Below are 57,671 nucleotides of genomic sequence, written 5' to 3'. Positions count from 1 at the left end.
AGCCAGATCATTGGCACAAGGACCAGTTTCAATGCCAGAGGCAATTCCATTGGAGGAGCCAGTGATAACCAGAATTGAACAGGACCTTGCTCTTTAGATCCAAAAAAGACAACAGCACAAAAAGTAGTGAATGCCAGTGCGATCGTTACATTCAATTCACCGGTTGCGGACCCTAACCAAGGAAAAACACCTAATAAATTGCAGATCAAGACATAAAAGAAGCAAGAGAGAACAAACGGCAGATATTTGTCAGCAGGATGTCCTACTTTTTGTTCCTGGTGGTGATCATGGCTATGATCGTCATCATGATGATGACCTTCGCCAATCGTTGGCCGAACAACTTCGTCTCGCATGTAAATGACAATTGATTCCCAAAAGTTCCACCAGCGTCCTGTCACAACCTGTCCGCCAGCTGCCCGTCTGGCTAACCCACGAAAGACGAGAAAAAGGAAGACGACTGCCACCAGCTGCAATAACATGAACTTCGAAACCTGAAACCCGAATAACTCTGGCAATTCCAAGTGGAATTGACCAGGAAGTTCGAAATGCGGGAAATCGCGAACATGATGAAATTTATCAGCGTGACCGGCGGCCATTTTTTAAGCTCGATTCAAAATTGTTTCTAATCAATACATCGTTAACTACAAACAGCTTCGGCAGATTACCGAATGATCAACAAGGTTTCAACCAATAGAGAGGCAAAGTAGCAAATCAATAACCAAATCGAAAAATTAGCTAACCCAAAGTCGGGACGAATGTTGAAAATGATTAAAGCCCCCACTCCAGCGATCATGATTCGTGTCAAAGTTGATATGGCCATGACTGATGCCGGAGGCGCTTCTCGAAAGAAGTATCCAGTCATCAGAAGGATAATGAGCCCTGGTATTAAACAGAGTAGAGCCGAATAAACCAGGCCTTCAACAGAGGTCTTTCCCGCTGTTAAATACGCAGGAACACAAAGAATCAGAAATAACCCCAGCAGAGCACTTGTGAGAATGACACATTGCTTAAGGGGATTTTTGCTTTGTGAATGCGAGGTAGTAAGCATGGTATCGAAACGGTTTTATTTATTGAATCCGGGACAAACAACTGAGGCAACTCAACCTGAACTAATTTCTTAGATCTACTTACTCAATGTCATCATGAAGCTTTTCAGCGTTTTTTGATGGTTGATCTATTTTCTTTCGTTGCTTGAGCTCTGCATCTTTAGCCATTCGCAGTAAATGTGTCATACCGACAGCAAATCCGAGTACAGCGCCCAGAGCAGTCAGCCAAGGTGAGGTACCCCATTTTCCATCGAGCCAGTGCCCTAAAAAAGCGGGGAGTGCCATTTCAAGACTGACGGTTGTCAAACGGCTTACCCAACGATGGGCTTCGACAAGCGATGATTGACTCCGCCGATCAGGTCGCAGCATGACAGATGCTTTCAGTGAGTAAGCAACAACACAAAACAATAGCCTGCATGACTAAAATCAAACAAAGCTGCAGGAGACTGTAAAGACAACTTAATAAAGAGTCAAAGTATCTACCGTTCGAATCAGGCGAAACCAATTATTCTCAAAAATGAAATTCAGTAGGTTCATGTCCTATTTGTGTTAAGAAATCCGTTCAAGGGTAAGTGGTAGAGAATAAAACGGGATCACTTTATGTTTGAATGGAATAAACCAGATTCTAAGTGGTCAGTAGCAAAACCACATTTGATACTGACCGCTTTTCGATAATTGCCGTTTTGATCCATCCAGAAGAGTTCAATGAAATTTTGATGAGGCTAAAATTATAAGCGCAATAACAGTAAGGAGATGAGACATTGCGTGGTGTGTATTGGATGAAATCAGAACGCCGCAATAGTTGATTTTTGTTTCATCTCATGGTAAAAGTAGTTTCACGTTTCAAAAATGATTCATATGTCAGAGCCTTTGCTAGGGAGTATGGGTCTCAGGGCCGAAGCTGTTTAGGGCACACAGCCAGTGATGCTGAGCCAGCGAAAAGCACCTGTTTGAATGTGTATATTTCATGAAGGGAATGACAGTCTCTGGTTTTTTATTACCAGCGTCGGTTCCTGAATATGAGAATTAAAACTAGTGGCTTTCTGTTCTGGGGAGAGTAGCGTCCTGGTCGAAATATTGATTTGACGTTTACATATTGTTCACTGCATTATGATCGTGTGAAATAAAGGAGTTCAGTTTTCTGCGATCAGTTATATGTGTTGGAACGGGGCAGATGTGCTAAAACTTATCCTGAATGTCATGGAAGACTAAGGCATTATTGAGACACCGACCATTGTCTTGATTGATATCTGGGAGCCATTCCTAATGTCCCCAACCATTCTGAAGTCCCTCGAGAGCCAAACTCGTCGTGATTTAGCAGCTACAGCAAAGTCTCATGGAATTGCCGGTTGGCATGGCATGAGAAAGCAGGAGTTGGTTAAAGCCATCGCAAAAATCAAGATGGCGAAATCAAAGCCTAAACGTAAGAATTCTGTATCTGCTAAAAACAAAAAGTCGTCTTCATCTCCTGGGACTCCCAATCCTGCTGCTGTCCCAGCTTTCCCTTCACAGACTTCGTCCAATATGACACCGACCGACCATCAGGCTCGGATTCAAAAATTGTTGAAATCAAATGGGCAGAGTTCTCATAGCGAAAAACTCCACCCGACGACAGAATCAACTGAGACGAAACTAACCGCTCAGGTGAAAGATTCCCACTGGTTACTAGCCACCTGGATGATTACCCAAGGGAGTCTGGACCGTGCTAAAGCAGCATTGGGTGCCTACTGGTATCAAGCAGTTCCAGTGATTCGGGTCTACGATATTACGACGAATGAAAACAGCCGAACAAGCAAAGCCTACGTCAAAGACGTAGAGATCAAAATTGATTCTGGGCTGTGGTACGTACAAATCGATCAACCTGCCCGCTCTTATAAGCTGCAGCTTGGTTTTGTCACTCCGCAGAACAAGTTTTTTGGCTTGGTTTATTCCCATAAACTGACCCCTCCAATGCCTGAGGTATGTGAAAAAGGGGGAAAAACCAAGCGTGCTCTTGACAGTAACTATTCGGCTACACGGTCAAGGCGTTACACCTCTCGTTCTGAAAACGGTGGAACCCCGGTTTCTCGTCTTGCACTTCCTCTGACGCTTGATGCGAATGGAGATTCAAACGGATCTCGAAATAAAAAGACCAAAAAAGAATTCCACGTGGAAACCGAATTGCTGATTCATGGTAGTTCTGATCCACAATCTGAAGTGACAATACTCGGTGAAAAAATTCCCGTCAGTAAAGAAGGTCGGTTTGCACTTCGCTTAAGTCTGCCAAATGGACGACAGGTGATTCCCGCAGTCAATACATCGTCTAATAAACGGCGTCAACAGACGATTGTGCTGGCCATTGAGCGGAATACGAAAGACTTGGAACCAGTTCAGCTCGACGAGTAAGGAAAATGCGCTCGCAACGCCAGATGACTGACAGAGTGCGCTTTTCTGTCAGTCGGCGTTTCCGTAGAAAACCTCGGTCTTGAGGTTCGTCTGTTCTTCCACCTTGCGAGCAATCTGATCGACTTGTGCTGAACTGAGCGAAGATACATAGTCTTCGGTTGTTCTGCGTGCGATGGTATAAACCTGAACCAACTTGATTTCGCCACCGGAATTGAGCACCTCGTTCAATCGTACACAATAAGCGTCGATCTCAGATTCCTTTGGTGGCTTCTGATTGATTAGCATAAACAGGCTTTGGATCACAATTGGTCGCTGTCTGGCTGCAAGAACTATGTTATCCAGAATATGTCCAAAACGAATTTTGGTACGATCGACGGTTTTAAAATAGCTTTCTGTTCCGGCATCCAATTTAGCCCAGATCTCTCCCTGATTTTCGTCGAAGACTTTTAACGCAGCCTGAGTACTATCTCGATGCAGCATGCTCGCATTGGTAATTAAGACCATTTTGACCTGGCCAGCCTGATGTTTCTGTTTTAATTCGGCAACTTTTTGGGCAATCTGGTCAAAATTGCGGTATGTTGTAGGCTCTCCATCACCAGAAAAAGCAATATCGTTTAAGCGTCTGAGTTTCTGAGGCACCTCAGAGAATTTCGCATCTTGATAGATTTCGCCGCTAAGCACAAATTTCAGCATATGATCCAACTCATTTAAAAGCTGATCGAGCCCAACAAAGCGGGTTTCGGATTCTTCCCTGCGATCGACCTGACAATAAATACAGTCGAAATTGCAGATCTTGTCCGGATTCAAATTAACGCCAATCGAAATACCCTTGCTACGTCGAGACAGTACCGGATAGACAAACTTATTATCATGATAAGTTCGCTGATGCTGTGAGTGCAGGGGGAGTGACGATGATGGCATAGCTTCAATTCCAATCGGACGGAGTAATAATCTCTCTCATTTTATATGACTGCTCACCCTGAAAGACAAGTGGTACCAGATTTGTTATCGCATCCCAAAAAAGTTCACTCATTAGCAGAGAATCGGTGTGCCATAAAAAACGCGGCAAAAACAATGGTAAGTTTTTGCCGCGTTTATGCTTATGTGCAAAGTAGTCGAATCGAATTAGACTTCTTTTGAATCGATCCAGCTCATCATACGTCGTAATTCTTTCCCAACAGTTTCAATTGGATGCTGGCGATTCAAGCGACGGATTGCTTTGAATGAGGCCTGATTGGCTTTATTTTCCAGTAACCAGTTTCTCGCAAATTCGCCTGTCTGGATTTCAGTCAGGATCTTCTTCATTTCTTTGCGAGTTTCATCAGTGATGATCCGAGGTCCGCTGGAGTAATCGCCGTACTCAGCAGTGTTAGAAACACTGTAACGCATGTAGTTTAAGCCGCCTTCATAGAAAAGGTCGACGATCAGTTTTAATTCATGCATACACTCGAAATAAGCCATTTCAGGCTGGTATCCAGCTTCAACCAGTGTGTCGTAGCCCGCTTTCACTAACTCGCTGACTCCACCACAAAGCACAACCTGCTCGCCAAACAGGTCTGTTTCTGTTTCTTCGGCAAACGAGGTTTCAATCACTCCGCCGCGGGTTCCGCCGATCCCTTTGGCATACGCTAACGCCAGTTGACGAGTGCTTTCTGCAGCTCCATCGACTAAAGCGATCAGCGAAGGAACACCGCCACCTTTAACGTATTCGCTACGCACAAGGTGTCCAGGGCCTTTGGGGGCAACCAGAGCTGCATCGACTCCTGCTGGAGGAACAACCTGATTGAAGTGAATATTAAACCCGTGTGAGCATAATAGAAGATTTCCTTTGCTCAAGTTCGGAAGAATTTCGCTTTTGTAAAGGTCTCCCTGAACTTCATCAGGCAGTAGGATGTTGATCAGGTCACCTTGTTTTGTTGCTTCAGCAATCGAGACAGGCTCAAATCCGTGGCTGACAGCCAAATCGTAATTTTCACTACCTTTGCGTTGTCCAATAATGACATTGCAGCCACTGTCGCGAAGGTTTTGAGCTTGCGCGTGTCCCTGGCTTCCGTAGCCAAGAATCGCGATCGTCTTGTCTTTCAACAAAGACAAATCTGCATCATCATCATAATAAATTGTAACTGCCATAATCCTGATCTCTTGTTTTGATGTAAGGCTGAAAGAAGTAGAACCTGATCTGCTTCTATTAGAACGTTAGAACTTGAGCAGCCATCAGTTGTTTCAATGTGAACTTACGAAGCAACTTCCTGCTCAGGGAGAACAAAACAGCCATGATTCAGTTTTTTGCTGTTCGTTCTAGCGGAATTATTTCACAGTTTCCACAGACTCTGTATTCACGTCTGCTTTCACTGTTTCTGAGCGTAGTAACGCGATCCTTCCTGTACGTACGATCTCCAGAATCCCAAAAGGTCTCATTACGTCAATAAATGAATTGATTTTGGATTCCTGACCGGAGATCTCGATCATCACGTTTTCAGAGCTCACGTCAACGATTTTCGCACGGAAAATTTCGACTAATTCACGAATTTCTGATCGTGTTTTTCCGGGAGTCGTGACTTTCATCAGCATTAAGTCGCGTTCAACAAAATCCTGGCCTGAGAAGTCGACCACTTTCACAACGGTGACCAACTTTTCCAGTTGCTTTCTGACTTGATCCAGTTTGTTGTAATCCCCTACGACAAAGGTAATTCGGGAGAATTCAGGTTCTTCGGTTTCGCCGACAGCCAGGCTTTCAATGTTGAAGGCGCGCGAAGCAAGCATACCCGAAATATGGGCCAAGACACCCGGTTGGTTCATTACCAGAGCAGAAAGAACGTGTTTCATCCCAAAACCTTAATTTGTAATTCAATCAGAAATCTAAGTACCGTGTAAAGCGATAGAAGCATACAGTCTAGTCTCGAAGTGAAGCACAGACAAGTCCCGTAGCCGATATCTCTGGATGCTCTGCTTATGATCAGGTCGGTTAGAGCGATTATACAACGATCACGCTGTTTGAGGTGACATTTCACGGAGAGATCAGGTTCGTTTTCGTGGGAAATCGGGTTGAGTCTTTCATTTTGTACATTTAGGTAATCCAGAACTTTTGACAGTCAGGCTCAACTCTGTTTTAATTATTTAACACGATTTAGCTCAATTCAAACCTTCCGAATCTGATCGAGAGCACGGATGACTCAAAAATGGCGATTTGCTCCCCACGATGAATCTCAAATACGCGGCCTCAGTTCTGAAATGCGCATCTCACCGCTTCTGGCTCAGGTCCTGATCGCACGAGGGCTTCGGGACGCATTATCTGCACGGAGTTTTATTGATGCCCGTATGAGTGAGCTTCTGGATCCCTGTTCCATGCCAGGCGTCGATGATGCTGCCGATCGAGTCATCGCAGCGATCAATGCAAAGCGACGTATTACCATCTACGGCGACTACGACGTCGACGGCATGACCGCCACCAGCATTTTACTCCAATGTATCACTCTGGCGAATGGGCAGTGTGACTACTTTATCCCCAATCGTCTGGATGATGGTTATGGTTTAAACTGTGACGCCGTCCAAAAGTTATACGAAGAGGATCCCCAGCGATTACTGATCACCGTGGATTGTGGAATCACCAGTGTGAAAGAGGCGGCACTTGCCAAAGAATTAGGCCTGGAGCTGATTATTACCGACCATCATCAGATGGGGGACGAACTTCCGGATGCGGATTGCCTGGTTCATCCGCGTTTACCAGACAGTAGTTATGAATTTCCGCATCTATGTGGTGCAGGGGTTGCCTTGAAACTGGCCTGGGCAGTTTGTCAAAAATTGGGAGATGGTCAGAAGGCATCCCCCAAAATGCGTGAGTATTTAAAATGTGCCGTCGGACTGGCTGCTATTGGGACTATTGCTGATGTCGTTCCTTTACTGGGCGAGAATCGGATTCTCGTCCGTTACGGACTGGGAGCCCTTACTGAGCTTGCTCCAATGGGATTACTGGAGTTGATGAAAGTCGCAGAGATTAAATCTGGCCAAACGCTTGATACCGAAGACATTGGTTTCGCACTTGCGCCCCGATTGAATGCAGCGGGAAGACTAGGGCAGGCCCGACTGGCTGTGGAACTGTTGACAACAACTAATCAGGATCGCGCTACACAGTTAGCCGCTTATCTGGATGAATTAAACAAAAACCGCAGAACTGTAGAACGCCGGATATTAAAACAAGCCAGAGAGATGGTGGAAGAGAATGAAGAATGGAACGATCATCCAACATTAGTTCTGGCACATCAGGACTGGCATCCGGGAGTTATCGGAATTGTCGCCAATCGAGTGGCAGAACACTTTGAAAAACCGACCGTGTTGATTGCATTGGATGCCAATTCTCGCACCGGTCAGGGGTCTGCACGGTCATTTGCCGGCTTTGATCTACATGCCGGCTTCTCATCCTGTGCTGCGCATTTAACCCGCTATGGTGGTCACCAGGCTGCAGCTGGGCTCAAAATTGAAGAAGACAAAGTCAACGACTTTCGGCTGGCATTTGCTGAGTATGCTGTGAGTGCGCCCCAACCCTCTGATCATGACCTGCAGGTACGCATTGATGCAGAAGTTTGCTTGAATGAAATCACAAAACAATCCGTGCGGGAACTGGATTGCCTGGGGCCGTTTGGCCAAGAGAATCCCCGGCCTCAATTTGTGGCAACGCGTGTTGAACTGGCAGAACCCCCGCGAACAATGGGAGAAGGGGGGCGGCATCTTTCCCTGGTCTTTCAACAACACAATACAAAAATACGAGCGATCGCATTTGGAAAAGGGGAATGGGCCAGTCAGATGGAAGAAGATGGTGGTCCGTTTTCAATCAGTTTTGCACCGGGGATTAATCGCTTTCGCGGCTTTGAAAGTGTGCAACTGCAATTGAAAGACTGGGTCTCTGAAAAATCAAAAACTCCGGTCACATCCTGAACCGAGAGTGTGAGGATCTCCTCAGTTTTCACTGATGATTTCAATACCGGAAATGACAGGTGGATACTTGGCTCCCTTAGTGGAGTTGAATTCCAGTTCGATTTGATCGGTGACAGGAATCCCCTTGAACTCTTTTACCAGGCAGCGCATCGACTGTCCTGCTTCCTGAACGATATCCAGGTTTCCTAATACTGTTTGTCCTTGCAAGGCTACTTGAAACTGTCGCTGCCCCGGCTTGACGTGTTCATCAGGCTCTGTAAACGTGAGCTTGATCGTATATCGATTTTGAGGAATGTTTGCATTTGGTTGAGTTAATGGCGATTCACCTTGTTCATTTTGAGATTTCGTTTTCAGGATGAGTCGAGCAGACCCCGATTTGGCTCCTTTATATGATTTTGCAATCCGGGTTCCCGTCCCCGTAATCAGAAAACAGATCGAATTTCCCGATTTCCAGTTTTTCTTTGCCTGAATTTCTTTCAGAATCGAAGTCAGATCGGGAGTTGTCTGTTCTGAACTATGGGCTCCCACCTTTGTCCAGGGAGGGGGAGCCCATTCGACAAAAGTTTTGGTTCGCTTTCGCGCTGATAGATTTTGTTTTGTTTCAGTAAATGGTTTTGCATCCGCGGAATCTTCTGCCTCGATTTTCAAATGACTCGCGGATTTACCCGTTTCATCAACCGTAAATTGAATCGTCGCTGATTCCAACACGTCAGATGCAGACAATGGAATATCAGAAAATCGCAGTGCGACTACTTGTGGATCATTTTTATCCAGCCCCAGTTCCAGATCACTGCTATGCAGTTTTACTTCTCCCTTTGAATCTTCTTCCGCATCATCTTCGACGCCGGTGATCGGAATACCTTCAGGTTGACTCTGTTTTATGTGCTGGTTGATTGCAATCGTGATTTTCCCGGGGGCGATGATTCCCGACGCGGCAACCCAGTTCAAACCATGCTCAGGCAGAGGCTCTATCACCTTAAGTGCATGATGCCGGAAACGACCATAATCCTGATTGGAAATACTGACTTCCAGGTCTGGTGACTGTCCGCCTACACTCGGAAAGTCGAGCCACAATGTACCATTCTGGGCACGACGGTCGCCGGGCGCACCAAAGTTGATGCCCGCCTGCTTGACAGTCGTTGATGACTTCGAGTCTGTGCCCAGTTGACTATTGGTCCAAAGTTCAATTTCAGGCATATGGATCAGTGCCAGTGACGTCTGGTTTTGATAGGAACAGCTACAGGTACGGGTATAATCGGGTGCATTGAGCACACCATTCGCCACGACCAGATTAGACGTACAACTTGATTTGAATCCCCCGAAGTTACCAGTCCCGCTTTTTGATTCCAGGTCATAAAACCCGGCCGCTCCCGAGCGAAACGTCAGCAGGTTCTCACTGGCAATCACATAATTACAACCATAAGTACGCGAGAATTTCAGTTCTTCTTTTTGCTGTGTGATCGGATTTGTAATTGTGTAGGGTGTACCATCTAAAATATTAAATGCACCGCCTGAAACTTCGTAAGAGTTGGCGGATGTGATAATGAGATCGTTATGGATCACACAAGGACCGGTATATTTTCGATCTTTGTTGTGCCAGATGACGGAGCCGTTCTGTCCCTGATAGGCAATCATGCCTTGACCAATTTCATCGCTCAGACGATCTTTGGCACGCGCACCTGCCTGAAGCAACAGATCATGTTTTTCTGAATAGCCTAACCAGGACCCAAAGATGCTTTCGCTGGTTGACCAGAGTTCTTTCCCGGTATGGATATCAAAACAAACGATCCGATATTGAGCTGGATCCGCCAGGCCACGCCGGGACAGTTTCTTCTCGGCACTTGCGGGTAGTTTATCCAGGCAATAGACTCGGTCCGCGCCAGCTACAATTCCATTATGCAGGAAAGAATGAATGGCAGGAGTACGCCATAGCTCTTCGCCGGAATGGCGATCATAGGCAATCAATCCGCGACTGGCGGAAAGGTCTGTTGCCTGAGGGCCATCTTTTCCCGGTTTCTCATCCACACGTTTTCCAAAATGAGCATACCCATTCCCTGCCAGCAGAATATCATCATACACCGCGATAAACGCCCAATCCTGCTGAGGATCGGGAAGTTTAATCACTTGCTTGGTCGTTCCATCCGAGGCATTCAAGACATTACACTCGGAACCAATGGCGAGATAGACTTCGTCGGATGTTGCGATATAGTTTGTGCCGCGTGCGTTAGCACCGGGAATATGCTTCTGGTTATATTTTGTACTGAGTGGTGTATCTTCATAAGTTGTATTAAAGTAAATCCCAAACGTTCCCAGATCTTCAAATTCTCTTCTCCAGAGAACTTCTCCCGTATATACATCACGTGCACTGAGACTGTTCATGCCTTCCAGAAAGGTTCTGCCGCCAATAACTTGTTCGGGGGGACCATGACCGTGGCGAGGTAGAATATCATCATGTGTGTTTCCGCCGAACCAGAGAACTCCCAAGGGAAGTTTGACTCGTTTGTCATTCGATTTCACCGTGTTGGCTATATCGCCATACTGGTGAGTCCAGTCGGCCGAATCGGGTAATGCCCCCACACGTTGAATCAGAATTCCATCCGACTGTTTTGTCTGTTTCGCCTTGGGAAGTTTTGCCTGTTTGACCATCGACTTTGTACGTTCAATCTGCGTTGGATTCTCGACTGGTATCCAAATAACCCCGCCATAAGGGCGAACAGAACGATAGATTTGTTCGATCTGACTCACCGTGACTGACTGCGAAAACGAAGGACTAAGCAACGTAATTCTGGCGATATGCTGGGGGGGCTGATAGGAATGCGGCGTTCCCTGATGAACCGAAATACGTGAACCGTATACTCCCAAAGCATCGTATCTGGTTCTGAGCTTCTGAACTTTTTCGGCATCCTCTTCAACAACGATGATTCTCAGTTTTGAATTTTGCAGCAGAGCATCGAAAAACCGTTTATTGTCTGCTCCATAGCAGATGACATAACCGGTCTTTGCCTGCGACAAATCGCGTAGTTGCTTTGTGTGTTGAATGGCATGGGAATCAGAACGGTATTGGAACGCTGTCTTCTTTTCCTGGTTAGACTTTGCTGCTTTCTTCCCAGAGGCGCCAAAGGCTTTGATTTCACCATTTAATGTCACGGCGAATAATTTGTCATCTGCTGCCAGCAAACGTAATATGTTTCCTTCAGCAGGCAATTGCCAGGCAATTTCAGGCTTGTCTGTTGCAAGCGTGATAGCAGAGATTGTCTTTTCGCCCGCAGCATATAATCGATCGCCGGCTCGAATCAGATCGCCCTGTCCATCGACATTCAGGGACCAGAGTGCCTGATGCTTTGAGTTGTAAGCCTGAAGCAAAGGTTGTTTATTTTTGAGAATGGCCGAGTAGAGAATGTCGTCATGCAGAACGGGCTCATTATGGACAAATAATGTAGGCAAGCCGGTCTTCAGATTGTAAGTACGAACGCCTTTATAGCGAGTGTGAACGAAAAACTCGGTGGAATTAGCGATGACAAAAGAACCGCCGTTTCCTTTTCCTCCCAAGTGAAAATATTTTAATTCGCCTGTCTTGCGATCCAGTGCTGCAGGCACAGAACGGCCGCCGGGAACCAGTAACAGTTCATCGGTCGCGACCAGAGTGCCTTGGGGAGCAACTCCAGCAAAGGAGGGCGCACTGTGTGGTTGTTTAATATAGCTGGCACTGGTGGAATCATTGACCCAGAGCACATTTCCGGTCTCGGCATCCAGCGCGTAAATGAACGTCCCCATGAATGGCCAGATACTGGCAGCAAAATAAATAGTGTCTTCATAAAGGACGGGACCTCCACGGGCAGGCCAGGCCGATATGACTCGTTTATTTCCCAGCGCTTTTTGGGCTGCAGGAGCACCACGGAACTTCCAGACAAGCTTTCCATTGGTCACATCCAGGCAATACAAATAACCATCGTCGCTCACAATATAGACTCGATTTTGAGTCACAACGGGGGCAAAACGAATCGGCCCCTCTGCGTAGAACGTCCACAGGGTTGTTCCATCCTCAGTATTGATTGCCATCAACTTATCAGAATCGTTAAAGCCGATTAACATTCGTTTTCCAACGACCACCGGTTCCAATATTTTGTCGTAGGTCATCAGGTCGTTGTTGAGAGGATCATCCCAGACTTGTTCCCGTTTTCCAAACTTGCGTGACCAAAGCGGACGGAGTTGGTCAGGAAGTTGATCGGGAGAGGATGCGGTATGACCGGCGTCATAACGCCACATAGGCCAGTCACCCGCTATAATCTCTGTTTCCGTCGCTAGCAGAGATATCAAGAACAACAAAGTGAATTGAAATCGATTAATTCGATTTTGCATGAACCATTCCCATATACTGTAGATGCTCAGATAAATCTCAACTCAAGCGTGTTGAAATTGAGCATAATGATACCGATCTGAATGCTGCCCATTTCTTATTTACCTGCTTTGAAATGCAGACAAAACGTCACGATTCCCCAGATGATCAAAGAATAGCCAGCGAGCTTCCAAAACCATGCGAGATCTTTGTCCAGCGTCGCAAAATAAAGGCAACTCCAGCCTCCGATAATGGCAAAGAGATCATCTTTGTATTTCTTCATTCGTAGACTTGATCCTGATTTTAGCAACAGGAGCACCTTCTCTGGGGAAAATGTGATTAATTTCAAGTTAGATACGCAAAAACACCGAACTGACGAGTCTAATCTTATACGGATTAGCAAAAAAGTCCCCCAACGATGCAGAAAAAAGCAAGATTCTGATCTGGAATTCGATTTTAACAGCTGGATATCGCGTTTTGTTATTGTAGATCACCCTTGTATTGATTTTTGCCGATTGTACAATTGACTATATGTTTAAAGGACTTGCGTCACAATCTAAACTGAGTATTCATTTCTATTAAACAACATCTGGTTGCCAATCAAAAGGACTGTCGTAAAGTGTTGCTCGTTTTCCGACATCATCATGATCGATCTTGGAAGAGCGTTTCAAGGTACGCGATCATTGCATTTTCGACCTTGCTCCTGGTTACTATTTCTGCTGGACCTCTTTTTGCCTCAGGTTCTCCCACTAAATCACAGAACGATCGCCTTTCCGATCAAATCGACGACTTGATTCATCAAGCACAAAAACGGAAAGGCGTTGTTTCTGCTCCTCTCTCTACCGATGCGGAGTTTATGAGACGCATTTCCCTTGATCTGACTGGGAAAATTCCTCCTGTTGCGGAACTACGTTTGTTTCTGGCAGATCAAGATCCGCAGAAACGGGAAAAATTAATTAATCGCTTATTAGCGACTCCTGGCTTTATCGTGCATTTTACGAATACCTGGCGAGACATTCTCTTGCCGGAGGCCGCAACGGACCTGCAGACGCGCGGGCAAATTCCCGAGTTTGACGCCTGGCTACGCTCCCAATTGCAGGAGAATGTGCACTACGATGAACTGGTCCGAAAAATTATTAATGCACCACTGGCTGCTGCTCGAAACAGACAGACGGCTGCTGCTCAAGATCCAACCCCCCGTGCATACTACATAACAAAACAATTGAAACCGGAAAATCTGGCTGCGGGAACCTCACGGGCGTTTCTGGGGGTCAGAATTGAATGCGCTCAATGCCATGACCATCCCTTCGATGATTGGAAACAGCATCAGTTCTGGCAATATGCAGCATTCTTTTCGAATATTGACCAACGGCAGCAGAACGCTGTAAACACAGCTGATGTTCGTGAGGTTGTCGGAAAACCACAGATAAAAATTCCCGATACAAATCGGTTAGTCGATGCCTCGTTTCTTGATGGCATTCAGCCCGAGTGGGATAAAGAGCAGGTGAATCCCAGGTTGAGACTTTCTGAATGGGTGGTCTCTTCCCAAAATCCATATTTTGCGAAAGCATCAGTAAATCGGATCTGGAGTCTGTTTTTTGGCCGAGGCATCGTTGATCCCGTTGACGACTTTTCCTCGACGAATCGTGCATCGCATCCTGAATTACTGGAACTACTGGCCCACCGATTCCAGGAACAGCACTATGACTTAAAATATCTGATTCGTGAAATCACCAACAGCCAGACGTATCAACTTACAAGCAAGCAGACAAATCCGAGCCAGTCGCGTGTTGAATGGTATGGAAAAATGCCGACACGGCGTTTAACTTCTGAGCAGATCTTCGCCAATCTGGTCCAGGCAACCGGTTTCTTCCAGCAAACATCGGATACAAATACACTCTTAGTTGGCCCCGGAGTAAATACTCCGCAGGCCGAATTTTATGAACTCTTCAAATCGGATTCAGAAAATCAGCTAGAGCCGAAGGCATCGATTTTACAGGCACTCGCACTGATGAATGGAAGATTTATTACGAATGCAACTTCAATTGAACAATCGGATGTATTTACGGCTATTGTTGAATTTCCCGCACTTTCTGTTGAGAAAAAAATTGAGGCTTTTTACCTGTCGACATTGTCTCGGTTTCCTACCAAATCTGAGACAGCACGTCTGACAGCTTATGTTTCAGCAGAAACATCTGCTGAAGAAAGAACCCATGCATACTCTGATCTTTTTTGGGCGTTACTAAACAGCAGCGAGTTTTTATTGAATCATTGAAATGATGCATTATCGTGGCACAACCTGTTTGATCGCTGCATCTATGTTGGGAGCTTTTCTGAGTTCTCATGTGTTGGCGGGAGAGGTACAGCATAAAGTCTCTCAAGAACAGGCTGGACAACGTCTGGTTCTACTGGCTCCTTCGGCCCCGTTCATCATTGAATTGATTTTACAGGTCGATCGAGGTGATTTTCGGACAGCGACAACGGATTATATTGAACGCCTGTTTCAGTCATTGGACGGAAATCAAGACCATTTTATCGACCTCAAAGAAATGAAAAATGTCCCCGCCTTCGGGATCAAACTGCTTGATCAGGGAAGTCCTACCGAGCGGCTCAAAATGCTTGATACAATTCCGGCTGATAACTGTTTGAGCCTGGGAGAATTTGCTTCGTATATTCATCGAGCACAAGGAACTGCTTTCCGAATTGCCGGTGCTCCTACCCGGAGCTCTCAGGTAATTGAGTTATTTCGAAAACTGGATCAGAATCGTGATGGCTCTGTGAGTGATGAAGAATTCAGCACAAGTTCAAAAACTCTGTTCATGTACGATCGCGACGAAGATGAAGTTCTCAATCTTGTCGAGTTACGTCCTTTTATGTCTGACCCCAATGCGGTGATTGCACAACCTGTATCCCGTCAATCCATTGAAACTCCTTTTCGACGACTCGACAATGACCGTTCGATCAACGCTGCCATTGATGAACTTTTCAAGAAGTATGTGGAGTATCAAAACACGGGAAAGGATGCCATTTCTCTCGATTGTTTTCGACAGGGGGAATCTGATTTTGCTGCCATTCAAGACGATGATCTCAATTCCGATGGTTTCTTCAGTCGTGATGAACTATTCGCGTATTTGCAAAATCCAGTCGTGAATCTTCGGCTGCAAGTCTCCCTGCCTCGACAGCAGTCATTTCGGCCGAGCCTGACAATCCTGGACAAGCACTCCAGCCGCGTCAGTGATATCAAAATCAACTCTCGTTCCAAATTAGAATTCAGGATTGATAGTTTATTGCTGGAGTTGCGGGTCAAAAGTTCTCGCCACATGTTTGCAGATACGGTAAGGTTCTATCAAACACGATTTCGTGTTGTAGATGGTGATAAAAATGGTTATTTAAGCGTCGCAGAATTTGCACAACTGAATCTACCAGATACTGATTACAAAAAGGTAGACAAAAACAAAGATGAAATGTTAACTGTAGATGAGTTGACAAAATATTTGATGAAAGACACGGCTGCCGTCCAGGATCAGGTGGTCATGACGGTCGACAATGATGGCAAATCCCTATTTGAGATTCTTGATACAGATCTGGATCGTCGTTTAAGTCCGCGTGAACTGAAGAAGAGTCTTCAAAGAGTGAAGGAATTTGATGGCAATCGGGATCAGTCACTTGATCATTCTGAGCTACGTGGACATTTTAAGATTACAGTCGAATTGGGGAAGCCGGAATTGTTTGTTTTTGATCCCCGGGTCAATGCCATGTCAATGAATCAGAATCGTACAGTCCAACGTACCGTATCAGGCCCGCGTTGGTTTCAAAGAATGGACCGTAACAGGGATGGTGACATCTCCCGCAGAGAATTTTTGTTTGATCCTTCTTTGTTTGATCTATTGGATCGTGATCATGATCAATTAATCAGCTCTGCGGAAGCAGACGCTTATCAGCAAGTTCAATCCAGTACCCAAACATCCTCCAGCAACCGAGGGGAATGAAAATGGAAAACATGAAAAAATCGGCACAGTTAATAGAACGTGTTCAACGCCGTCTGTCACTGGCTTTGTGGGGGAGGACGCTCTTTATTTCCTTTGTGTCTGTCATGACGGCGTACTTAGCGTTGCTCCTTTTCAGTCGATTATCAGGCTATCTGAGAGAGTGGTTTATTCCCGAATCCTTGGGGGTTGTTGTGGGAGGCACGCTGATATTGTCATTTTTTCTGTTTCGGAAGCCGGAAAAAGAACAGGCGGCACGCCTAATTGATCAAAACCAGGGTACGAAAGACCTGTTTTTAACCGTGACGATGCTGGAGCAAGCGGTAGGGAATTATAAACCTCTCGTCGTGCAGGATGCAGAAACGAAGGCGGAAAAGATTCAACCATCGGCTATTATCAGTTTTCAATGGCAAAAGAAATTAGCGACCTCTTGCGCCGGGGCATTCCTGTTGTTTTTGGTCTTGGAGTATACTCCTCAATTCGACCCGTTTGGCGAAGTTCAGGCGGCAGAAATTGAACAGGAAAAAGCAGAAGAGTTTCAGAGTACTAAAAAAGCAACCAAAGCCAGGCTGGCGGAACTGAAAAATAAAGATACCGGTGAAAGTGATGAAGAATCAAAAGATGTCAAAATGGCTGTTGAAAACCTGAAGTCAGACTTCCGAAAAATGACGCCTGGAAAAAAACAGAAGAATACAAAAACACTCGCCGGTCATCAAAAATCACTGGGTGGGAAATGGCGAAAGATTGCCGAAGAAAAAATGAAAAGCCTGATGATGAAAGCAAATCAGGCACAAAAATTTGGCGGGATGTCTAAAAACGAAGGAATGAAAAAGTGGAGCAAAGAACTGCAGGAAGGTTCAACACAGTCGCTCATGAAAGAAATGGATGAATTGAAAGAACAGCTTCAGCGATTAACCAAAGAGACCGATCCCGTAAAGCGTGAACAGTTGAAAAATGAAATTCAGAAAAAAATGAAGGAAATGGAATCCTTCGCACGCGAACAAACTAATTCGAAAGCGATGGCAGCAGCATTAAAACGAGCTATGAAACAAATGCAAATGGCCCAGTCAAAAGGCATCAAGCCTGATGAAGCATTCAAGGAAGCGATGCAATCTATGGACCTCGCCAAAATGGAGTTGAAAGAGATTGCTCAATCAGCCAAAGATATGAAAAAGCTTGAAGAAGCCTTGAAAGTGCTTCAGATGGCCAAAAAAATAAATGATAAATCAGGGCTTGATGGCGAAGCTTGCGAAAACTGCATGAGTCTTGAGGATTATGAAGAACTCTATGCACAAATGATGGGTAACATGCCTGGTGAAGGGACGGGGGGAGAAGGACAAGGGAAAGGTGGTAAAGTAGACGAAGACGACACTGTTGACACAGGCTTTAAAACCGAAAAGTCAAAGTCGGCAATCACTGCCGGCAAGGTCCTGTTGTCTTTCAAAACCAAGGGGCTCAGTGACCGGGGAGAAGCACAAAAAAACTACAACAAATTATTCACCGACCTCAAACAGGGGATGAGTGAAGCAATTATGCAGGAACAGATTCCGCCTGGATATCATGATGGAATCAAGAAGTATTTCAATTCACTTGAGAACAAATCTGAAGAAAACGCAACTAAGAAATGAATCAAAAATCAGGGGGAGGGCTTTTTTCCGGATGGATCATTCTGGCAATCGTAGAAGTGGTTGTCGTTGTGGCTGTCGGATTGGTCTTTTTTTATCAGCAACAAAGTGATGCGCTTGTCGTCTACTGCGCTCATGATGCCGTATTTTCTGAAGAAATATTGAAAGCCTTTGAACAGAAAACGGGGATCAAAGTAGATCCACGTTTTGATACAGAAGCCACCAAGTCACTGGGCTTGACGAACTTGATTATCCGGGAGCAGGACCATCCACGTTGTGATGTCTTCTGGAATAACCAGACATTAGGTACAGCTGCTCTTAAAGAGCAGGGACTTCTGGATCCATACCAAGGCGATGGTTATCAAAGGATTCCAGATGAGTTTAAAGATCCGGATGGTTATTGGACTGGCTTTGCGGCCAGGCTGCGAGTTTATATCACCAACTCAGATAAAATCAAAAACACACCTGAGAATGTTGAGCAGATATTATCAGGTCCTCTTGATCATGTTGCGATTGCCAAGCCGCTCTATGGCACAACCTTGACTCACTATACCGTTCTCTGTGATGCGTGGGGGCTGGAGCGATTGAAGGCTTGGCATCAATCGTTACAAGAACGAGGAATAATAGAGACCTCTGGGAATGCGAGTGTTAAAAATCTGGTTGCCAGTGGTACTTGCGAGCTTGGATTTACAGACACGGATGACTATTTTGTGGCTGTCGATGAGGCAAAGCCGGTCGCCGCATTGCCGATCACAGTGAACGAAAAAGTGATATTAATCCCCAACAGTGTTGCCATCATCAAAGGAACCAAAAAACGAACACAGGCAGAAACTCTAATGGATTATCTGCTTTCGGAAGAAGTAGAAATCAAACTGGCTCAATCACAATCGCGTCAAATCCCATTAGGGTCTGTGGATTGGGACCTGGTCCCTGAAGCAGTGAAACAGTATCGTTCATATGTCGAGAAAGCATATCCTTTAACAAATCTGGTAAAGCAGCGGGAAGAAACGCTGGCCTGGCTTAAATCGGAGTATCTGAAATGAGCCTGGCCACAGCTTGTGGCGTGACAGTGTTACGCAGTTTGTGCATTTCAATAATCGGAGTCATTTTATCCAGACATTTGTCTCGGCTGGTTGAAACAGGCTATTCACGTCGTTCAGTTTTGTTATTCACATTGATCCTGGCCCCCTTATTGGTGCCTGAACTGATTGTGGGATATGCCTGGTGGCTGATTTCATTGAAACTGGTGCACTATCCCTTTTTAATCGAGTTAATTTATTCGGGACTGGTATTGTTGAAAGTGGTTCCTGTGGGAATGATCTGTGTTACTCTCTCTGCTCCCTCTGCGATTTCATCAGAGGCTGATTTTATCAGAAAATCGGTCCGCTCGCCTGCGGCGCAGATTACGAAGATACGATCACTCTGGAGTTTTTTTCTGTGGAAGACTCTGTTTCGAGGATTCCCCATCGGGGCGCTGTTATTTCTGTTGGCGTTTCAGGAATTCGAGATGGCATCGTTACTTTACCGGGATACATGGACAGTCTGGATCTTTGATGCCCAGGCAGGCGGAGTTCCTGTGATCAAAACGCTGTCATTTATTACCGGACCGCTTCTAATCGAATTGCTTTTGATTGCCGGAGTTGCTTTCGTGCTGTCGCAACTCAAAAAGCAACCGACTCTTAATCAACGAGATCAAACCAGGGACATTGCACGCGTTTCCACAATCTTGTCTTGGGGATATCTACTTGTAGCATTTTTTATGATCGGACTGGTACCGTTCGCCTTCATTAGTTGGGGCAGCCTACTTGCTCTCAGTAGTCTGTTGCAAAATCAACTGCAATTGCAGGGAACCATTCAGGAGTCCGCCTGGGGGCTCTTGTATGGGATCTCTTCTGGAATTGCCGCTTGGGGGTTGGCTGCGTTTTTCTTTGCCCGAAAACAGACGTTACGGATCAGAGTACCGGGTTTTATATTTTGTCTGCCTGGTCTTTGCGGGGCATTAACTCTGGCCATTTTGATCGCTTCCGTCTTTTTAACAACCTACGGCTACTGGTTGTATGATACTCCTTTAGCGCTTTTCATTGCATTAGTCCTTTTTTTACTTCCTAGAGCTGTTTTTCTGAAACTCGTGTTGCAGACACAATCAAAGAACAGTGCCTTCTACCTGACGAAATTGTTGAGTCAGTCAAAAGGAAAAGTACAGGCATTGAAGGGCGACCAATTGCGCTGGTCAGTGAATGGGAGAATACAATATTGGGCCGTTGTTGTTCTGGCTTTCTGGGCCTATTGGAATGTTACTCTCAGTTCGATCTTGGCGCCAAATCAGGCACAACCATCTGCCGTGCGCCTTTATAATCTGATGCATTATGGACAAAATTCAATCCTGTCTGCAATAACGCTGCTCAGCTTATGCATACCCGTTTGCGTCAGTCTGTTGCTTTTACCAATTGTGAAAAAACTATGGATCTTAAGTTCAAACCGTTCTGGTCTGGCTGAGACTTAATCATTTAATGACTGTTGAAACCTTACAATCTGAAGCCTTGTTGTGGTCACTGAAAAGCGTCAGTATGAAGAGTGCGTCCGATGTCCGCTTGGCTGAAGTTGATCTTGTAATCCCACAAGGTGTCACAGCAATTATGGGATATTCCGGTGCAGGAAAAACTTCATTATTGAACCTGCTGGTAAACTATGAGTCTCCCGATAAGGGAACAATTACTCGCACACAGGCATGTTCCCCACCTGGATCCGGTCTGGAACTGTTCTGGGTCCCCCACAATCTTGGATTGTGGCCGCAATATACGGTTCAAGGCCACTTGAAGCTGGTTTATCCGGATGTTGAATCAGAGCAGGATGCTGTGGAAGAACTACTCACAGCATTTGGCTTATCGCCTGTTCGAGACCAATATCCAGGACAAATTTCACAGGGAGAAGCCTCACGATTAGCGGTCGCCCGGGCTCTGGCCAGTAAAGCGGGTATCTTAGTAATGGATGAGCCATTAATACACGTAGATCAGACGCATTGGCCGTTCTACTGGAAAACCATTTGTGACTTTTGCCAGAAAAACAACACATCGCTTGTGTTTTCGACACATCAACCCGATCTGGTGTTGCGGGAAGCTGAACATGTCATCTGCCTCGACCAGGGTCAGGTAATTTATTCTGGCGAAGTAAACGATTTGTATTATGCGCCTCCATCGTATCAGGTTGCCACCTATTTAGGACCAGTCAACGATCTAACTCCGATAAGTGATACTTTCCCAGAGAAAGAACATAATTGTGACATCAAACTAATTCGAGCTGAACAACTCGCTTTAGACAAAGTCGAACAGAGTTCGTGGGAAGTGCAATCGGTTGCATTTAGTGGATCGATTGAGGAAGTTATCGTTTCGCATCAGGAACACCAGGTCACTCAGTCATTATATCACCGCCCGGTTAGATCAGTATTAAAAAAGGGAGATCGTATTTCGATTCGCTTGTTGATGCTGTTTTTATGCCTGGTGTTTGGTTCCGGATGTCTTTCAGACAATGCGCCGGAACTAGTATTTTCTCAGATAAAGCAGTGGCCTGTTCCCTCTGAGGGAATCATGATCCCAGCGCCACGTAGCGTGAATGTCGGACCGAACGACGAACTGTATGTACTCGACAATGCTGGTCGTGTGCTGGTTTATGATTCGAATAATGAATTAATCAGGCAATGGAAGATGCCTGAATCAGATGTGGGGAAGCCGGAAGGGGTCTGTTTTTTGAAAAATGGTCAGATCGCCGTTGCTGACACACATTACCACCGCGTCGTTTTTTTTGATCAACAGGGAAAAGTGCAAAAAATACTTGGAGAATATGGACTGAAACCGGGACAATTTATTTTTCCTGTTTCCGTTGTACAGGATCCTGCAGGAAATATTTACGTTTGCGAATTTGGTGAAAATAATCGAATCCAGAAATTTTCCGATCAGGGTGAATTTATACTGCAATTTGGCAAGGTGGGGAATAAACCAGGAGAATTCCAAAGACCCGCGGGAATGGTCTGGCATCATGGAAAAATCTATGTTGCTGATGCGGACAATAATCGTATTCAGGTATTTTCCGATGAGGGAACGTTTTTAGAAATTTTAGGCACGAAAACCGGGGGGATTCCACTCTATTATCCTTATGACATTGCCATCGATCGAAATAATGAAGAACTCTATATCGTGGAATATGGATTAGGGCGGGTCACCAAAACCAATTTAGCGGGTGAAGTCTTAGGTAGATTTGGGAAGACAGGAACAGAGCAGGGGGAGTTTTTGACTCCCTGGGGACTTACCGTAAATTCGAAAGATCAAGTGATCGTGGCTGACACGGGCAATCGTTTAATCGTAAAATTGATACCATGAAGATCAAAGAACTCTATCATCAATTAGTTCCCCAACCGCGCATCGCAGTAACCTGGCGACGTGCGATGCCTTTGATCTTTTTTCTGGTTCTGTATGCCGTCGTTTGTATCAGTCTTGAATTGTCCAATATTTTATTATTTGCCCGCCCCTGGGCATTTAGTCTGATTCTCTTTTCCGTCTGGGTCTGGTGGCTTTCTGTTGCCGGATATGGTGGTTTGAGTAAAGGCCGCGCCTTGGCTGCACTGATTTCGCGCCTGGTGATGCTGGGACTGTTTGTGATGTTGATCGCAGAACCACGCTCCGTACGTGTTCGCGATGTCATCTCAGTGGTCTATGCCGTGGATCTTTCTGATTCGATTGGCGAGTCATCCGTAGACTCTGCTCTGGAATTTGTCACAAAGACAGTCACGGAGAAGCCTCAGACAGATGAAGCGGGGCTGGTCGTTTTCGGGAGGAATTCGGCAGTCGAACTTCCACCTCGTGTTTCTTTTCCGTTTGAAGCCTTAAATTCGCGAATTGATCGTGACGCAACCAACCTGCAACAGACGCTGTCCCTGGCTGCTGCCATGTTACCGGAAGAGAACCGTGGGCGGATTGTCTTAATCAGTGATGGAACGGAAACTGAGGGATCTATTTCCCAAATTCTGGAAGAACTCAAATCGCGGGATATCGCCGTTGATGTTCTACCGATCCAATATGAATACGACAAAGAGGTCTGGCTGGAAAATCTCGAACTTCCCCGGTTCGTCAAGCTGGGGGAAAACTATGAAGCGGCTATTGTGCTTTCATCTCTGCAAGATGGTTCAGGTAAGCTGGTATTGCGTGAAAATGGTGAGCCGATTTATGAAGAAAAAGTCTCGTTCAAAGCAGGCAAGAATCGTTATGTGGTGCCGATTTACTTGAGAGAGGCCGGCTATTATGAATATTCAGCGACAATTGAAACAAAGCGGGATGATGACCAGATCCGCGAAAATAATACCGTTTTAAACTACATTTATGTAGCAGGTGAAGGTAAGGTTCTGGTTGTCACTAATCCGGGTGGGGATGACCGAGACTGGCAATCTCTGGTGAAAGCGATCCGAGAAGGAGAGAGAAATGTAGAAACGATCTCTGCCTATGAGTTTCCCAGCGATTCGCTATCGCTCATGCCATACGACGCAATCGTTTTTGTGAATGTTCCCGCTGATGCATTTAATGTGGTTCAGTTAAAAGCCGTCCATGATTCGATCTTTAATCAGGGCATCGGATTCATGATGGTGGGCGGCGAGAACAGTTACGGTCCTGGGGGATATCATCGCACTTTAATCGAAGACGCGCTGCCCGTGACAATGGACATCACCAAGAAGAAAGTTCTTCCCAAAGGTGCACTGGCGATTATTCTGCATACATGTGAGTTTCCGGAAGGAAATACGTGGGGGAAACGCATCACAAAACAGGCGATTAAAGTTTTAGGTGCCCAAGATGAAGTCGGCGTTTTAATTTATGATTTCATGGGAGGCGAGAAATGGCTGTTTGAACTAACTCCCGCCGATGAGTATGAAAAAATGGTCCCCAAGATCAATGGCGCACAAATCGGGGACATGCCTAGTTTTGCAAATACCATGGAACTGGGTTTAAAAGGACTCATCAAAAGTGACGCTTCTACAAAACATATGATTATTATATCTGACGGCGATCCCCAGCCACCATCTCCCGCGCTTATCAAAAAATTCCAGGATAACAAAGTCAGTGTATCCATGGTTGCGATCTATCCCCATGGGGGACGTGACATCTCGACGATGCGTGGAATCGCCGGGGCAACGGGAGGGCGTTATTATTTTCCTTCTGACCCCAATCAATTACCATCCATCTTCATTAAAGAATCAAAAACCCTGAAACGGAGTATGATTCAAAACGAGACAATCACTCCCGAGGTAGGAATGATCTCCCCGATACTCAAAGGGATTCAGGAAATACCACCGTTACATGGCTACGTGTTAGCTACGATCAAACCCCGGGCAGAAGGCGTTTTAAATGCTCCTGAAAAGAAAGAAGCCGAAGGTGAGATTGACCCCGTCCTTGCTTTCTGGCGCTATGGCTTGGGAACGACGGCCGCATTTACTTCTGATTTGTCACCAAACTGGGGCGCTGACTGGGTGAACTGGGATCACTACCAGGCATTCATCAAGCAGTTAATGATTAAGATCTCCCGTGTGCAAACCCAGGAACATTTGAAAATGTGGAGCCATACCTCTGGTAACAATGCCACTATTATGGTTGAGGATTTTCATCCGGAAGAATCGTTCCTAAATGTCGCTGCCAAAATCTCGGGACCGCATGATCGTGAAGAAACTGTTGTGCTGAAACAGGTCAGTCCACGTCGGTATCAGGCTTCGATTCCTCTCTGGGGCAAGGGACGTTATCAGGTAATGGCTGTGGGAAAAGCAGGGGATCGTGAAGATCATACGAATGGCGGATTTATCGTTCCCTATTCACCAGAATTTCTCCGCTTTCGTTCGAATCCGATTGTTCTTGAAGAAATCGCAGAGCGAACAGGAGGGCAACGGCTTGATCCAGAGAACGCAGCTAAAGTAATTTACGGACGCCGCGATCCCAAACAAAGTTCAAATCCGGTATTTGACTGGTTATTGATCGTACTGGCGATCTTAGTGCCACTAGATGTGGGAATACGCCGCGTACAATTGGATTGGTATGTTATTCGAAGCTGGTTTGGATTGGGCTCCGACAAACAAGCCAGTACGGCAACAATGGGGGCGCTCCTGCAACGGAAACAGGGGGTTACCGAGGAATTGGATCACCGTAAAGGAACGGCTTCCACCACTGCCAACCAGCTAAACCCCCAATCTACGATTTCCAAACTGCAAGAACAGAAACAGCAGTCCTCGCGACAGTCCCAACAAAAACAAACCGAAAAAACGAAGCCTGCCGACGCAGGAAATTCCTCGACTAAAACTCCACCGACTGATTCGCCTGAAAACGTGTCAACAACCGGGCGTTTACTAGATCTCAAACGAAAACGACAATCAGACAACGAAAAACAATAGACTTTTTTCTGCGGAGATAAAGAAGATGAACCAGCCAGACACAACTGAAGAACCGACTGTATTGCAGGCTGAAGCAGACCATTTCAAAAAAGTGTTCAATGAAGTGCGGTCTGAAATCGCACGAATGATCATTGGACAGGAGCGTGTTGTTGAGTCAACGCTCTACGCGTTGTTTTGTGGCGGCAATGTCTTGCTGGAAGGCGTTCCCGGTCTGGGCAAAACGGAACTCGTCAAAGCACTCTCCAAAGTGCTGGACCTGCATTTTCAGCGAATTCAGTTTACGCCTGACTTAATGCCGGCTGATATTATCGGGACCAATATCATGAGCACCGACGAAACGGGAACATATCGGTTTGAGTTTCGCAAAGGCCCGATTTTCACCCAATTACTGCTGGCCGATGAAATCAACCGCGCTTCTCCTAAAACCCAATCTGCACTGCTGGAGACAATGCAGGAAGGGACGGTTACAGCCGGCGGGACACAGTATCGACTGGATCAGCCATTCTTTGTGATGGCCACTCAGAACCCGATTGAGCAGGAAGGCACTTATCCCTTACCCGAAGCACAATTAGACCGCTTTATGTTCAAAGTGAATGTCCCTTTTCCCAATCGTAATGAACTCAACACAATTGTACAACAAACGATTTTGAAACAGCCCGTGGAGTTAAAAAAACTGCTCAACAGTGAGCAAATCCTTGAATTAAGGAGTGTGCTGGAGAAAGTCGTTGTCGTAGAACCCATTCGCGACTATGCGATACGCCTGGTGCTGTCGACTCATCCTGGAACCGATTTTGCAACGGAGGAAGTCCGTCGCTTTGTGCATTGGGGGGCCAGTCCGCGAGCTGCACAATCACTGGTTAAAGCTGCGCGCGTGCGTGCACTCAGTGAAGGACGCGCGCATGTTGCCTTTGAAGATATTCGCTATTTTGCAAATGAAGTTCTGCAGCATCGCGTATTACTGAATTACGATGGTCAGGCAGAAAATATTGTTGTCGCGGACCTGATTGCACAGATTTGCAAAGAACTACCCGAAAAGGAATAAACGGCAGTGTCACAGGGAACTCAATCCAACCAGTTTACGTCGCTCTTTGATAACAGAACGTTATCCATCTTGGAGAGAATGCGTTTAAACCCCACACGTCGTTTAACAAATCGAAGTCGCGGCGAACATCTTTCCGGCAAGGGAGGGACCAGTACCGAGTTTTCAGATTATCGAAACTACGTTCCCGGCGATGATGTGCGGTATATCGACTGGAATATCTTCTCCCGTTTAAACAAACCGTTTATGAAACAATATCAGCATGAAGAGGAAATGCATGTTGTTTTGATTCTTGACGCTTCTTCATCCATGGATTACGAAGACAAGTTTTTACGTTGTAAACAACTAGCAGCCGCGTTTGGCGTTATGGGGCTGTTGAATTTTGAAAAAGTCAGCGCCTACGTTTGCAACCAAAAAGGAAGTCGGCCTGAGAAATTCTCACCAGCAACGGGACGAATCAGTATGAAACGTCTGTTTGATTTTCTGACACAAATCGAAGCAGGCGGCAACTCTCCCATTGAACTGGCTGTGGAAGATGTCTTGCGCACGCATCGGGGAAGGGGGGTTGCCATCGTTCTTTCCGATTATGAGTCATTTGGCGATTTGCAGCGTCCATTTAATATGCTGTATAGCGCAGGTCTGGAACTGTTTGGCGTTCAAATATTAGGTCCCTCTGAAATCAACCCGGAGATCAATGGCGATTTACGTCTGATTGACAGCGAAAGTGGCCAGACCCTGGATATCTCATCTGCCGGTGATTTGCTGGGGCTCTATCACGAGCATCGGGTGCTCCTGGAAGAACACCTGGCGATGCTTTGCCGCCAACGATCCGGGCGTTTTTTGACCACCAATAGTGGAGATTCTCTGGAGTATGTTCTCTTTGACCTGCTGAGGCGGAAGGGGTGGGTCTTATGAACTTCTGGCCTGGCTTTTATTCCATTCAAGGCGCCTGGTATCTGCTATTGCTGCTGCCCTTGATTATTTTCTATTTTTTGAAGTTAAAACGCCCCCACAAGCAAGTTCCTTCGCTGGCTCTGTGGAGTCAAGTCATCAATGACCGACGTGTGAACTCTCCCTTCCAGAAATTTAAACGCAGTATTTTACTATTGCTCCAAATTTTATTGTTGCTTTTTTTAGTGCTCTCTCTGATGCAGCCATTTATCCAAAGCGGAGCCGAGCGTGCAGAGTATTTACCCATCTTGATCGACTGTTCTGCAAGTATGGGCGCTACCGATCCCGAAACAAAGAAAACACGTCTCGAGCTTGCCAAAGCGCGTGTCACCGAATTAATTGAAAACCTACTTCCGGACCAGCGTGTTTCACTGGTCGCCGTCAGTTCGACCGCCCGCCGATTAACTGACTTTACTGATAACCAGCGTGTCTTAAAACAGTCATTGGCTGGTTTGACGGTCGATGATGTTCCCAGTCACCTGGAAGATGCTTTACGGATGACACAGGCACTTTCACGAACTGCCCCAATCAAGACGGTCCTTTTTTATTCGGATGGAAATTTTCCTAAAGAAGTGAATTTTGAATTGCCATTTGAATTGAATTACCAACGGTTGCCCTCAGCAGGCGCGAATCTTGGAATTACTTCTTTCAATGCACGGAAGAATCAGTCTGGAAACTGGGATGTGTTTATTCGAGTTGAGAACTCCAGTGACTCAGACACCCCGGCCACAGTCGAATTGCTTCAGGACGGACAGAGTGTTGCGAAAGAAGAGATCGTCTTAAGCACGGGAGACTCTCAACGCCTGGAATTTTCAATTAGTGCGGATAAGGCATCGACTCTTGAGGCTGTCTTGATACCAGAATCATTTGACAGCCTGGTATCCGATAATCGCGCCTTTCTCAAAATTCCCCAGGCACGTTCTCTGCTTGTGTTTATTGATCCAGATCTGTCGAGCTATCGATACGCACTCGCCGACAATGAAGAACTGCAACTATATCCAGAAGCAGGGGAAACCGTTGGCCCTCCCGAGTATGACTTGATTATTTCTGCCTCTGAAAAGGATCTAGAGAAACAGGCACTTGTGAAGCTGGGGGTCGGTTTTATTCCGGATGATTTAAAGAAATACATTACGCTCGAGACTAAGCTGACTGATGTTGTCGATTGGAATCGTAGTTCTTCATTCCTAAGACATGTTGAATTAAATGATGTACAGATCACGGAAGAACCGGTCTGGGTAGAGAATGCGGGTGTTGAAAATCTGGAAGAATCGGGATATGAAGTCTTAGTGCACGGTCGTCGGGGACCATTATTATTACAAAAACGGAATGCGGGGGATCTGGAATTTTATTTCCTGTTCAATACGGATCGATCAACGATGCCATACCGTGTTGGTTTTCCGATTATGGTTTCAAATTTGGTTCAATTGACAATGCAGGAAGCAGGAATCGCTGAAGTACAGGCAGCTGCGACCCCCGTTTTACCCCCTGTCGAATATCTTCCCGAACAGAAATACGAAATCAAAACTCCTGATGGAAAACGGTTGAGTACGGAAAGTAATAAAAATGGTCTGGTTTCGGGAATCGCCGCTTTGCATGTGGGCAACTATGTAATTAGTGGTGAAGGAGCCGATTCCGATGAAATTAGTGTAAGTTTATTAAGCCCTTTAGAAACTTCTCTCGTTTCAGTGGAAGAAATACAGTTTAGTGAAGTACCGGTCACGGCGGCTCAAGCACAAATCGATAGCGACAAACCCTTGTGGAGCGAATTTGCGCTCATTGCATTTCTATTGCTTCTGATAGAGTGGTGGTATTTCCAACGCCGCCCCGCCGGTATCCCTTCTTGAGACATCAACAGAAAGGCTGGAATTACTGATTATGCTCCGGAACGTGTTCTATTCAGTCTGGCTTATCCTGATCCTGATTCCAGAGATGGCGATGGCCTCTGCACAGCAACTCCCGATGACTGTTGACGTTTATCAACTGACACAATTCCCCAAAGGGGATGGCCCGGTTGCTTTTGTGTTGCAATGTTCTGTGTCCTCGACCGGATTACTCGAAGGCTATTTTCTTGTTACCGTACACGATGGCACGGAACAGTTTGGCCAATATCGATCACACGATGTCGCGCTCCATTCAGGATATCACGAAGTACCAATGATGGTACCTCCCATCAAGGTGGATAATCCTTTTTCAGAAGCCAAAATGAAACTTAGTTTTGTAACGACTGAACGACGATATGACTTCAAAAATGAACTTCCATTAAAAACAGGGCGAACCTTTCAGCGAACCTTTGCACTCGGGATCTGTGACCCATTCGATAGTAGATTATTTCCCGAGACAAAAGACTTCATGGACTCATTGAAATTTGAGTCCATCAGCCCGGAAAGCCCCGTGCGAATTAATCTTGACTCCAAGACATTCCAGGCAGATTCGAAGATTCGAAATTTAATCAGTAATCAACCGATGTCGCTGAATGCGAAAACGATTTCCGTTCAAATTCCTCCCGAAGAATTTCCACAATTACCGATCGACTGTCATCAATACGATATCCTGATCATTACTGCACGCGGGTTTGAAGCATGCGAGTCACGTCACTTAAGAGCAATTCATCAGTGGGTCAAGTCAGGTGGTAGCTTATGCCTGATCACGGGCAAAACGCTCGAAACGCCGCAGCTACAATTCTTAAATCAGTTAGCGGGAGATGAAAAGACCTCTCCTTTTCTACTGAACTCCGAGGGTAAGCTTGAAGTGGATCCTGCCAAGCAGGTCTGGCTCCAACGAACAGGTTGGGGGAGAAGTGTGGTCGTGCTGTCGGATTCAATTGAGAATGAACTACTCTCCAAACAGGAACAGATTCAGATTCCCTTTTTTCTATGGAAATTACGAGAATCACAAAAAGACTATTTTGTGAAAGAAAAAAAGTGGGACTATCACGCGCTGGTCAAAGACTTCATTAAAACACAACAAACATCAAACAACCGACATATTGATCCTTATACGGCCAGTCAGATCCTGAATTTAAATTACCGCCCCATCCATACAGGCGGAGCTGTTACAACGACTCTAATGCCCGCAGAAATGCGAATTGTTCCAGCCTGGATTATTGCAAGTATTTTGTTTGGCTATGTGCTACTCGTAGGACCTGGTGAGTACTTTATTCTAGGCAAATTGAAGTTGAGACGATTTACCTGGATTACTTTTCCGCTAATCTCTGTTTGCATGGCATTGATCGTATTTACGATTTCTGATTATTTCATGCAGACATCTCACGATCGAAAGATCCTGACAATTATCGACATAGATATGCAGGGAAAGCCGGTAAAAGAAAATAGCATTGAGTTATTATTTACCGGTTCCAACCAAACAATTGAAACAAAAGTGAAATCGGGGTTGTTTTCTGCACTGAATCATTCTGAATTGGGGACTCCACAAAACTACAATGTCTATAACCGAAACACCGTTCCAGCTATGGTTGGGCCTCCTTTCTATGCAGGGTCGATTCCAACCCAGTATTCCGTCTTTCAGAAGATGCCTCAGTGGACTCCACAGCTCAACCGAATTATTTCCAATTATCCGGCTGACTTACAGACAGACTTTGACTGGGAAACGATTCAGATTGCACAATTAAATACGGAACAAGGACGACAAGAGTTTCGAGATCAGGTTTATCAATCATTCGGTAATCAGGTACAGATCGTGATTTACCAAGGGGCCGCGAATGGAGAAGTGAAACAATTTCGGTACGTTACCCCAGACTCAAACCTCAATGCCCGTCTCAATACTCGTTATTCAAAAACTTATGCACTCGTAAACCCGGTCAACCTGCAATACTACTCCCCTGGAAGCAAAGTGATTCAACGCAGCTTTATGGATGATCTATGTGTAAGAAATCAAGGCGGACTCTTTCAAGTTGTTTCACAAACTTCGCCATCCGGGGGAAAAAATTACGAAGATCTGAGCATTCTGGATCCTTCTGACCCGAAACAATGGCTCGTTGTGATCTTTGTTCCTGGTGAGGACCAGGACATGATTTACCGGAAGTTCATCGTTGCAAAAACATAAACTCTGACTTACTCCACTGTTTAACAAAAGAATATCGACTTTTATGAATACACAGCCCCCCATGGTGGAAGTGAAAAACTTGTGGGTACGATACGGAAAATATGAAGCCGTTAAGGGCATCTCTTTTTCGATTCCTAAAGGGGAAGTTTTCGGCTTCATCGGCCCGAACGGCGCGGGAAAATCCTCAACGATCAAAGTTCTGGCAACATTGCAACGCGACTTTGAATGTGATTCGGTCAAGATTAATGGAATTTCCGTAAATAAGGCGCCGCATCTGATCAGAGAAATGATTGGATACATGCCAGACTTCTTTGGTGTTTATGAAGACCTGACCGCACGAGAATACTTGCATTTTTTTGCAGCCGCGTATCGTATCAATAAAAGTCGACGCAAAGTCATCGTTGACGATGTACTGCAATTGACTGACTTAACCGAGAAAATCGATGCGCCGGTTGACTCTTTATCGCGTGGTATGAAACAGCGGTTGGCGTTGGCACGTGTATTATTACATGACCCGGACCTGTTATTACTGGATGAGCCTGCTAGTGGACTGGACCCCCGTGCCCGGATTGAAGTCCGTGAGTTATTAGTGGCTCTCAAAGAGATGGGAAAGACGATTATCATCTCAAGCCATATTCTGCATGAACTGTCTCAACTCTGTACAAGTATCGGAATCATTGAAGCCGGACAATTTGTTACCCAGGGTTCCTTAGATCATATTTACAAGCGACTGGAACTCAGTCGGATTATTCATGTACAAATTGTTGGCGAACTGAATGGCGTTTGTCAGAAAATTGAGAGCATGAACGGTGTCAAATCGGTAAACGTTCAGGCAGATCGTCTGGCTATCCAGTTGCTGGAAGACCAGCTTGCGGTGGAAGACTTGCACACTCAAATCGCTGCGACTGGTGCAAAAATCCGCATGTTTCAAGCAGAAGCGATGGATATGGAAACTGTGTTTATGAAGTTAACGGAAGGGAAGACGGCATGAAACGGAGAAAGTTTCAACTCAGCCTGCCTCTGCTCTCCAAAGAATTAACAGAGATGGCAAACCGTCGACGGACTTATATCATACGAACGATCTACGCACTGTTGTTTCTAGGCTGCGTCGGTTTCATTTACATTGACTTGATGTCAGGACTTCGAAATAATCCGATGGCGATTCTCGGACGCGGTCGCCAGATATTCGAAGCCATGATTTATCTGCAATTCACGGCGATCTATTTATTCCTGCCAGCGATTACTTGTGGCGTAATCACCCAGGAGAAAGAGCGGAACAGTCTGGGGCTTTTGCTGATAACGCGATTAAGCCCTTCGACGATTATCTTGGAAAAGTACCTGGGGCGACTGGTGACCATGGTGACGTTTCTGATGCTGGGACTTCCCATTATGGCGTTCGCTTATACACTAGGTGGTTTTTCACCGGCAATGTTCATTAATGGATTATGGATGTTGACAATCACGATGTTCCAAGTCGCGGCACTGGGTGTTTTTTGTTCCAGTTTCTTCCGTACAACTGTGGCTGCATTCATCGCGACGTATATTTTCGGCTTTTTGATGTTATTTGGCCCTTCGATTGCCTATGAATTGAATCTGTTCTTTTACGCTGACTTCATCCGGATGGTCAGTCAGACATTAAAGGAGATTCCATTTTGGAATACTTATTTAACGCGAGGCACCTGGGAGCTCAATTTTCTATTTTTTGGTCCTTACTGGTTTGACCGTTTTGGATCCTTTGCTGGTGGTGGAATGGGTACTGTCGTTGGCGCTTTGATCTTCAGTATCCCGATTCTTCTCAGTACGTTTCTGTTTCTGGCTTTAGCACACTTCTTCCTTGTGCGACGTGCATTTTTACCTGCACGAAATTTCCTGCTAAATGTATTTAAAAATCTGGACCGTCTGTTTTCTAAGATTAATAATAACCGTGTTACAAGAGGTGTTGTGCTCGTCAAAGATCAGGTTCGTTTGCCTGACTATGCCCCGATCGCCTGGCGTGAGACATCTAAAAAATCATTGGGGACGTTCCGTTATCTGTTTCGTATTCTCGTCTTTCTGGAAGTCCCCGTTCTCCTGCTATGCGTGTTAATTGCCACGATGAATCCCGAACCTGTTGTTCCTGGTGCCGTGATGATGCTGTGGCTGGTCTGGGGACTTGCTGTCTTATTCCTTGCTGTTTCTGCCACCAGTCTGATTTCCGGTGAGCGTTCCCATGAAACACTGGATGTTTTGTTAACGACTCCGATTTCCGGTACTAAATTGCTTGAACAAAAAATTTCCGGCGTAAAGCGACTGTGCCTTGTCCTATTGATCCCACTGTTAACAATCGTTTTGTTTGAGTCTTGGTGGAAATGGGTCTATGCGGGCATTAATCCTCACAACAGGAATCCCTACCAGATTCAATGGTTGCCGTACCTGATCGGATCCTTGCTGACAATTGGCATTTATCTGCCAATGTTAATCTATCTGTTTTGTTGGGTTGGTATGAAAATCAAATCACAAACAAAAGCCATCCTGTCGGCATTAGGAATCATTATTATCTGGTGTATCCTGCCATTCATTCTCGCATTTCCCATCTTTATCTTAGATCCATCATTTAATGAAGATTCAATTATGTATGGCGTATTTCTGAGCCCGGCATCATATATTGTGGTCAATGAAATTGCGGAGTTTCACGAATTTGGTTCGGCATGGATTCCTCTCTTTGTCAACGCTTTTATCTATGGCGGCTGCTATCTTTTTTTTCGTTCACAATGTCGCAACCATATTGATGAGAAACTTGGTAGACTGGGAAGTGATGATGTGGATCTTTCTCGCTCCCCCGGCGTCTCAATAGGAAATCAATCTCTGTTGAGTTCAGAATCATGAATGGGCATTTTGTGAATATACGATCGACTATGAAAGGCAATCTCTGCCGCAGCCTTGCGCTCTGGTTAGGAATCTTGTTACTGCTGCCCAGTTCTGTTTTGGCTGTTGATATTGAAGAAGTCATCTGGGGCTTTAATAATCAGCAGGCAAAGGGAAAATGCATTCCTCTTTCTCTCAAATTGAGCAATAACACTCCGGATGTGTTTGATGAGCTCGTTCAGTTGAACCGTCTTCAATATGGTGGCAACAAGGTCGGTGCGCCACTTTGTCGAAAGATATTTCTTGCTCCCTACAGCTCGCAATGGGTGCAGTTTTATCCTTATATCATTGATGAACGACAGGGAGAATGGTCTCTCAATTGGGGGCCGCGTTTTATATACAGTCGGAAAATCTCCAGAAATGGCGCAGGAACCTCAAATTCTCCGAGCGCGGATAATCAGATTTCCTGTATCATCCTAACCAATTCGACCTCGCTGTCACAAAGCGGTAGTCACTTCAAGCGTTATCCAGAAGAGCTCTTTCCGCCGATGGTCACCGCAACGGATTCCCTGGATGAAGTGGTTCTGGATCATGTTCCGCGCTGGGATGCTGCCCGTAAGCAGTCATTTATGGACTGGTTATATCGGGGAGGGATCCTTCATCTGTTGGCTGACACTTCCGGAACAAACTTAAATTTCACCACAAGTATGGTGGGACTTAACACACCGCAAGATCATTTTCGCGTTGGTTCAGGCCTGGTCGTTCGCCATCAGAGAAAACTGAATCAATTGACGGAAAGTCTCGCTGTCTCAAGTGTGCAGGATGCCCGGTCTGACGAACTCTCTACGACCGGAGCCTCAAAAACATCGTCCCCAAAGTCGGGCCAGTCGACTACGCAGCAAGCTGATTCGTACTATTACGGAGACGCGAATTCCAAGATTCTGCTTGCCATTTCAGAAATGACACACCCTGATCATAACTGGTTTATTATTTATGTGATGACAGTGCTTTACATTTTCCTGATTTTTCCAGGATGCTATTTATTTAATAAGAAACAAAAAAACTATCACTATCGAAATTCTTTGCTGTTCCTTCTGATTACGGTGGGGCTATTCAGTATTCTGTTTTGGAGTGTCGGGAAACGAGGATATGGAGAAACCACAACGATCAACAGTTTGGTGATCGCAACCCCACTGGAAGGAGATCAATACGATTTAAAGTGCTGGGTCAATGCTTTTGTGACCAGTGGTTCTGAATATGAATTTTCGTCAACAGGTAATGGCATCATTTTCACTACAGCACAAGAAGCAGAAAAAGTCCGTGGCGCGATCTATAATGGGCTCGACGGAATATTTTTCTCTGACATACCTCCATTTTCCTCACGACGTTTTATGTATCGTATTAAGGCACCGTACAAGGACCAGAACATAAACGTGATTGATTATGAGATCGACGAAAATTCTCAGTTAACCTCATTATTGATTGAGGCTCGATCCGCTCTCCCTGATAACATCTCTAAAACACAGGTAATTTATGATCGAAAGATCTATGACTTAAGGCAATCAGAAGAAGATGGCCGTACTTACTGGGTACTGAGTAACAGTCGCATTGCTCTGACTGACTGGAACACAAAATTGACTCCAGATTCAGTCTATGCACGCCGTTACGGATATCGGAATGAAGAAATGGATACAACCAGACTCTATAACAACCTGTATGAAAACATGGTCATGAATCATTTAAATCTGCATCGTCCCAGCGAGATCAACCAATATCAAGGCGAGAGAGCACGCATCAAATTATTTCTTTATGCTGAGATACCGGAAGAATTGAAAATCAAAACAAACGTCCAAGGCGTTCAGCAAGGCCGCATACTTTTTGCATATGATTTGCCTCTCCCTGAAAAAAAGAACAATAAAAATGACTGAACCAATTTTTGAACAACCTGTTATTGATATTCAAAATGTTTCTCATTCCTTTAAAGGACATCGGGCGCTTCAGGGGATCAGCTTCCAGGTCCAGCCTCAATCCTTACATGGGTTTGTGGGGCCCAATGGTGCCGGGAAAACAACGACACTAAAAATCATCTGTACGTTATTACGACCTCAGGGCGGCAAAGTGGAAGTATTTGGAAATGATGTCCGATCTGCGGTCAAAGATATTCGTAAACGCATTGGTTTTATGCCAGACCATTTTAGTACCTACAGACAAATGACGGTATTTGAGTATCTTGATTTCTTTGGAGCCGCCTATGGTCTGGGAGTCGAACAGCGCGATCAGGTCATCAATGATGTGTTGACATTAACCGATATGGATGGACGTAAAGATTCGCTCATCAGTGGTCTTTCCAGAGGAATGCAGCAACGAGTCAGTTTAGCGCGCGTTTTAGTAAACGATCCAGATTTGTTACTGCTGGATGAACCAGCGTCCGGGCTTGACCCGCGTGCACGAATCGAATTGATGGAAATTCTCCAAGAGCTGAAACGCATGGGGAAAACCATTTTTATCAGTTCCCATATTTTGAGTGAGTTAGCAGAACTATGTGACAGCGTCACGATTATTGATCGCGGGCTAATCAAATATAGTGGTTCCATGGATGGCCTCTTGACTCACGAACAGGAGCATCCCAGCTATAAGGTAACCTTAGAATCTGAAGTGAACGAATTGCTTGTGGAATCACTTGTCAATGAGCCGGGAATTTTGTCCGTCAGAATGACTGACAAACCGCGAGAGTTATTGATTTCATTTGATGCAACATTAACGTCCACCGGAAATCTCTTGTCGAAGATTATTGAACTTGATGGCTCGATCGAATCTTTCCAAAGAGATAAAAAGCACTTGAATCAGGCATTTTTAGATTTAACAGAGCAGGGAGTTCGTTAATGTTTCAAGGCACGTTTGCTCTATTTAATCGCGCTTTGAGTGTCGACTTTCGGCTGACGAGATCGCACTTGTTTCGCTTTTTATTCGCGGTCATGATTCTGTTTTGCTTGATCTCATCCCATCTGTCCAGTCGCGTCATTGGTGCTGCGGGCCTGGTGTTATTTACACAAATCATCTATCTCAATTTTGTCTTTATATTAATGGCCGGAGTTAGCTTTTTTGCCACAGCGATTACAGAAGAAAAGGAAGAACAGACGATCGGCTTGCTCTTAATGGCTGGTGTGAATCCGATTTCTCTGTTATTGGGAAAATCATTACCCCGGTTAGTCTCTGCGCTGTTATTGTTGTCGGTTCAGTTCCCATTTACTCTGCTCGCCATTACTCTTGGTGGAGTAACTTTTACACAAGTCGTCGCCGCTTATTTAGCGCTAGCCGTATTCTTGTTCTGTCTTTCAAACCTGGGACTACTCAGTTCTGTCGTTTGTGCTCGATCTCGTTCTGCTTCAACTCTTGTAGTGATTTCTCTGGTAGCGTATTTCTGGGGTGTTCCTCTTTCCAAATGGGGGCTCACTGGAATGGTTCAAGCGAATTGGATTGCGGATGGAACCCTGGCTGTCAAAACAACGAATCGCGTGCTGGACTGGCTTGCTCAATCGTCTGTTTTAAAACAGGTGACTATGATCCTCAGTTCTGGTTTCAGCGAGTCTCCCTGGGGAATGCAGTTCTGGAGCAATCTGATCGTCGGACTGCTTCTGTTTCTTTTGGCATGCCTGCTGTTTACTCGCTTCGCTTTGACTGAGATCTCTACCAGCCCCGGACGAGGAATGATTACAAAAAAGAAAAGCACATTATTTTCACCAGGTCGTGCCTGGATCAATGCATTAATGTGGAAAGATTTCTTTTTCGTCAATGGCGGCTATGGAATGTCTGTGATTAAATTCATTTGTTATGGCATTGCCTTAGTTGGACTATGTTCTTTTATTCAATATACGTCACGCAGTTATTCTTACCAGGAGATTGGTCTGACTGTATTTTGGACCATGTTGATTGTGCTTTTAATTGAAACCAGTCTGATATCAGCACGCGTTTTTCATGTGGAAGTCCAGTGGAATACACTGGTTTCAACAGCAATGCTACCACAGTCGATGGCGAGCATCGCGTATTCAAAAGTGTATGGATGCCTGTTGAGTCTGGTTCCCGCTTTGATTTATCTGTTTATCGGGAGTGCCCTGGGCCTTCGAGAAATGGTGTACGATATTAACTTGATCCTGTCTGAACCTTCGTTCTGGATGATGTGTGTCGAGGTCTTGTTTTTCTGGCACTTAACGGCATTGCTCTCAACTTATATTAAGTGGGGCGCTTTGCCCCTGGCTTTTGTTTTAATGTGGGTCGGTAATATGATGTTCTTTTTTTCAATCAGCGTGCTTTCTCTCGGTGTCGGAGGCAGGACAGCCGGCATTATGGAAGGTTTTAGTATCTTATTTACACTGGCTATGGCAGTCGGTATTATTATTTCACACTTCCTGATTAAGGAACGTTTAGTTTATCTGGCATCACGTTAAGCTGTTTGCCCAGGACTATTGCGTCTTCAAGACCAATTGGCTCAGAATTATAAGTGAAACATATTCGTTGGACTGCGCCATTCCAGAGACGGGGCGCGAATCAGTATTTGTCTCAAAGAGGTTATTATGAAATCAGAAATCAGCCGAAGAGCCCTCTTGCAAAACTCGGGAGTGGCCGCTGCCACCGCATTGGGGCTGGGAATCAAACCATCTCTTGCGGGCGAGAGTAAAGCAGATTCCCTTCAACCTCTCAAAGGCAATATCAACCAATCAGTCGTTCACTGGTGCTTTAAGAAGTATTGGGACATTGAAAAAACAGCGCAAGTTGCCAGTCAACTGGGAATGAAGAGCGTCGAACTGACTCCTGCCGAAAACTGGAAGACCCTCAAAAAACATGGATTAACGTGCGCGATTGCTTCCAGCCACGGCTTTAAGGTTGGATTCAACAATCCTGAGAACTGGGATCAGTGCATTGAAATCCTGAGAAAACGAATTGATGAATGTGCGGCAGGAGGCGTCAATAATGTAATCACATTTACGGGAATGCGTGATGGCATCAGTGATGAAGAGGGAGCCAAAAACTGTGTTGCCGGCCTCAAAAAGATTATTGGTTACGCGGAGAAGAATAAAGTCAATCTCTGTCTGGAAATGTTGAATTCCCGCGACGACAGCCACCCGATGAAAGGACATCCTGGTTATCAGGGAGACCATACCGAATATTGTATTGATATTATCAAGCAGGTTGGTTCGAATCGAATGAAACTCCTGTTTGACATTTATCATGTTCAAATTATGGATGGCGATGTGATTCGACGTCTCAAACAGCACAAGGACTATATCGGCCATGTTCACACCGCCGGTAATCCGGGACGAGGAGAATTAGACGATAAACAGGAAATCAATTATCCTGCAATCATGCTGGCCTTACAGGAAATAGGTTACCAGGGATTTGTTGGCCAGGAATTTATCCCAACACGGGATCCCTACCAGGGACTGAAGCAAGCCGTTGAACTCTGTGATGTCTAATTTCAACAAGGTCAATTGGATAAAATAAAAAGCGGGGACGATGTCATTCGTCCCCGCTTTTTATCGTGTCCGATTGTTGGTTGGCGCTCAGGCTAAAAGTTCCTGAATCACCAGATTTCCCATTTCACTCGTGGAAATGCTGTCACCACCAGCGGCGATATCTGCCGTTCTATGTCCTGCAGCCAGAACACTTGCCACCGCTGCTTCGACAGCCGCTGCTTCTGATTCCAGCGACAAAGAATGTCGCAGCAACATGGCCGTTGCTAAAATCGTAGCCAGTGGATTCGCAATTCCTTTTCCAGCAATATCGGGAGCCGATCCATGAATGGGTTCGTAAAGACCAGGCCCGGATTCGCCTAATGAGGCAGAAGGAAGCAATCCCAATGATCCAGGCAGCATTGACCCTTCATCGGTCAGAATGTCTCCAAACATGTTTCCAGTAACAACAACATCAAATTCAGAAGGGCGGGAGATCAAATGCATGGCCATAGCATCAACCAGCACAACCTCATATTCAATGTCCGGGAATTCATTTTTGACGACATCCTCGGCTACTTGGCGCCAGAGCCGTGATACTTCCAGTACATTTGCCTTGTCGACCGAAGTCAATTTACCACCTCGGTTGCGAGCAGACTCAGCCGCCAGACGTACAATGCGTGCGATTTCGGAAGTCGTATAAGTCATCACGCTGAATGCTTTTTCGCCATCCGGGTGTTCCATTCGTCCGGAATCGCCAAAATAGATGCCGCCTGTGAGTTCCCTGAAGAAGAGAATATCGGTGCCTTCAATGATCTCGCGTTTTAAAGGCGAGGCATCCAGTAATTCCGAATATGGTTTGATAGGCCGTAAGTTTGCAAACAGCCCCAATTCTTTTCGAATTTTGAGTAAACCTGCTTCGGGACGCGTCTTAGCTGAGGGATCATCCCATTTCGGCCCCCCGACGGCTCCTAAGAGAATCGCCTGGGATTCTTTACAGGTTTCTAATGTTTGAGGTGGAAGAGGATCGCCAAATTCATCAATGGCATTTCCTCCCATCGGACAGGATGGGGTTTCGAACTGGTGACCGAATTTGTCTGCAACTGTATCCAAAACCCGTTTTGCTTCTGCTACGATTTCGGGACCGATCCCATCGCCGGGTAATAATGTAATCCGAGCTTCCACTTTTCATTTCCTCGCTTTGTTTCTCGATTGTCTGAGACAAACAATTAGTTTTGCACTACGAAAAGGCCAATTTAGCGTCTGTATAGCCAAAACTCCAGTCGGCATTGGGTCGCTTTTATAAATGGATTGAAAGTCCAGGATGACCTCAAACCAGATCAACTTGCTTCAAAATCATGTTCAGTACCGGGAACAGGGGCCGTATTATCGTCACAACCGGACAGTAAGAAAGAGGGAAGATTATTCTTGGTTGTACAAAATCAAGAGATTTGGCTCAGATTCCGATAAAAAGATTAGATCCCGCTCTCCTCAGATTGTATTGCAGTAGCGGGCTAATTTATTATTTCGTCGTCGATTCGCACTAAAAAGCCCCGAAGATCAGGAAGGTACTTTGGAAACAGGGCTGATGCTCAGGAGGAGCTAGCGAAATAGAAATCGATGTATGCTACAAGACAGGGACATCGCATGTTTCGCTCATCGTTTTTTGCTGCTGGATTATTTGTATTACTCACGGGAACATCATTTCTCTTTGTCGACAAAATGGTTCTGACACATAAAGTTGTCATGGAAGAACCAGAACCCGTACGTGAACCAGAGTTCCGCGGTTTTCTGGGAATGACGACGCTGAATGAAGATCAGCAGGAAGTCCTGAATCCCCCTGACTGGGCGGCCTTCAGCATGATGTCAATTGGCGCTGTAACAATGCTGTACGCTGCCGCATTACCGAAACGACGCTAAACGCACTCTCTTTCAATGACTACACTCAACAGCGATGACATAATAAATGTGATCGCTGTTTTTTATTTCAGGATTCAAATCGCATTGTAGCCCATAAGCTGGGATCTTGTCCGATGGGAAATTCATGATCTACCATCATGAATTGTTCTCCTAATTCTGAATCGAAAATGGTGTAGTAAAATCCCATCTGTGGATAGGAACTTGGATCAAAGCCTGTCAGTTCGCTTGCGGGAATCCAGGCTTCCAGTGCATATCCAGTTGATTTTATCTTAGACCAGAGTTTTATCTTGGAAAGATCAGACTGGGGCGCATCTGCTTGTGCCCGATTAATTGTGAGTTGCGTACAGTCGGGCTTTGGCTCACCCTTTGAGCTTATGACAGGCTGGAACCGGAATAAGTGGCAGTAGCGATTCGCACGATGGATCGTTTTCGTATCCCGCGTATCAATCCAGATTTGAACATTTTCGGCATCTGTCGTTGGGTGCTTCTTTTGCTTGACTTCCAGACTGATTCCCAGACCATTATTATTCCAGCCGATTCGGAATTTTCCCCAGTGATCTGATTTTGACTTGAATGTTAAATCAGGGATGAGAGCCGACTCGGGAAGTTTCAACAATTGCCCACGTTTGCAGGGAATTGTGCTGATTTCTGGTACAGAAATCGAGTGTCGGAAGTAAAATGAATGCGGGACAATCGACATAGTTAGAAATGCGTTCAAAAGGTCTATAAAAAAAGTGCGTGCGTGCTAAAATCATAGCAGCTGAGAATCATTCATGCCATCTACCGACGATAACAATCTTTACTACCACTACGCTTCAACACGGTCCCAGAGCAAACCGCATCCAAGCTTCTAAAGTATTTTATGTCAGATCAGCCAGACAATTATATCCGCATTCGTGGCGCTCGAACGCATAATCTGAAAAACATCGATGTCGATATTCCCCATCACCAGTTGACAGTAATTACGGGCGTCAGTGGAAGTGGTAAAAGCAGCCTCGTTTTTGACACAATTCACAATGAAGGTCAGAGGCGATTTCTTGAAAATCTTTCTCCCGCAACACGCCAGTTGTTCAGCCAAATGCAGCCCGCTGATGTCGACCAGATCAGTGGGCTGCCTCCCACAATCAGTGTTGAGCAAACACAAAGGGGTCAGTCCCGCCGCAGCACACTGGCAACAATGACAGAAATCTACGATTATTTCCGCCTGCTGTACGCACAACTGGGAACGGTCCATTGTTCTCAATGTGATCAGCCACTCCATCAACAATCAGCCGAACAAATTGTCGATCTGATACTTGCCTTAGAAGATCGGAAAAAAGTAATCGTTCTTTCTCCCGTAATCACGGCCCAAAAAGGGGATCATACCGCAGTATTAAATCAAATTACCAAAGAAGGCTTTGTTCGCGCCCGAATAGACGGCGAGATCATTGATGTCACCGAGGCTCCAAATCTCAAGCAAACTGACGCGCACAGCATTGACATCGTGATTGATCGCATCATCGTGAAAGAAGGTATTGAGGCCCGCTTAAAAGAATCGGTTGATTTAGCATTAAAGCATGGTGACGGAGCCTGTATTGTCAGCCAGGAATCGGAAACGGGCTGGTCTGACCGGTTCTTGAGTACCAGACTTGCCTGTGGGAAATGCCAGCTCAGTTTTCCTGATCCCGAGCCGCGTGCATTTAGTTTTAACAGTCCGTATGGTGCGTGTTCACACTGTCAGGGGCTCGGTGTGTTAGAAATGCCCAGGGAATCAGTGCAAGCACAGCTTTGCCCTGCATGCAAAGGGGCCCGAATCAATGAATATGGGCGTTCTGTTAAATTAATAGAACAATCCATTGATCAAGTGGTCAATCTAAGCGCCCCTGAAGCATTAGCGTGGTTGAATGAATGGGAAAAATCAGAATTGAATTCCCGGAACTCTAAAGACCAGGAAATTGCAAATCAACTTCTGACACCTGTTCGAAGTCGATTAGAATATCTTACGGAAATCGGACTGAACTATATCAAATTAAACCGTCCTGCGCAGACGCTGTCGGGAGGGGAACACCAACGAGCCAGACTCGCTTCATTTCTGGGGGCAGAGACAACGGGAGCTTGCTATATTCTGGATGAACCGACGGCGGGCCTGCATGCGAATGAAACAGAAAAACTACTCCAAATATTGCGTCGACTCAATCAGGATGGTAATACCATTCTTGTTGTTGAACACGATCATGATGTCATAAAAGCAAGTGACTATATACTTGATTTGGGGCCGCAGGCGGGAGAGCAGGGAGGGGAAGTGATTGTTTCCGGCTCTTATCATGAAGTCATTCAAGATCAGCGCTCATTTACCTCACGTGCCTTGAATACGGAATATAAATTCAAATCAGACACAGGTAGCGATCAATCTGAAGGATGCCCAGAGCTTGTTCTCAAAGGGGCCCGTCTCAACAATTTAAAGAATCTGACACTACACGTTCCATTGCAGAAGCTGGTTTGTGTGACTGGGGTGAGCGGATGTGGAAAAAGCTCTCTGATTCTTGAAACGCTGGTCCCTGCATTGAAATCTGCACTGAAGAGAGGAGAATCCAGAGAAGTATCGCGGTATGACTCTCTTGACGGAAGTGAATTTCTGCAACAAGTCAAAATTATTGATCAAGCACCATTAGGACAAAGTGGGCGTTCAAATCCGGCAACCTATTGTGGAGTTTGGGATGAAATCCGCAAACTGTTTGCGAAAACAAAATTATCGCGAATGCGTGGTTACACCGCCAGGCGTTTTAGTTTTAACGCGAAAGAGGGCCGCTGCCAGAATTGCCAGGGGCAGGGGTACCGTCGTGTGGACATGCAATTCCTACCACCACTCTATCTGCCCTGTGAAACATGCAAAACGATGCGATTTAATCAACAGACACTCGCCGTCAAATACCGCGGCAATTCGGTCAGCGACATTTTACAAATGTCTGTCGATGATGCCGTTGAGTTTTTTGATCAGATCCCTAAACTCATAAATATATTACAGGTACTTAAAGATCTGGGACTTGGTTACCTCGCGTTAGGTCAACCTTCCAACATGCTCTCCGGAGGTGAGGCACAAAGAATTAAACTTGCTGCAGAACTGATCTCAAACCCTACCGGGATGACTCTGTTCGTTCTGGATGAACCCACGAGAGGCCTACACCAAGCCGATATTGATCGCTTTCTATTGGTTTTAGAACCACTAATCCAGGAAGGCAATTCCGTACTGCTCATTGAGCATCACCCTCAGGTAATCCTTAACGCTGACTGGATCATTGATTTAGGGCCAGAGGGAGGGCAATCAGGAGGCTATCTTCTTGATGAAGGGACTCCGCAACAGATTGTTTCACGTAAAAAAGGGCAAACGGGCCAAATGCTGAGCGATTTCATTTCATATTCGAGCCACAGGTAAGCTGATCCTGAAAAGAATCAAGCCAGAGTCCTTCAAGAGTTTTCTGATTTCGCTATAATCACAGTAACATTCAACGTCATAAGTTGAAGTAATTGAGATCGAATTATGAAACCTTTACTATTAGAATCCATTCGGAACCATGAACTTATTTAATGAATTTGGAATCTCGTTTGAGTATCCTGCTGACTGGGAATTATCAAAAGAAGTTGACGAAACGAACGGCGAAATTCAAGTCGGTGTCAGCGGTGAAGATTCCTCATTCTGGCTCATCTCTTTATTTTTTGTAGAGATACCAGCGGAAGAATTACTAGAGCAGTCGGTCAAAGTATTTCGTGACGAATACAGCGAACTCGACATTTACGAAGTCAAGACAACTCTTGCAGGCAAAGAGTGCCAAGGCTGTGATATTGAATTTGTCTGTTCTGAATTAATCAATAGTGCTTACCTGCGTGTCTTTAAAACGGAATTGTTTACGGCGTTCGTATTATATCAGGGGACAGACCAGGACCTGAAAACAACACTCAAGGACCTGGAATCAATTTCTACGAGTCTGGCATGTTTTGACAACGATTTTGAGGGATATTTGAACATCGTATGATGAATTTCTTCATTGGCAAACAAAACTTGGGAAATCAATGATTGCTTCCCAAAGTTCTTCGGTTCTATAATAGAGCCCATCTGCCCGTTAACCTATTTTGTAATGTGTATATGGATATCAAACGCGTCATAACAAATTAGAAATAGACGTTCGATTACCGAATTCATCAGGTTTTACAGTTCAGGAGCAAGTTGATGTCAGCGGAAATTGAGTCGCATCAAGTCGAGAGCATTGGAATTGTCGCAGGAATTGTCTGGCAATATTTGAGCGAACATGAGCCTGTGACATTAAGTAAATTATCTCGTGAAATCGAAGCGCCTCGCGATCTAGTAATGCAAGCGGTTGGCTGGCTTGGCAGAGAAGGGAAAATTGAGTTTCACCAAGGGTCTCGAAGTAAACTGATATCACTTGTCAATGAATAATGGTCTTATTGGACCAGTTCATTTCCCTGAGAGCAGAGAGCAGGGCACATTTCTGCAAAAAGGGAAACGAAATCTGATTTTATCTGGATCGCCCTGTAGGAGAGGAACTCGATCATGAGTGACTCAAAAATCACGGAACTGTTCCAGCAGGCTCGTAAGCAAATTAAAGAACGCAATATTGCTGAAGCAGTTGAAACCTACCAGAGAATCCTTAGCATCAAACCTGCCGAAAAGAAAGCACACGCGGGAATCGCAGCTGCGTATTTTCAATTAAAGCAATACCAGGATGCAATCAGTCATTTCCAGGATCTGGCGCGATTATCTCCCGCAGATGCCTCTCCATATATCAACATGGGGGCGATCTACAACAAAATGGGAGAATATAAACAGGCACTCAATGAGTTGCGCAAGGCTGTTCAGAAAGATAAAAAATCGGCTGACGCGTTCTACAATATGGGAATTGCTCATAAAGGATTAAATCAGTTAAGCATGGCGGTCACTGCCTATAAACAGGCGATTGTTTTTGACCCGGATATGGTCGATGCCCACTTCAACCTGGGCAATGTCTATCTGGAAATGAAAAATCATACCCAGGCGCATTCCAGTTTTACAAGATCGCTTGAGATCTCTCCTCAATTTAAAAAAGCACTGAACGCACTCAAAAAACTGGACATTGAATCAACAAAAGAAAAAGAGAATTTCAATCCCTTTGGCCGGCTGGTTGATGAAACATCGTTGAGAAAAAAAGACACCTCAATTTCAACAAAACAATTATCCACTGAAGAACGTCAAAAGGACCGCGTGGAAATTCATCAGCTGTGTGAAGAGATCAAAGAAGTAGCACTTTCGATGGTCGAGGATTTGAAAAAAGGATTTACCCCAAATCTACTGAATCTGAATCGTTGTATCTCGCAAGGGGAAAAACACTATTCGGAACTGGCAGAAGCCAATGAGAGTTTTCTGAAGACTGTGAAAACTTTGAATGATATGCGAAAACTTCTCAGGCACAGAGTCCTTGAGCTGCGAGCGCACGAAGAGTTGATCAATTCTATTGGCCTAGATTGATAATTAGAGGATTTGAATCTTTCTTTCAGTTCATTGCAGAACGAAACGGGATGACATCCAAGTTTCCAGCCTCGTCGATCAGACAAGTGATGGAACCGTGCTTGTGGGTCGAATAGATCTGAGTGCTTGCCGAAAAAACACTTTGTAATTTAGGAATCGTCTGTCTTTGTCCACCACTGACAATCAGGTAGTCAGGTCTTGCCCAGCGATCCAAATCAAATGTGTTGGCAGTGGTGCTGCCATGATGTGGTGACAGTAGAATATCCACAGACATCGCTGCATTTTCTGTGAGTAGTTTTTCCAACCCTCGTCCTTCCAGATCTCCTGTCAGCAGTATTTTCCGGCCGTGATGCGAAAGCAGTACCGTTAAACTGGCTGGATTATCTTCCCGATACTGATCTTCAAATCCAGGATGCAGGACTTCGAGTTTCGTTTCATCTCCTAAATTAAAGTGATCTCCTTTTCCGATGATCTTAATGGGAATACGATTCTGCGCAGCAATATTGCATAGCGAAATCACTCCCGGTTGTTTTTGTTTGAGAAACGCCTGCGGAAATGCAATTTCACGAATGTAATGTTTCGAAATCAATTCGGCCGCTGCATTATAATGATCGCGATCGGCATGGGAGATAAGAAGTAAATCAACCCGCCGAATCCCATGCGCCAGTAGCGTATTTTTGATCTTCGAACAGGTCTGTTCGACAGGCGACATGGAACCCGCATCGTAAAGAATTGTTTTGCCACCAGGAGACTCGATCAAAATCGAAACTCCATGATTGACGGCGATAAATGTGCATTGCAACGACTTTGAACCTGAAGAAAGCAAGGCAATCAGCAGACCAGCAAAGATCCAGGCAGGAACTATTAAAAGACGTATTTTCCGAAGGAACCATTTCCCCTTGTCTTTGATTTTTCGATAACCTGGCGAAATGGCTAAAATAAGAAATAAGTAATACAACAGGATCCACCAGACAGGCGGCCCCGATAAATCAAAATGCGAAAAGGGGATTGCAGAAGTAAATTCAACAATCCAAAGCAGGGCTCTCAGACAATAATCAAAACCCCCTCCGAGCACTCCGGATAAAAATGGTAAGAGTGATCCCAGGAAGATCAGTAAATAGCCCAGCAATAAGATCAGGAATAAAAAAGGAAAGATGAACGTGTTGACCAGGATGCCAATTGGAGCGAGCAATTGAAAGTGATAGAGTACAAGTGGTGCTGTAACGAGCCAGATGAAAAACGTGATCAGGAACACGCTATAGAGCAAACGGAAATATCGGATCAAAAACCATTGTAAAGAAGTTTGCAGCACCGAATCACTGGCAAGGATTCTCCAGCGTAATGGAATCCAGGTTTGTTGAAACGGATTTTGAAAAAAGTCCTGCTGCACGGTCCAGAGAATCGCTGCCACGGCAAGAAACGAAAGCTGAGTCCCGATATCAAACAAATCGGTCGGGTTAATGATCAAAATGAGAATGGCCGAAATACAAACCAGATTGATTGTAGTAATGGTACGCCAACTGACTAGACCGAGTGTGACCATCGCGCAAAAAGAAGCAGCTCGGAGAATAGGCGGACGAATCTCAATAATGGAGAGATAAAACAGGATTGCAAACAGTAACAACGCAACCGCGATCGTTCTGGGGAGATTTAACAGATGACAGATACTCCAGATAAAAGCGCTAAAAAAACCAATGTGTAATCCTGAAATCGCCAGAAAATGGATCAAGCCGGATTGGCTGAATTGATTCCTCACCTGGGGGCTGAGTTCGGAACGGTCCCCCAGTAAAAGTGCCAGCCCTATTGCCTGAGTGCTTTCACTCGTGTTCTCGCGAATCAGGTGCGAAAATGAGTCATGAATCTGTTTCCGCAGACTGCTCCAGGAAGAAGCTGGCGTTTTCGCCACAAGATGGACTGCGTGTGAAGACTTCAGTGCCAGGATGGCCTCGACTTGTTCTTTTCGAAAATGATTCTGAAAATCATAATCGTATGGATTCTCCTTGGGCGAGAATTCCTTGAGTTTTCCACAGACATCAATTGTATCACCAACAGAGAATGAAGCTGCTCGTTTTGCCTGCGGTGAGTCTACTTGGTCATGAATGGAAACAAAGATTTTTCCCGTGACAGGAATGTTGTTCGTTCCCGTATTGAGTTCGCTACAGTTGAGAATCAGATTCGTCCGTTGTTTTGGTTGATTTGGATTGAACTGTTCCTCATCGGCAGGCGTTTCAATTTGTGGACTTTTACAAATCACCCCCGTCACACGAATGAGCTGAGCCTGACCTTCTGAATATTCCGGACTTTTTAAAAGTCGGCTGATATGCTGAGGTGCGTGACAGAACCAGAACTCATGGTGTCGCACGCCTCCCAGACAGGCCGTTAAAAGCAAAAGTGCTATCGCTGCCTGGGAATACTTATGGGATCGATAGCACAAACCCCAGATAGTAGACAACATAATGCTTAAGAGCAGCCAGTAAACCAGATCCAACTCAATCCAGGAATCAATCAGGATTCCCAGAGCGAAGCAGAGCAGTACACTGAATGCGGGAGAGCGCTCTCTAGATCCCTGAGTCGGATTCTGATCGATTTCTTGTGGATTGATAGTAGACAGGGATTCGCTCATAGATCAGGCCACTCTATTTGATCCTGGTATCAGGGATCCTGAGGTAAATTTAGATCGACTTGATTGTGCATTGTATAAAGGCGAAAGCGTTTCCCGTCCGGGATTAACATCCCGCTGGATTGATTCGCTTCAGGTTTTGTCAGAGGATTCCCGGGATATTTTGTCCAATGCAGCAGATCTTTGGATGCTGCAAGATTTGTTGTCCATAAAGAGGGCTTTTGGGCTGCATTCGTGCCATGAAAAATCATGTAATACGTTCCCTGATACTTTATGATCTGGTTCATGGCAATCATCTTCTGGTCATAAGGCTGGGGGCCAGGCTTCATGACTGGCTGGTCGTTGTTTATATTTGTCCAGACTTTCATATCCGGTGAACTCGCCAGCCAGATACCGGCATCGCGCCGTTCATAGAAGAGATACCATTGATCATTTTCAAACCAGACAACAGGGGTACCATAGGGGCCTTCAGGGATGGGAGTCCCATTTGCCAGACGTACGTCCAGAGAACCAACACGCTTCCAGCTCACCGCATCACTGGAAATCAGATGCTGGGCGATGTCATTTCTCCCTTCGGCAAACATGTGATAGATATCCTCATGTTTGAGGACCATCATGTCTTCCACCCAATGTTTCTTATAGATCGGATTGCAAGGGGATCGGGTCCAATGGATCCCATCACAAGACCAGGCATATCCGAGCATTTTCAAGCCAGACCTGCTCCCATCATAGCCGGTGAACCAAAGGTGGAAGAAATCGCCTTCCTTGAGAATCCATCCGCGTTCACGTATTTTTACATCCCAGTGCCCCGGGCCTTCTGCCTGAAAAATGGGGTTATTAGAATAGGGATTAAAATGCGTCAAGACTTTAGGAAACACAATTTCTTCTGAAAAAACTGTGTGCCTGGTACTTAAAATAACTAAGATCAGAAACAGAGTAATACGAATTAATTTAATAGTAGATCTCGAAGTAATGTCGTTCATTTTTTCCCAATCATCAGGTTTATACCGTTTCCTCTCCCATCTTACAGAAGTTTCGCTATTATACGCGAATCACTTTCAAAAATACAAAGTGCGCCAAATGAATTTTGAATGAGCCGGAAAGATCCAGGTGATTTGAAATTGATTTCAAAAGGAACTCCCATGACAGAGAACACGGCACTACTCGATATCAATGGATTAAAAACCTACTTTCACACAGGACGCGGCCTTGTGAAAGCGGTTGAAGATTTGAATATCACAATCGAGAAAGGGAAAACGCTGGGGCTGGTAGGCGAATCCGGGTCAGGCAAGTCCGTTACATCCTTATCAATCATGAAGCTGCTGCCGGACACAGCTGCCAAAATTGATGCAGGCTCGATTTCCTTTCTGGGAAAAGATCTGGTGAAATTATCAGATCCGGAAATGCGAAATATCCGTGGTCGTGATATCAGTATGATCTTTCAGGAACCTGGAACGTCGTTAAATCCAGTGTTTCGCGTTGGGAAGCAGGTGATGGAAACCATTATGCTACACCAGCAGGTCACTGCGGCTGAGGCGAAACAACGCACGATTGAACTGTTTCACGAAGTAGGAATTCTCGATCCGGAACGCCGCTTTTCAAGTTATCCTCATGAGATGTCTGGAGGCCAGAAACAACGGGTCATGATCGCCATGGCGTTAAGCTGCAATCCCGAGTTGCTGATCGCAGATGAACCCACAACAGCACTCGACGTTACAATTCAGGCACAAATTCTAAATCTGCTGCGGAAACTGCGCGATGAGCGTGGGATGTCTATTTTATTCATTACCCATGATTTAAGTGTGATTGCGGAAATCGCAGATGATGTCGCGGTCATGTTCCGAGGCAAATTAGTCGAATACAAGCCCGTAGTTGAAATCTTCGAAAATCCTGAGCATCCTTACACAAAAGGGTTGCTCGCCTGCCGCCCCGCATTAGATACGACTTTTAAGCGTCTACCAACGGTCTCTGATTTCATGGACTTTGAAGAAACAGAGCTCGGTGAATATATCATTGAAGAAAAGGAATTTGATAAAAGTCAGTTCAATGACTTAACGTCACATGGGCGCAAGAGATTGCTGCATCCTCTTTCAGAGCTGGAAACAATTGGTTACCAGGCGGATGATGTCAAAGCACTACCCGAGTCTCAACTGGTCAAAGAAGGGGAGGCCCCCATTCTGAGCCTTGACCAGCTACAGGTTTATTATCCGATCAAAAGTGGAATTCTTCGCAGAACTGTCGATCATGTAAAAGCCGTTGATGGAATTTCGTTAAATATTTATCGTGGCCAGACACTGGGGCTCGTAGGAGAATCCGGTTGCGGAAAAACAACAACTGGTAAAGCCATCGTTGGTCTCGCTCCTGTGACTGACGGGAAAATTCTCTTTGAGGGAAACGATCTGGCACATATGAGCCGGGCTGGCCGAAAACCATTTCGACGTAAGGTTCAGATTATTTTCCAGGACCCTTACAGTTCACTGAACCCGCGCATGATGGTCTCCACCATTATTACGGAATCGATGATCGCGCATAATTTAGGTACATCAAAACAGGATCGACGAGACCGGGCTGCCTCCCTCCTGGAAGAAGTAGGATTACCGGTCGAATATCTGGACCGCTATCCCCATGAATTTTCTGGCGGGCAGCGCCAGCGTATTTCGATTGCCCGCGCGCTGGCAGTCGAACCGGAATTCATCATCTGTGATGAATCGGTCTCGGCATTAGACGTCTCCGTGCAGGCTCAGGTCTTAAATTTACTCAAAGATTTACAGGAACAATATAACCTGACCTATATTTTTATCAGTCATGATTTGAGCGTTGTAAAATTCATGTCTGACATGATGGCGGTGATGAATCAGGGAAAACTGGTCGAACTGGGACCGTCAGAAATGATCTATCAAAACCCGCAAGAGGGGTATACAAGAAAGTTGATTGAATCCATTCCCACCGACGATCTGCTGCAAATCAAGAAGAGGGTTAATGATAGGGAAAAACAGGCATTTGAAGCGTAGACAGGGAATGATATGTAGATTTGTCAATATGATCTGAGAAGCTGATTTTCTGCTTTCCGTACAGTAGACCAGAGGATTTGCCGTTGCTAACCTTTCCTCAGCAGTCTACGGGACCGGCAAACTTTATGCCGGTACTATATTTTAACTCCTCTACGGAAAGATTAGGAAAGAAATGATGACAATAAAACCAGCATGGAGAGTCGTTTTAGCAAGTCTGTTTTGTCTGATGCTCATTCAACCTGCTTCTTCAGAAGAAGCCCCTAAAGAAGCAGCAAAACCAAAGGAAGGTGAGCATGATTGGCTGATCAAGCATCCTACTATTTTGAAATTGTTGAAGCTGCACAATCAGGAACGAGCCCGAAACGGATTACCTGCACTGACATTGAACACCAAAATGTGTTTGAAAGCGCAAGAACACGCAAAATGGATGGCACAAACCGGCTACTACCAGCATAGTAATCTGCCTTGGCCCGAGATCATTTTCCAAGGTCCTACATCAGCAGCAGCTGCCGTCAATGGCTGGATTGCTTCTCCCGCCCACCATTCAATTATGCTTACCGGAACACAGGCCGGATTTGGCTATATGGTCCTGAATGGTCAATATTACTGGGTCGGTGTCTTTCAATAAGATGACCTGAGAATTGACGACGCTTGAGCGCAGAACTGCCAAGTGATTATTATAAGGCTGATTTTGGTTGATGTTAAGTCTAAACGCATCTTGCGTTTAAAACCAAAATCAGCCTTGTTCTATTTGGCTCAGTCTGCCACAATCTAGCCTGAGCCGTTCGAATATTTTGAATTTACTTTATTCAAATAAATCAGCTTCGTCCTCCGGTGAATTTTCCGACTTTTCAATGGAGTTAATTGAAGGAATATCCATGAATTTAGTTCCCCGCCTGAATCTATTGCTTTTGACCATTCTGCTTACGTTCTCTCTCACAGGATGCCCTGGGCCATCGCCTTCAACCGATATGACGGAAGAGTCATCGGAAAATTCAAGCACGGAAGCAAAAGAAGATGTACCTCTGGAACCACTGTTGAAACCATTTGATGCCCCCAGCTTAGCCGACTTGGATGCTGAGGTTGAGTGGGAAGAACAGCCAGTACTGGATAGTTTGGAGCTACTACGGGAACGTCAGAGTAAAGAGAAGCAACTGGTCAGCGTGAAGGAAGCATTAAAGCTGAAAAATACCAACCAGGAAAGCAACGAAAAAATCCTGAGTGCGCTCGGCCGACTACCCGAAAATGACGAAGAAGTCGATTGGAACGCGACCATTAATCGACATGTCGGGGCTGACTTGAAGAGCACTAATCCGATCATGGGTAGTTCTGCTGTCGAATTTGAGGTGTCCTCTCTCACCGGATTTGGACTCTTCAGTTTCGATTGGAACTTCAGGCCTTTTGCCGTTTCTGATACCGTGGTCTCCTGGCAGACCAGTAAAGACATGCTGTACGACAAAGTCGTCCTCCGAGATGATTTGACATGGTCAGACGGCACTCCTATCACTGCACACGACATTGTGTTTACCTTCAAGACGATCATGAACCCCCGGGTACCTGTTCCTGCAGTTCGCTCTGGTACCGATCAGCTCAAATGGATTCAGGCTTATGATGACCAGACTCTGGTCTTTTTCCATAAGGAAGCACTCCCCACAAACGTCTGGAACCTGAATTTCCCCATCATCCCCAAGCACATTTATGAAAAAGAGCTGGAGACAGATCCCACACTGCAAGATAGCCAGTACCATGTAAAGTATGAAAATGAACCAGTTACCGGCGGACCTTATGAACTTGAAAAACGAGTTCGTGGACAGGAAATTATTTTAAAACGTCGCGAAAGCTGGTACATGCAGGATGGAAAAGAAGTTCGTACTCGGCCCTATTTTGAGCGTGTCCGACTCAGAATTATACAGGACCCCAATACTGCATTGCTTGCGTTGAAAAAAGGGGAGATCGATGAAATGGCGCTCAACCCTGAACTCTGGAAAACACAAACCGAAGACGAAGACTTTTACAAAACCTGCACCAAGGCAAATGGCCTGGAATGGGTTTACTTCTACTTTGGCTGGAACTGTGAAACCTTATTCTTTAAAGATAAAAAAGTGCGTCAGGCAATGAGTTATGCTTTTAATCATAAAGAAATGCTGGACGAACTCTGCTACGGTTTATACCAGCCATGTACTGGTATTTACCACGAAACGGCCTGGATGGCTCCCAAGCCAATGACAAAACCGTTTCAACAGAATTTAAACAAGGCAGAAGATCTGCTGGATGAAGCGGGTTGGATCGATCACGATGGAGACGGAATTCGAGACAAGGAATTCGATGGGAAAATTATTCCATTCCGGTTTACGATCATGACGGCGAACAGGCCTTTATCCCTTTCGATCTGTACGTTACTCAAAGAAAACCTGGACCAGATTGGCATTATCTGTGAAGTCAAACCAACTGAGTTTACGGTGATGCAGGATAAGGCACGTAATCATCAGTTTCAGGCAATGTTTGGTGGATGGGGGACAGGAACAGACCCTGACACTTCAATCAATTTATGGAAAACAGACGCTCCTCGAAATTATGGTCAATATTCCAACCCGGAAGTTGACAAACTGTTTGAAGAAGGGCGACGTGAATTCGATAAAGACAAACGGGCAAAAATCTATGGCAAAATCCATGAGATTCTGTATGAAGATCAGCCCTATACCTGGCTTTATTTCCGTAATTCATTCTATGGATTTAACAAGGATTTGAGAGGTTATGTCTTCAGTCCTCGTGGCCCTTATGGCTATGGGCCAGGATTTGGAAGTCTCTGGAAGCCTGTCAGTAAATAGCCTGAGAATGCTCTTTTCGAATTGCGTTGCCAGTCGCTACGATTTTTGTTGATTCTGTTAATGGATTGATTGAAAAGCATGTTCAGCTATCTTGTACGTAGGCTCTTCATCGGCCTGATTACTCTTGTCCTGATTACGTTCATTATTTTTGGACTGATCCGTAACATGCCTGGGTCACCAATTTCGACCCAGATGGCAATGGTTGATCCAGGAAAAGAATTGAATCCGGCTGATATAGAGCGCATGCGAAAAGCCTACGGACTTGATAAGCCATGGCCGCAGGCATATGCCCTTTGGGTTGGAAATGTTTTTCGACTCGATTTCGGTCGGTCCATCTCACGAAAGCAGCCCGTCGCACGTCTCATTCATGAACGTATGGGACCAACTCTGATTTTATCGTTAAGCTCTCTGTTTCTGACCTATCTCCTGGCAATTCCGATTGGCTTATATTCCTCTGCAAGGCAGGGGAAACTGGATGAACGAACGGTCGGAACCATTCTCTACATGCTGTATTCATTTCCGAGTTTCGTCGCGGCTCTGTTCTTACAGATCTATTTAGCGAATAAATTAGGGTGGCTGCCTTTATATGGAATGAAAAGCGATGGTTATTCATCCATGACCGGTGCTCAGCAAACCTGGGATATTTTCAAACATGCATTGATGCCGGTGATCTGCTACACCTATGGCAGTCTGGCATATTACAGTCGTTTCATTCGCGCAAATATGCATGAAGTTCTGAGACAAGACTATATCCGCACGGCACGCGCAAAGGGTTTGGGGCCGATAAACGTCTTAGTCAAACATGCGTTTCGCAATACCTTCATTCCACTCGTCACCTTAATTGGTTTGACGCTGCCTTCGTTGTTGGGCGGTTCTGTGATTATCGAACGTATTTTCAGCTGGCCTGGAATGGGACAGCTTTATTTTGAGTCAATTCTGGAACGGGATTATCCCACCATCATGGGCTTGACGCTGATGTTTTCCATTTTAACGTTAGCCGGTCAGCTTTTAGCAGATATCTTTTATGCAATGGCAGACCCCCGTGTCAAAATCGCAGACCACTAACAAGAGACTCCTAAGTGATTCTTTCTCCTATTTGTCGCATTCCTTTTGAATCATAAATCACTATGCAAGAGCAAACTGAAGAAAACACGACCTCTTCATCTGAGCGGAAGACAGTGTCGAAGTCCCCTAGTTTCTGGGCTGAAACCTGGCAACGTTTCAAGGGAAGAAAAATGGCAATGCTGGCCTTGATCTATATCGGGTTTCTTGGATTTGTCGCGATCTTCGCTCCTGCGATTGCTGGTACAAAACCCATCATCTGCAAATACAAAGGCCATATCTATTTTCCTGCAATGGGGTATTTTCGACGTGAATGGGAAAATCCGATCTTCTATAAAGATCGATTTCGAAACCGCTTTCCCGAAAATCTGAAAAAGAAAGATCCCAACAGCTGGGCCATCTGGCCTTTAGTTTATCAGGACCCATACCGCCGTGTTTATGACAATGAATGGAAGGGACTGCCAGGAAATCCGACTCAGGACAACGGTGCTCCCAGTCTGCGAAACTGGTTCGGAACTGACCAGCGTGGAGTCGATGTATTTGCGCAAATGGTCCATGGAACCACGATTGCATTACTCGTCGGTTTTGTCTCAATGGGAATCGCGGGGGTCATCGGAATCATCGTAGGAGCATTAGCCGGCTTTTATGGTAAATGGATTGATA

At 45.4% G+C, this 57,671-nt stretch carries 40 protein-coding genes (2 of these 40 only partly in view); 29 read left to right on the top strand and 11 right to left on the bottom strand.

Annotated features, from left to right (window positions below; translation table 11 throughout):
* On the bottom strand, positions 1-596 hold the 5' portion of the coding sequence (gene atpB / locus Enr17x_RS15155; RefSeq protein ID WP_145310107.1) for a F0F1 ATP synthase subunit A. The gene continues 268 nt to the left of window position 1, outside the view; 596 of the gene's 864 nt are visible here — the first part of the coding sequence; the start codon lies at positions 594-596; its stop codon lies off the left edge, out of view.
* 531 nt (positions 597-1,127) lie between these two features.
* On the bottom strand, positions 1,128-1,415 hold the full coding sequence (locus tag Enr17x_RS15150) for an AtpZ/AtpI family protein (RefSeq protein ID WP_145310105.1): 288 nt from the start codon (positions 1,413-1,415) through the stop codon (positions 1,128-1,130).
* 897 nt (positions 1,416-2,312) lie between these two features.
* Between Enr17x_RS15150 and Enr17x_RS15145 the strand changes: the two genes are divergently transcribed.
* Entirely contained in the window at positions 2,313-3,431 is a 1,119-nt protein-coding gene (locus Enr17x_RS15145) for a DUF4912 domain-containing protein (protein ID WP_145310103.1), read from the top strand.
* Positions 3,432-3,479: 48 nt separating this feature from the next.
* On the opposite strand, the gene Enr17x_RS15140 is transcribed toward Enr17x_RS15145, so the two are convergent.
* From Enr17x_RS15140 to ilvN, 3 genes are all read right to left on the bottom strand, one after another.
* Positions 3,480-4,352 carry a radical SAM protein gene (locus tag Enr17x_RS15140; RefSeq protein ID WP_145310101.1) on the bottom strand — a complete coding sequence of 291 codons (873 nt, stop codon included), beginning with the start codon at positions 4,350-4,352 and terminating at the stop codon, positions 3,480-3,482.
* Between the two features lie 204 nt (positions 4,353-4,556).
* Positions 4,557-5,561, bottom strand: coding sequence for a ketol-acid reductoisomerase (gene ilvC, locus Enr17x_RS15135; protein ID WP_145310099.1), 1,005 nt, complete (start codon positions 5,559-5,561; stop codon positions 4,557-4,559).
* A 177-nt stretch (positions 5,562-5,738) separates the two neighbouring features.
* Positions 5,739-6,257 (bottom strand): acetolactate synthase small subunit, encoded by a 519-nt coding sequence (gene ilvN / locus Enr17x_RS15130; protein ID WP_145310097.1) that lies wholly within the window; start codon positions 6,255-6,257, stop codon positions 5,739-5,741.
* 342 nt (positions 6,258-6,599) lie between these two features.
* On the opposite strand from ilvN, the gene recJ reads away from it, so the two are divergent.
* On the top strand, positions 6,600-8,363 hold the full coding sequence (gene recJ, locus Enr17x_RS15125; protein WP_145310095.1) for a single-stranded-DNA-specific exonuclease RecJ: 1,764 nt from the start codon (positions 6,600-6,602) through the stop codon (positions 8,361-8,363).
* A 21-nt stretch (positions 8,364-8,384) separates the two neighbouring features.
* On the opposite strand, the gene Enr17x_RS15120 is transcribed toward recJ, so the two are convergent.
* Together Enr17x_RS15120 and Enr17x_RS29640 are read right to left on the bottom strand one after the other, a co-directional pair.
* Positions 8,385-12,722: an outer membrane protein assembly factor BamB family protein gene (locus Enr17x_RS15120; protein ID WP_145310093.1), complete on the bottom strand. Its 4,338-nt coding sequence runs from the start codon at positions 12,720-12,722 to the stop codon at positions 8,385-8,387.
* A 95-nt stretch (positions 12,723-12,817) separates the two neighbouring features.
* Complete coding sequence (locus tag Enr17x_RS29640) at positions 12,818-12,982, bottom strand: hypothetical protein (protein ID WP_198000586.1); 165 nt, start codon at positions 12,980-12,982, stop codon at positions 12,818-12,820.
* Between the two features lie 336 nt (positions 12,983-13,318).
* On the opposite strand from Enr17x_RS29640, the gene Enr17x_RS15115 reads away from it, so the two are divergent.
* From Enr17x_RS15115 to Enr17x_RS15035, 17 genes are all read left to right on the top strand, one after another.
* Entirely contained in the window at positions 13,319-14,974 is a 1,656-nt protein-coding gene (locus Enr17x_RS15115; RefSeq protein WP_232100736.1) for a DUF1549 and DUF1553 domain-containing protein, read from the top strand.
* Between the two features lies 1 nt (position 14,975).
* Positions 14,976-16,688 (top strand): EF-hand domain-containing protein, encoded by a 1,713-nt coding sequence (locus Enr17x_RS15110; protein WP_145310089.1) that lies wholly within the window; start codon positions 14,976-14,978, stop codon positions 16,686-16,688.
* A gap of 2 nt (positions 16,689-16,690) precedes the next feature.
* Positions 16,691-18,313 (top strand): hypothetical protein, encoded by a 1,623-nt coding sequence (locus Enr17x_RS15105; protein WP_145310087.1) that lies wholly within the window; start codon positions 16,691-16,693, stop codon positions 18,311-18,313.
* Positions 18,310-19,353 carry an extracellular solute-binding protein gene (locus Enr17x_RS15100; RefSeq protein ID WP_145310085.1) on the top strand — a complete coding sequence of 348 codons (1,044 nt, stop codon included), beginning with the start codon at positions 18,310-18,312 and terminating at the stop codon, positions 19,351-19,353. The genes Enr17x_RS15105 and Enr17x_RS15100 overlap by 4 nt, the downstream gene beginning before the upstream one ends.
* Positions 19,350-20,813 carry a hypothetical protein gene (locus tag Enr17x_RS15095; protein WP_145310083.1) on the top strand — a complete coding sequence of 488 codons (1,464 nt, stop codon included), beginning with the start codon at positions 19,350-19,352 and terminating at the stop codon, positions 20,811-20,813. Before Enr17x_RS15100 ends, Enr17x_RS15095 begins: the two co-directional genes overlap by 4 nt.
* Before the next feature lie 64 nt (positions 20,814-20,877).
* A complete protein-coding gene (locus tag Enr17x_RS15090; RefSeq protein ID WP_198000583.1) occupies positions 20,878-22,683 on the top strand; it encodes an ATP-binding cassette domain-containing protein in 1,806 nt (601 codons plus the stop codon).
* Complete coding sequence (locus tag Enr17x_RS15085) at positions 22,680-25,727, top strand: VWA domain-containing protein (RefSeq protein WP_145310079.1); 3,048 nt, start codon at positions 22,680-22,682, stop codon at positions 25,725-25,727. Before Enr17x_RS15090 ends, Enr17x_RS15085 begins: the two co-directional genes overlap by 4 nt.
* Positions 25,728-25,752: 25 nt before the next feature.
* Complete coding sequence (locus Enr17x_RS15080) at positions 25,753-26,769, top strand: AAA family ATPase (RefSeq protein WP_145310077.1); 1,017 nt, start codon at positions 25,753-25,755, stop codon at positions 26,767-26,769.
* 6 nt (positions 26,770-26,775) lie between these two features.
* Complete coding sequence (locus Enr17x_RS15075; protein ID WP_145310075.1) at positions 26,776-27,681, top strand: DUF58 domain-containing protein; 906 nt, start codon at positions 26,776-26,778, stop codon at positions 27,679-27,681.
* Positions 27,678-29,561: a vWA domain-containing protein gene (locus Enr17x_RS15070; RefSeq protein ID WP_145310073.1), complete on the top strand. Its 1,884-nt coding sequence runs from the start codon at positions 27,678-27,680 to the stop codon at positions 29,559-29,561. The genes Enr17x_RS15075 and Enr17x_RS15070 overlap by 4 nt, the downstream gene beginning before the upstream one ends.
* Before the next feature lie 31 nt (positions 29,562-29,592).
* Positions 29,593-31,779 carry a hypothetical protein gene (locus Enr17x_RS15065; protein ID WP_145310071.1) on the top strand — a complete coding sequence of 729 codons (2,187 nt, stop codon included), beginning with the start codon at positions 29,593-29,595 and terminating at the stop codon, positions 31,777-31,779.
* Positions 31,780-31,822: 43 nt separating this feature from the next.
* Positions 31,823-32,770 (top strand): ABC transporter ATP-binding protein, encoded by a 948-nt coding sequence (locus Enr17x_RS15060; RefSeq protein ID WP_145310070.1) that lies wholly within the window; start codon positions 31,823-31,825, stop codon positions 32,768-32,770.
* Positions 32,767-34,644, top strand: a complete 1,878-nt coding sequence (locus tag Enr17x_RS15055) for an ABC transporter permease (RefSeq protein WP_145310068.1) — start codon at positions 32,767-32,769, stop codon at positions 34,642-34,644. The genes Enr17x_RS15060 and Enr17x_RS15055 overlap by 4 nt, the downstream gene beginning before the upstream one ends.
* Positions 34,645-34,655: 11 nt before the next feature.
* On the top strand, positions 34,656-36,551 hold the full coding sequence (locus tag Enr17x_RS15050) for a hypothetical protein (protein WP_198000582.1): 1,896 nt from the start codon (positions 34,656-34,658) through the stop codon (positions 36,549-36,551).
* Positions 36,544-37,506 (top strand): ABC transporter ATP-binding protein, encoded by a 963-nt coding sequence (locus Enr17x_RS15045; RefSeq protein ID WP_145310064.1) that lies wholly within the window; start codon positions 36,544-36,546, stop codon positions 37,504-37,506. The genes Enr17x_RS15050 and Enr17x_RS15045 overlap by 8 nt, the downstream gene beginning before the upstream one ends.
* Positions 37,506-39,068 carry an ABC transporter permease gene (locus Enr17x_RS15040; protein ID WP_145310062.1) on the top strand — a complete coding sequence of 521 codons (1,563 nt, stop codon included), beginning with the start codon at positions 37,506-37,508 and terminating at the stop codon, positions 39,066-39,068. Before Enr17x_RS15045 ends, Enr17x_RS15040 begins: the two co-directional genes overlap by 1 nt.
* 126 nt (positions 39,069-39,194) lie before the next feature.
* A complete protein-coding gene (locus Enr17x_RS15035; protein WP_145310061.1) occupies positions 39,195-40,094 on the top strand; it encodes a hydroxypyruvate isomerase family protein in 900 nt (299 codons plus the stop codon).
* Positions 40,095-40,181: 87 nt separating this feature from the next.
* On the opposite strand, the gene leuB is transcribed toward Enr17x_RS15035, so the two are convergent.
* Positions 40,182-41,255, bottom strand: a complete 1,074-nt coding sequence (gene leuB, locus Enr17x_RS15030) for a 3-isopropylmalate dehydrogenase (RefSeq protein ID WP_145310059.1) — start codon at positions 41,253-41,255, stop codon at positions 40,182-40,184.
* Between the two features lie 462 nt (positions 41,256-41,717).
* On the opposite strand from leuB, the gene Enr17x_RS15025 reads away from it, so the two are divergent.
* Complete coding sequence (locus Enr17x_RS15025) at positions 41,718-41,990, top strand: hypothetical protein (RefSeq protein WP_145310057.1); 273 nt, start codon at positions 41,718-41,720, stop codon at positions 41,988-41,990.
* Between the two features lie 67 nt (positions 41,991-42,057).
* Here the strand turns inward: Enr17x_RS15025 and Enr17x_RS15020 are convergent, their stop codons facing one another.
* Positions 42,058-42,690, bottom strand: a complete 633-nt coding sequence (locus Enr17x_RS15020; protein WP_145310055.1) for a DOMON domain-containing protein — start codon at positions 42,688-42,690, stop codon at positions 42,058-42,060.
* A 162-nt stretch (positions 42,691-42,852) separates the two neighbouring features.
* On the opposite strand from Enr17x_RS15020, the gene Enr17x_RS15015 reads away from it, so the two are divergent.
* From Enr17x_RS15015 to Enr17x_RS15000, 4 genes are all read left to right on the top strand, one after another.
* A complete protein-coding gene (locus tag Enr17x_RS15015; protein WP_145310053.1) occupies positions 42,853-45,402 on the top strand; it encodes an excinuclease ABC subunit UvrA in 2,550 nt (849 codons plus the stop codon).
* 139 nt (positions 45,403-45,541) lie between these two features.
* Complete coding sequence (locus Enr17x_RS15010; protein WP_145310051.1) at positions 45,542-46,000, top strand: hypothetical protein; 459 nt, start codon at positions 45,542-45,544, stop codon at positions 45,998-46,000.
* A gap of 194 nt (positions 46,001-46,194) precedes the next feature.
* A complete protein-coding gene (locus Enr17x_RS15005; RefSeq protein WP_145310049.1) occupies positions 46,195-46,422 on the top strand; it encodes a winged helix-turn-helix domain-containing protein in 228 nt (75 codons plus the stop codon).
* A 114-nt stretch (positions 46,423-46,536) separates the two neighbouring features.
* Positions 46,537-47,487 (top strand): tetratricopeptide repeat protein, encoded by a 951-nt coding sequence (locus tag Enr17x_RS15000; protein ID WP_145310047.1) that lies wholly within the window; start codon positions 46,537-46,539, stop codon positions 47,485-47,487.
* Between the two features lie 25 nt (positions 47,488-47,512).
* On the opposite strand, the gene Enr17x_RS14995 is transcribed toward Enr17x_RS15000, so the two are convergent.
* Positions 47,513-50,110 (bottom strand): ComEC/Rec2 family competence protein, encoded by a 2,598-nt coding sequence (locus Enr17x_RS14995; protein ID WP_145310045.1) that lies wholly within the window; start codon positions 50,108-50,110, stop codon positions 47,513-47,515.
* Positions 50,111-50,139: 29 nt separating this feature from the next.
* On the bottom strand, positions 50,140-50,985 hold the full coding sequence (locus tag Enr17x_RS14990; protein WP_232100735.1) for a glycoside hydrolase family protein: 846 nt from the start codon (positions 50,983-50,985) through the stop codon (positions 50,140-50,142).
* A gap of 264 nt (positions 50,986-51,249) precedes the next feature.
* On the opposite strand from Enr17x_RS14990, the gene Enr17x_RS14985 reads away from it, so the two are divergent.
* The 5 genes from Enr17x_RS14985 to Enr17x_RS14965 form a co-directional block, all read left to right on the top strand.
* Entirely contained in the window at positions 51,250-53,118 is a 1,869-nt protein-coding gene (locus tag Enr17x_RS14985; protein ID WP_145310042.1) for an ABC transporter ATP-binding protein, read from the top strand.
* Between the two features lie 172 nt (positions 53,119-53,290).
* Positions 53,291-53,746: a CAP domain-containing protein gene (locus tag Enr17x_RS14980; RefSeq protein WP_145310040.1), complete on the top strand. Its 456-nt coding sequence runs from the start codon at positions 53,291-53,293 to the stop codon at positions 53,744-53,746.
* A 250-nt stretch (positions 53,747-53,996) separates the two neighbouring features.
* Positions 53,997-55,946, top strand: coding sequence for a peptide-binding protein (locus Enr17x_RS14975; RefSeq protein ID WP_145310038.1), 1,950 nt, complete (start codon positions 53,997-53,999; stop codon positions 55,944-55,946).
* 78 nt (positions 55,947-56,024) lie between these two features.
* Entirely contained in the window at positions 56,025-57,011 is a 987-nt protein-coding gene (locus tag Enr17x_RS14970; protein ID WP_145310037.1) for an ABC transporter permease, read from the top strand.
* 62 nt (positions 57,012-57,073) lie between these two features.
* On the top strand, positions 57,074-57,671 hold the 5' portion of the coding sequence (locus Enr17x_RS14965; protein ID WP_145310035.1) for an ABC transporter permease. Its footprint extends 512 nt past the window's final position; the window shows 598 of its 1,110 coding nt (coding positions 1-598); it begins with the start codon at positions 57,074-57,076; its stop codon lies off the right edge, out of view.

The organism is Gimesia fumaroli, from assembly GCF_007754425.1.
Classification (GTDB): Bacteria; Planctomycetota; Planctomycetia; order Planctomycetales; family Planctomycetaceae; genus Gimesia; species Gimesia fumaroli.
Note: the sequence above shows the minus strand (reverse complement) of the source record. Positions and strands in the feature narration are given on the sequence as shown.

Coding starts and splice junctions, on each gene's coding strand:
- Enr17x_RS15150 (WP_145310105.1), bottom strand. CDS start 1,415: ATGCTGCGACCTGATCGGCGGAGTCAATCATCGCTTGTCGAAGCCCAT.
- Enr17x_RS15145 (WP_145310103.1), top strand. CDS start 2,313: ATGTCCCCAACCATTCTGAAGTCCCTCGAGAGCCAAACTCGTCGTGAT.
- Enr17x_RS15140 (WP_145310101.1), bottom strand. CDS start 4,352: ATGCCATCATCGTCACTCCCCCTGCACTCACAGCATCAGCGAACTTAT.
- ilvC (WP_145310099.1), bottom strand. CDS start 5,561: ATGGCAGTTACAATTTATTATGATGATGATGCAGATTTGTCTTTGTTG.
- ilvN (WP_145310097.1), bottom strand. CDS start 6,257: ATGAAACACGTTCTTTCTGCTCTGGTAATGAACCAACCGGGTGTCTTG.
- recJ (WP_145310095.1), top strand. CDS start 6,600: ATGACTCAAAAATGGCGATTTGCTCCCCACGATGAATCTCAAATACGC.
- Enr17x_RS15120 (WP_145310093.1), bottom strand. CDS start 12,722: ATGCAAAATCGAATTAATCGATTTCAATTCACTTTGTTGTTCTTGATA.
- Enr17x_RS29640 (WP_198000586.1), bottom strand. CDS start 12,982: ATGAAGAAATACAAAGATGATCTCTTTGCCATTATCGGAGGCTGGAGT.
- Enr17x_RS15110 (WP_145310089.1), top strand. CDS start 14,976: ATGATGCATTATCGTGGCACAACCTGTTTGATCGCTGCATCTATGTTG.
- Enr17x_RS15105 (WP_145310087.1), top strand. CDS start 16,691: ATGGAAAACATGAAAAAATCGGCACAGTTAATAGAACGTGTTCAACGC.
- Enr17x_RS15100 (WP_145310085.1), top strand. CDS start 18,310: ATGAATCAAAAATCAGGGGGAGGGCTTTTTTCCGGATGGATCATTCTG.
- Enr17x_RS15095 (WP_145310083.1), top strand. CDS start 19,350: ATGAGCCTGGCCACAGCTTGTGGCGTGACAGTGTTACGCAGTTTGTGC.
- Enr17x_RS15090 (WP_198000583.1), top strand. CDS start 20,878: ATGAAGAGTGCGTCCGATGTCCGCTTGGCTGAAGTTGATCTTGTAATC.
- Enr17x_RS15085 (WP_145310079.1), top strand. CDS start 22,680: ATGAAGATCAAAGAACTCTATCATCAATTAGTTCCCCAACCGCGCATC.
- Enr17x_RS15080 (WP_145310077.1), top strand. CDS start 25,753: ATGAACCAGCCAGACACAACTGAAGAACCGACTGTATTGCAGGCTGAA.
- Enr17x_RS15070 (WP_145310073.1), top strand. CDS start 27,678: ATGAACTTCTGGCCTGGCTTTTATTCCATTCAAGGCGCCTGGTATCTG.
- Enr17x_RS15065 (WP_145310071.1), top strand. CDS start 29,593: ATGCTCCGGAACGTGTTCTATTCAGTCTGGCTTATCCTGATCCTGATT.
- Enr17x_RS15060 (WP_145310070.1), top strand. CDS start 31,823: ATGAATACACAGCCCCCCATGGTGGAAGTGAAAAACTTGTGGGTACGA.
- Enr17x_RS15055 (WP_145310068.1), top strand. CDS start 32,767: ATGAAACGGAGAAAGTTTCAACTCAGCCTGCCTCTGCTCTCCAAAGAA.
- Enr17x_RS15045 (WP_145310064.1), top strand. CDS start 36,544: ATGACTGAACCAATTTTTGAACAACCTGTTATTGATATTCAAAATGTT.
- Enr17x_RS15040 (WP_145310062.1), top strand. CDS start 37,506: ATGTTTCAAGGCACGTTTGCTCTATTTAATCGCGCTTTGAGTGTCGAC.
- Enr17x_RS15035 (WP_145310061.1), top strand. CDS start 39,195: ATGAAATCAGAAATCAGCCGAAGAGCCCTCTTGCAAAACTCGGGAGTG.
- Enr17x_RS15025 (WP_145310057.1), top strand. CDS start 41,718: ATGTTTCGCTCATCGTTTTTTGCTGCTGGATTATTTGTATTACTCACG.
- Enr17x_RS15020 (WP_145310055.1), bottom strand. CDS start 42,690: ATGTCGATTGTCCCGCATTCATTTTACTTCCGACACTCGATTTCTGTA.
- Enr17x_RS15015 (WP_145310053.1), top strand. CDS start 42,853: ATGTCAGATCAGCCAGACAATTATATCCGCATTCGTGGCGCTCGAACG.
- Enr17x_RS15010 (WP_145310051.1), top strand. CDS start 45,542: ATGAACTTATTTAATGAATTTGGAATCTCGTTTGAGTATCCTGCTGAC.
- Enr17x_RS15005 (WP_145310049.1), top strand. CDS start 46,195: ATGTCAGCGGAAATTGAGTCGCATCAAGTCGAGAGCATTGGAATTGTC.
- Enr17x_RS15000 (WP_145310047.1), top strand. CDS start 46,537: ATGAGTGACTCAAAAATCACGGAACTGTTCCAGCAGGCTCGTAAGCAA.
- Enr17x_RS14995 (WP_145310045.1), bottom strand. CDS start 50,110: ATGAGCGAATCCCTGTCTACTATCAATCCACAAGAAATCGATCAGAAT.
- Enr17x_RS14985 (WP_145310042.1), top strand. CDS start 51,250: ATGACAGAGAACACGGCACTACTCGATATCAATGGATTAAAAACCTAC.
- Enr17x_RS14980 (WP_145310040.1), top strand. CDS start 53,291: ATGATGACAATAAAACCAGCATGGAGAGTCGTTTTAGCAAGTCTGTTT.
- Enr17x_RS14975 (WP_145310038.1), top strand. CDS start 53,997: ATGAATTTAGTTCCCCGCCTGAATCTATTGCTTTTGACCATTCTGCTT.
- Enr17x_RS14970 (WP_145310037.1), top strand. CDS start 56,025: ATGTTCAGCTATCTTGTACGTAGGCTCTTCATCGGCCTGATTACTCTT.